This is a genomic window from Kurthia sp. Dielmo (genome assembly GCF_000307285.2).
Lineage (GTDB): Bacteria > Bacillota > Bacilli > Bacillales_A > Planococcaceae > Kurthia > Kurthia populi.
The window spans coordinates 69667-125643 of record NZ_HE578961.1 but is presented as its reverse complement, the minus strand read 5'-3'; the positions used below and the strand labels follow the sequence as shown (position 1 = coordinate 125643).

Annotated in this window: 78 protein-coding genes, 2 tRNA genes and 1 pseudogene (1 of these 81 only partly in view); 78 read left to right on the top strand and 3 right to left on the bottom strand. The window is 37.6% G+C overall.

The features are described from left to right. The 37 genes from KTHG_RS16160 to KTHG_RS15990 all read left to right on the top strand — a co-directional run. Nucleotides 1-663, top strand: partial view of a hypothetical protein gene (locus KTHG_RS16160; RefSeq protein ID WP_139995190.1) — the 3' portion only. It extends 177 nt beyond the left edge of the window; 663 of the gene's 840 nt are visible here — the last part of the coding sequence; its start codon lies off the left edge, out of view; the stop codon is at nt 661-663. Between the two features lie 171 nt (nt 664-834). Next, nucleotides 835-1491, top strand: coding sequence for a hypothetical protein (locus KTHG_RS16155; RefSeq protein WP_139995188.1), 657 nt, complete (start codon nt 835-837; stop codon nt 1489-1491). Between the two features lie 27 nt (nt 1492-1518). Beyond that, a complete protein-coding gene (locus KTHG_RS21960; RefSeq protein WP_255512489.1) occupies nt 1519-1653 on the top strand; it encodes a hypothetical protein in 135 nt (44 codons plus the stop codon). Between the two features lie 427 nt (nt 1654-2080). Further along, nucleotides 2081-2362, top strand: a complete 282-nt coding sequence (locus KTHG_RS16150) for a hypothetical protein (RefSeq protein ID WP_139995186.1) — start codon at nt 2081-2083, stop codon at nt 2360-2362. A gap of 9 nt (nt 2363-2371) precedes the next feature. Further along, nucleotides 2372-2791 (top strand): hypothetical protein, encoded by a 420-nt coding sequence (locus tag KTHG_RS16145; protein ID WP_139995184.1) that lies wholly within the window; start codon nt 2372-2374, stop codon nt 2789-2791. Between the two features lie 25 nt (nt 2792-2816). Further along, complete coding sequence (locus tag KTHG_RS16140) at nt 2817-3338, top strand: hypothetical protein (RefSeq protein WP_139995182.1); 522 nt, start codon at nt 2817-2819, stop codon at nt 3336-3338. Then, the gene (locus KTHG_RS16135; RefSeq protein WP_139995180.1) at nt 3335-3760 is read left to right on the top strand and encodes a hypothetical protein; all 426 of its coding nucleotides are present in this window, start codon (nt 3335-3337) and stop codon (nt 3758-3760) included. The genes KTHG_RS16140 and KTHG_RS16135 overlap by 4 nt, the downstream gene beginning before the upstream one ends. Before the next feature lie 550 nt (nt 3761-4310). Beyond that, entirely contained in the window at nt 4311-4790 is a 480-nt protein-coding gene (locus KTHG_RS16130) for a hypothetical protein (protein WP_139995178.1), read from the top strand. Nucleotides 4791-4980: 190 nt separating this feature from the next. Continuing rightward, the gene (locus KTHG_RS16125) at nt 4981-5190 is read left to right on the top strand and encodes a hypothetical protein (RefSeq protein WP_139995176.1); all 210 of its coding nucleotides are present in this window, start codon (nt 4981-4983) and stop codon (nt 5188-5190) included. Between the two features lie 51 nt (nt 5191-5241). Then, a complete protein-coding gene (locus KTHG_RS16120; protein ID WP_139995174.1) occupies nt 5242-5493 on the top strand; it encodes a hypothetical protein in 252 nt (83 codons plus the stop codon). A 12-nt stretch (nt 5494-5505) separates the two neighbouring features. Continuing rightward, nucleotides 5506-5751 carry a hypothetical protein gene (locus KTHG_RS16115; RefSeq protein WP_139995172.1) on the top strand — a complete coding sequence of 82 codons (246 nt, stop codon included), beginning with the start codon at nt 5506-5508 and terminating at the stop codon, nt 5749-5751. A gap of 2110 nt (nt 5752-7861) precedes the next feature. Then, complete coding sequence (locus KTHG_RS16110; RefSeq protein WP_139995170.1) at nt 7862-8407, top strand: hypothetical protein; 546 nt, start codon at nt 7862-7864, stop codon at nt 8405-8407. 432 nt (nt 8408-8839) lie between these two features. Continuing rightward, on the top strand, nt 8840-9550 hold the full coding sequence (locus KTHG_RS16105; RefSeq protein WP_139995168.1) for a hypothetical protein: 711 nt from the start codon (nt 8840-8842) through the stop codon (nt 9548-9550). Between the two features lie 58 nt (nt 9551-9608). Continuing rightward, a complete protein-coding gene (locus KTHG_RS16100) occupies nt 9609-9974 on the top strand; it encodes a hypothetical protein (RefSeq protein WP_139995166.1) in 366 nt (121 codons plus the stop codon). 64 nt (nt 9975-10038) lie between these two features. Further along, nucleotides 10039-10521 (top strand): hypothetical protein, encoded by a 483-nt coding sequence (locus tag KTHG_RS16095; RefSeq protein ID WP_139995164.1) that lies wholly within the window; start codon nt 10039-10041, stop codon nt 10519-10521. Between the two features lie 18 nt (nt 10522-10539). Next, nucleotides 10540-11814 (top strand): hypothetical protein, encoded by a 1275-nt coding sequence (locus tag KTHG_RS16090; RefSeq protein ID WP_139995162.1) that lies wholly within the window; start codon nt 10540-10542, stop codon nt 11812-11814. A 12-nt stretch (nt 11815-11826) separates the two neighbouring features. Beyond that, complete coding sequence (locus KTHG_RS16085; RefSeq protein WP_139995160.1) at nt 11827-12090, top strand: hypothetical protein; 264 nt, start codon at nt 11827-11829, stop codon at nt 12088-12090. Nucleotide 12091: 1 nt separating this feature from the next. Further along, a complete protein-coding gene (locus tag KTHG_RS16080) occupies nt 12092-12424 on the top strand; it encodes a hypothetical protein (RefSeq protein ID WP_139995158.1) in 333 nt (110 codons plus the stop codon). Nucleotides 12425-12449: 25 nt separating this feature from the next. Next, a complete protein-coding gene (locus KTHG_RS21500; protein ID WP_186439672.1) occupies nt 12450-12620 on the top strand; it encodes a hypothetical protein in 171 nt (56 codons plus the stop codon). A gap of 166 nt (nt 12621-12786) precedes the next feature. After that, nucleotides 12787-13302 (top strand): hypothetical protein, encoded by a 516-nt coding sequence (locus KTHG_RS16075; protein WP_139995156.1) that lies wholly within the window; start codon nt 12787-12789, stop codon nt 13300-13302. Nucleotides 13303-13318: 16 nt separating this feature from the next. Continuing rightward, on the top strand, nt 13319-13534 hold the full coding sequence (locus tag KTHG_RS16070; protein ID WP_139995154.1) for a hypothetical protein: 216 nt from the start codon (nt 13319-13321) through the stop codon (nt 13532-13534). After that, a complete protein-coding gene (locus KTHG_RS16065; protein WP_139995152.1) occupies nt 13527-13730 on the top strand; it encodes a hypothetical protein in 204 nt (67 codons plus the stop codon). The genes KTHG_RS16070 and KTHG_RS16065 overlap by 8 nt, the downstream gene beginning before the upstream one ends. A 362-nt stretch (nt 13731-14092) precedes the next feature. Further along, nucleotides 14093-14662, top strand: a complete 570-nt coding sequence (locus KTHG_RS16060; protein WP_139995150.1) for a hypothetical protein — start codon at nt 14093-14095, stop codon at nt 14660-14662. A 130-nt stretch (nt 14663-14792) separates the two neighbouring features. Continuing rightward, entirely contained in the window at nt 14793-15068 is a 276-nt protein-coding gene (locus KTHG_RS16055; RefSeq protein ID WP_139995148.1) for a helix-turn-helix domain-containing protein, read from the top strand. Between the two features lie 74 nt (nt 15069-15142). Continuing rightward, nucleotides 15143-15499 carry a hypothetical protein gene (locus KTHG_RS16050; RefSeq protein ID WP_139995146.1) on the top strand — a complete coding sequence of 119 codons (357 nt, stop codon included), beginning with the start codon at nt 15143-15145 and terminating at the stop codon, nt 15497-15499. Between the two features lie 325 nt (nt 15500-15824). Next, a complete protein-coding gene (locus tag KTHG_RS16045; RefSeq protein WP_139995144.1) occupies nt 15825-16436 on the top strand; it encodes a hypothetical protein in 612 nt (203 codons plus the stop codon). An 80-nt stretch (nt 16437-16516) separates the two neighbouring features. Beyond that, complete coding sequence (locus KTHG_RS16040; RefSeq protein WP_139995142.1) at nt 16517-17002, top strand: hypothetical protein; 486 nt, start codon at nt 16517-16519, stop codon at nt 17000-17002. A gap of 490 nt (nt 17003-17492) precedes the next feature. Then, entirely contained in the window at nt 17493-18470 is a 978-nt protein-coding gene (locus tag KTHG_RS16035) for a ParA family protein (RefSeq protein WP_139995140.1), read from the top strand. A gap of 1 nt (nt 18471) precedes the next feature. After that, on the top strand, nt 18472-18897 hold the full coding sequence (locus tag KTHG_RS16030) for a hypothetical protein (protein ID WP_139995138.1): 426 nt from the start codon (nt 18472-18474) through the stop codon (nt 18895-18897). A 68-nt stretch (nt 18898-18965) separates the two neighbouring features. Next, nucleotides 18966-19379 carry a hypothetical protein gene (locus KTHG_RS16025; RefSeq protein WP_139995136.1) on the top strand — a complete coding sequence of 138 codons (414 nt, stop codon included), beginning with the start codon at nt 18966-18968 and terminating at the stop codon, nt 19377-19379. Nucleotides 19380-19399: 20 nt separating this feature from the next. Then, nucleotides 19400-19891 (top strand): hypothetical protein, encoded by a 492-nt coding sequence (locus KTHG_RS16020; protein WP_139995134.1) that lies wholly within the window; start codon nt 19400-19402, stop codon nt 19889-19891. Nucleotides 19892-19940: 49 nt separating this feature from the next. Continuing rightward, the gene (locus KTHG_RS16015) at nt 19941-20519 is read left to right on the top strand and encodes a hypothetical protein (protein ID WP_139995132.1); all 579 of its coding nucleotides are present in this window, start codon (nt 19941-19943) and stop codon (nt 20517-20519) included. Between the two features lie 34 nt (nt 20520-20553). Then, nucleotides 20554-20949 carry a hypothetical protein gene (locus KTHG_RS16010; RefSeq protein WP_139995130.1) on the top strand — a complete coding sequence of 132 codons (396 nt, stop codon included), beginning with the start codon at nt 20554-20556 and terminating at the stop codon, nt 20947-20949. After that, nucleotides 20933-21241: a hypothetical protein gene (locus KTHG_RS16005; RefSeq protein WP_139995128.1), complete on the top strand. Its 309-nt coding sequence runs from the start codon at nt 20933-20935 to the stop codon at nt 21239-21241. The genes KTHG_RS16010 and KTHG_RS16005 overlap by 17 nt, the downstream gene beginning before the upstream one ends. Before the next feature lie 147 nt (nt 21242-21388). Further along, complete coding sequence (locus KTHG_RS16000) at nt 21389-21595, top strand: DUF6877 family protein (RefSeq protein WP_139995126.1); 207 nt, start codon at nt 21389-21391, stop codon at nt 21593-21595. A gap of 399 nt (nt 21596-21994) precedes the next feature. Continuing rightward, on the top strand, nt 21995-22222 hold the full coding sequence (locus tag KTHG_RS15995) for a hypothetical protein (protein WP_139995124.1): 228 nt from the start codon (nt 21995-21997) through the stop codon (nt 22220-22222). A gap of 12 nt (nt 22223-22234) precedes the next feature. Further along, the gene (locus tag KTHG_RS15990; RefSeq protein WP_139995122.1) at nt 22235-22531 is read left to right on the top strand and encodes a hypothetical protein; all 297 of its coding nucleotides are present in this window, start codon (nt 22235-22237) and stop codon (nt 22529-22531) included. A gap of 180 nt (nt 22532-22711) precedes the next feature. On the opposite strand, the gene KTHG_RS15985 is transcribed toward KTHG_RS15990, so the two are convergent. After that, a complete protein-coding gene (locus KTHG_RS15985; protein WP_139995120.1) occupies nt 22712-23263 on the bottom strand; it encodes a hypothetical protein in 552 nt (183 codons plus the stop codon). Nucleotides 23264-23306: 43 nt separating this feature from the next. Beyond that, nucleotides 23307-29270, bottom strand: a complete 5964-nt coding sequence (locus KTHG_RS15980; protein ID WP_139995118.1) for a DNRLRE domain-containing protein — start codon at nt 29268-29270, stop codon at nt 23307-23309. A 418-nt stretch (nt 29271-29688) separates the two neighbouring features. Here KTHG_RS15980 and KTHG_RS15975 point away from each other — a divergent pair, with 418 nt between their 5' ends. The 41 genes from KTHG_RS15975 to KTHG_RS15780 all read left to right on the top strand — a co-directional run bounded on the left by KTHG_RS15975 (nt 29689) and on the right by KTHG_RS15780 (nt 55541). Beyond that, nucleotides 29689-30081 carry a hypothetical protein gene (locus KTHG_RS15975; RefSeq protein ID WP_139995116.1) on the top strand — a complete coding sequence of 131 codons (393 nt, stop codon included), beginning with the start codon at nt 29689-29691 and terminating at the stop codon, nt 30079-30081. Between the two features lie 19 nt (nt 30082-30100). After that, nucleotides 30101-30307 carry a hypothetical protein gene (locus KTHG_RS15970; protein ID WP_139995114.1) on the top strand — a complete coding sequence of 69 codons (207 nt, stop codon included), beginning with the start codon at nt 30101-30103 and terminating at the stop codon, nt 30305-30307. A 12-nt stretch (nt 30308-30319) separates the two neighbouring features. Further along, nucleotides 30320-30853, top strand: coding sequence for a hypothetical protein (locus tag KTHG_RS15965; protein ID WP_139995112.1), 534 nt, complete (start codon nt 30320-30322; stop codon nt 30851-30853). Between the two features lie 18 nt (nt 30854-30871). Further along, complete coding sequence (locus KTHG_RS15960) at nt 30872-31219, top strand: hypothetical protein (protein WP_139995110.1); 348 nt, start codon at nt 30872-30874, stop codon at nt 31217-31219. A gap of 58 nt (nt 31220-31277) precedes the next feature. Then, a complete protein-coding gene (locus KTHG_RS15955; RefSeq protein WP_139995108.1) occupies nt 31278-31787 on the top strand; it encodes a dUTP diphosphatase in 510 nt (169 codons plus the stop codon). Continuing rightward, entirely contained in the window at nt 31787-32377 is a 591-nt protein-coding gene (locus tag KTHG_RS15950) for a hypothetical protein (RefSeq protein ID WP_139995106.1), read from the top strand. The genes KTHG_RS15955 and KTHG_RS15950 overlap by 1 nt, the downstream gene beginning before the upstream one ends. Nucleotides 32378-32390: 13 nt before the next feature. After that, nucleotides 32391-32756 (top strand): hypothetical protein, encoded by a 366-nt coding sequence (locus tag KTHG_RS15945; RefSeq protein WP_139995104.1) that lies wholly within the window; start codon nt 32391-32393, stop codon nt 32754-32756. Continuing rightward, nucleotides 32756-33286: a hypothetical protein gene (locus KTHG_RS15940; RefSeq protein ID WP_139995102.1), complete on the top strand. Its 531-nt coding sequence runs from the start codon at nt 32756-32758 to the stop codon at nt 33284-33286. Before KTHG_RS15945 ends, KTHG_RS15940 begins: the two co-directional genes overlap by 1 nt. A 1-nt stretch (nt 33287) precedes the next feature. After that, nucleotides 33288-33863: a TerD family protein gene (locus KTHG_RS15935; RefSeq protein WP_139995100.1), complete on the top strand. Its 576-nt coding sequence runs from the start codon at nt 33288-33290 to the stop codon at nt 33861-33863. Nucleotides 33864-33907: 44 nt separating this feature from the next. Beyond that, nucleotides 33908-34672 carry a VWA domain-containing protein gene (locus tag KTHG_RS15930; RefSeq protein ID WP_139995098.1) on the top strand — a complete coding sequence of 255 codons (765 nt, stop codon included), beginning with the start codon at nt 33908-33910 and terminating at the stop codon, nt 34670-34672. After that, the gene (locus KTHG_RS15925) at nt 34672-35424 is read left to right on the top strand and encodes a TerC family protein (RefSeq protein ID WP_139995096.1); all 753 of its coding nucleotides are present in this window, start codon (nt 34672-34674) and stop codon (nt 35422-35424) included. The genes KTHG_RS15930 and KTHG_RS15925 overlap by 1 nt, the downstream gene beginning before the upstream one ends. A 126-nt stretch (nt 35425-35550) precedes the next feature. Then, the gene (locus KTHG_RS15920) at nt 35551-35841 is read left to right on the top strand and encodes a GroES family chaperonin (RefSeq protein WP_139995094.1); all 291 of its coding nucleotides are present in this window, start codon (nt 35551-35553) and stop codon (nt 35839-35841) included. 269 nt (nt 35842-36110) lie between these two features. After that, on the top strand, nt 36111-36470 hold the full coding sequence (locus tag KTHG_RS15915; RefSeq protein WP_139995092.1) for an SLOG family protein: 360 nt from the start codon (nt 36111-36113) through the stop codon (nt 36468-36470). Nucleotides 36471-36486: 16 nt separating this feature from the next. Beyond that, nucleotides 36487-36789 carry a hypothetical protein gene (locus KTHG_RS15910; protein ID WP_139995090.1) on the top strand — a complete coding sequence of 101 codons (303 nt, stop codon included), beginning with the start codon at nt 36487-36489 and terminating at the stop codon, nt 36787-36789. A gap of 18 nt (nt 36790-36807) precedes the next feature. Beyond that, entirely contained in the window at nt 36808-37113 is a 306-nt protein-coding gene (locus KTHG_RS15905; RefSeq protein ID WP_139995089.1) for a hypothetical protein, read from the top strand. Between the two features lie 4 nt (nt 37114-37117). Then, on the top strand, nt 37118-37351 hold the full coding sequence (locus KTHG_RS15900; protein WP_139995087.1) for a hypothetical protein: 234 nt from the start codon (nt 37118-37120) through the stop codon (nt 37349-37351). 142 nt (nt 37352-37493) lie between these two features. Then, nucleotides 37494-37820: a hypothetical protein gene (locus KTHG_RS15895; RefSeq protein WP_139995085.1), complete on the top strand. Its 327-nt coding sequence runs from the start codon at nt 37494-37496 to the stop codon at nt 37818-37820. Nucleotides 37821-37848: 28 nt separating this feature from the next. After that, nucleotides 37849-38412 carry a hypothetical protein gene (locus tag KTHG_RS15890; protein ID WP_139995084.1) on the top strand — a complete coding sequence of 188 codons (564 nt, stop codon included), beginning with the start codon at nt 37849-37851 and terminating at the stop codon, nt 38410-38412. Further along, nucleotides 38393-39124: a hypothetical protein gene (locus KTHG_RS15885; protein ID WP_139995082.1), complete on the top strand. Its 732-nt coding sequence runs from the start codon at nt 38393-38395 to the stop codon at nt 39122-39124. Before KTHG_RS15890 ends, KTHG_RS15885 begins: the two co-directional genes overlap by 20 nt. After that, nucleotides 39072-39725 carry a hypothetical protein gene (locus KTHG_RS15880; RefSeq protein ID WP_139995080.1) on the top strand — a complete coding sequence of 218 codons (654 nt, stop codon included), beginning with the start codon at nt 39072-39074 and terminating at the stop codon, nt 39723-39725. The genes KTHG_RS15885 and KTHG_RS15880 overlap by 53 nt, the downstream gene beginning before the upstream one ends. 63 nt (nt 39726-39788) lie before the next feature. Next, complete coding sequence (locus KTHG_RS21495) at nt 39789-39953, top strand: hypothetical protein (RefSeq protein ID WP_186439671.1); 165 nt, start codon at nt 39789-39791, stop codon at nt 39951-39953. A 6-nt stretch (nt 39954-39959) separates the two neighbouring features. Further along, nucleotides 39960-40676 carry a hypothetical protein gene (locus KTHG_RS15875; RefSeq protein WP_139995078.1) on the top strand — a complete coding sequence of 239 codons (717 nt, stop codon included), beginning with the start codon at nt 39960-39962 and terminating at the stop codon, nt 40674-40676. A gap of 52 nt (nt 40677-40728) precedes the next feature. Beyond that, nucleotides 40729-43095, top strand: coding sequence for a PcfJ domain-containing protein (locus tag KTHG_RS15870; protein WP_139995076.1), 2367 nt, complete (start codon nt 40729-40731; stop codon nt 43093-43095). 73 nt (nt 43096-43168) lie between these two features. Further along, the gene (locus KTHG_RS15865; RefSeq protein WP_139995074.1) at nt 43169-43480 is read left to right on the top strand and encodes a hypothetical protein; all 312 of its coding nucleotides are present in this window, start codon (nt 43169-43171) and stop codon (nt 43478-43480) included. A gap of 64 nt (nt 43481-43544) precedes the next feature. Continuing rightward, entirely contained in the window at nt 43545-44303 is a 759-nt protein-coding gene (locus tag KTHG_RS15860) for a hypothetical protein (protein WP_139995072.1), read from the top strand. Between the two features lie 9 nt (nt 44304-44312). Further along, nucleotides 44313-44513, top strand: coding sequence for a DUF5659 domain-containing protein (locus KTHG_RS15855; RefSeq protein ID WP_139995070.1), 201 nt, complete (start codon nt 44313-44315; stop codon nt 44511-44513). Nucleotides 44514-44515: 2 nt separating this feature from the next. Continuing rightward, complete coding sequence (locus tag KTHG_RS15850; RefSeq protein ID WP_139995068.1) at nt 44516-44989, top strand: hypothetical protein; 474 nt, start codon at nt 44516-44518, stop codon at nt 44987-44989. 64 nt (nt 44990-45053) lie between these two features. Further along, nucleotides 45054-45263 (top strand): helix-turn-helix domain-containing protein, encoded by a 210-nt coding sequence (locus KTHG_RS15845; protein ID WP_139995066.1) that lies wholly within the window; start codon nt 45054-45056, stop codon nt 45261-45263. Between the two features lie 23 nt (nt 45264-45286). Beyond that, nucleotides 45287-47353, top strand: coding sequence for a CHC2 zinc finger domain-containing protein (locus KTHG_RS15840; RefSeq protein ID WP_139995064.1), 2067 nt, complete (start codon nt 45287-45289; stop codon nt 47351-47353). A gap of 144 nt (nt 47354-47497) precedes the next feature. Continuing rightward, complete coding sequence (locus tag KTHG_RS15835; RefSeq protein ID WP_186439670.1) at nt 47498-48448, top strand: thymidylate synthase; 951 nt, start codon at nt 47498-47500, stop codon at nt 48446-48448. Nucleotides 48449-48457: 9 nt separating this feature from the next. Further along, complete coding sequence (locus KTHG_RS15830; RefSeq protein ID WP_139995060.1) at nt 48458-48970, top strand: dihydrofolate reductase; 513 nt, start codon at nt 48458-48460, stop codon at nt 48968-48970. Beyond that, entirely contained in the window at nt 48967-49302 is a 336-nt protein-coding gene (locus KTHG_RS15825; protein ID WP_139995058.1) for a hypothetical protein, read from the top strand. The genes KTHG_RS15830 and KTHG_RS15825 overlap by 4 nt, the downstream gene beginning before the upstream one ends. Before the next feature lie 33 nt (nt 49303-49335). Beyond that, the gene (locus KTHG_RS15820; protein WP_139995056.1) at nt 49336-50064 is read left to right on the top strand and encodes a hypothetical protein; all 729 of its coding nucleotides are present in this window, start codon (nt 49336-49338) and stop codon (nt 50062-50064) included. A gap of 86 nt (nt 50065-50150) precedes the next feature. Then, entirely contained in the window at nt 50151-50387 is a 237-nt protein-coding gene (locus tag KTHG_RS15815) for a glutaredoxin family protein (protein WP_139995054.1), read from the top strand. After that, nucleotides 50384-50746, top strand: coding sequence for a class Ib ribonucleoside-diphosphate reductase assembly flavoprotein NrdI (gene nrdI / locus KTHG_RS15810; protein WP_139995052.1), 363 nt, complete (start codon nt 50384-50386; stop codon nt 50744-50746). The genes KTHG_RS15815 and nrdI overlap by 4 nt, the downstream gene beginning before the upstream one ends. After that, on the top strand, nt 50743-52905 hold the full coding sequence (nrdE, locus tag KTHG_RS15805) for a class 1b ribonucleoside-diphosphate reductase subunit alpha (protein ID WP_255512488.1): 2163 nt from the start codon (nt 50743-50745) through the stop codon (nt 52903-52905). Before nrdI ends, nrdE begins: the two co-directional genes overlap by 4 nt. A 29-nt stretch (nt 52906-52934) precedes the next feature. Next, entirely contained in the window at nt 52935-53945 is a 1011-nt protein-coding gene (nrdF, locus tag KTHG_RS15800) for a class 1b ribonucleoside-diphosphate reductase subunit beta (protein ID WP_139995403.1), read from the top strand. Nucleotides 53946-53947: 2 nt separating this feature from the next. Continuing rightward, complete coding sequence (locus KTHG_RS15795) at nt 53948-54289, top strand: hypothetical protein (protein ID WP_139995050.1); 342 nt, start codon at nt 53948-53950, stop codon at nt 54287-54289. A 116-nt stretch (nt 54290-54405) separates the two neighbouring features. Next, a tRNA-Asn gene (locus KTHG_RS15790) sits at nt 54406-54481 on the top strand. Between the two features lie 561 nt (nt 54482-55042). Continuing rightward, on the top strand, nt 55043-55321 hold the full coding sequence (locus KTHG_RS15785) for a hypothetical protein (protein ID WP_139995048.1): 279 nt from the start codon (nt 55043-55045) through the stop codon (nt 55319-55321). A 123-nt stretch (nt 55322-55444) separates the two neighbouring features. Further along, nucleotides 55445-55541 (top strand) — tRNA-Ser (locus tag KTHG_RS15780). Nucleotides 55542-55765: 224 nt separating this feature from the next. Here the strand turns inward: KTHG_RS15780 and KTHG_RS21670 are convergent. Then, a pseudogene (locus KTHG_RS21670) lies at nt 55766-55977 on the bottom strand (hypothetical protein); the annotation flags it as partial.

The following is a 55977-nucleotide window of genomic DNA, read 5'->3' as shown; positions in this document are numbered from 1 at the left end:
GATGAAACAGATGAATTCGAACGTACTATGCTCGGACTAGAAGCAAGTATCGAAGAACAGCATCGTGTAGAGTCATTGATTCAACAAGACGAAGACTATTTAGATTACGGTGCTGAACAACGTAAAGCCGGTAAATTAACGCACCCAGAACTGACTGCAGAGTTCGCTAACATCAAACAACGTGATTCATTTAAGGAATTTGTTGAGCGTAAACTACGTGTCACTGTGACAAGCGTTGGTTTTGATAACGAGACAGGCCACCCTATCGTTGTTATGGCTGACGTATCAGAGCGAGAATTTGCGAAGATGAAGAACTACCGTCGCGTAAAAGGTTTTGGTCGCTTCACAGCAAATAGTATTACCGCTACAGGACATGGCATCAATAACACAGTTAACTTTGCAGTAAATAGCATTGTAACACCTGTGTCAAAGTCCGTTGTAGGGATTACTGCGAATCTTACCGCTACGGTATCGAAAGCGGGGTCCGACTTAGGCGGGGCTGTCGTAAACTCTACTACCGAGGAAGCACAACGTTTAGCAAAACAAGTGCGTGAAGATCGTGACATCCAAGTTGCGAAACAACGTATGACACATGCTAAAAACAAAGTCATGGGATTCTTTGGCGGCAACAGTGGAAAAGCTGGTAACGGCTTCCGCTTCTAACCTGTAATATCGGGGGCTTCGGCTCCCACATACATAGACCTGGATATGTCATTAAACTATCTCGTATGTGAATGGCATACGTTCATTGCTTTCTGGCGTCATCACACTAATACAAATATATAAGATCCTCATAAGTCGCAATGTAGCCGAGGTAAAGGGAGATAACTTATCATGACAAACAAAAACTTATTAACTAACACAAAAACAGAACTAGAAGTGAAAATCGTAGTAGCATCACGCGGCCGTAACACTGGCATCATGATCTTTGATCGCGAACGTTGTAAATTCGTAGACCGCCCAACATTATTACCGTACCTATCATTTGATGGTACAGACATCAAAGAAGTTGAAACTAAGCCGCAACAGTTTGGACGCATTAGCATTCTGAAAGCATCAATCTGGGCATTAGAGAAGCACTTCAACACAACGTACGATGAAGAAGCAGGTGTTTATTCACGAGATGCTGATACGAAGTATGCCATCACAAATTTCTTTACCACTACCCCTTTAGAGCAGAACTTCAATGGCGGGGCATTCAAATACTGGATTCAAACAGGTAAAACGTTAGAAGGCAAGGAAGTTGAAACAGATGAATTGCTTCTATGGGACCGCTTCACTAAACTGTTCCTTACATTCTTTGATGTATTAAATGTACGTAGCGTGAGAAGCCTTAGCCTACACACAGACAAGAATGGCAAGTTCCACGCAGGTACATCGAAAGAATCTCAGTACCTACACCGCGGTATGAAGTTACTGTGGGATGCGATTCCTAAAGATGAATTCTCTAAAGAAGAACAAGAAGCAAACGACGATACAATGTTCGCTTAATTGATTATATAAATGGAGGGTACGACAATGAAACAATTCTTTGCAGAGCCAAAAACATGGAAAGCATTCTTTATTAGCCGACTTTACGAAGCGGTTGCATGGGGTATCTTTGCGTTACCCTTCATTATTTTATTTGTCATTTTGAAATTAGATTTACTGTAACATCCTATGAGTCGCTTCGGCGGCTCTCTTTTTTTATGTATTGAGTAGATGATTTCTTCGTCTACCGAATAGATAAAAGAAGCTTTTTCTTTTTTATCCGATGCAACGTAGCCTAAGAACTGGCTGTAGCATCTGCATTAACCTTATCCCAAAGGGAGGGCAACACGCCTTTCGCCTCGATACGCTAACGAGGAGGTGCCATTCGCACAGGGATATTTACGCTTTACCTATGTAGTCTCCCCTATTTATTAGATGCTCCATGTTTTGATTAACAGAGTGTTTTTTAATGGGACGGTATACCTTTTCTGTATGCTATCGAGGGACTATGTGGTACGCGCCCCCTTGCGAGCGCACTCTATACAACAAATACGAGCGAGCGCCAGCGAGCGAGTAACACCATGACAACATACAAAAGGAGACGAATGAAATGAATCTACTCAACACAATGGACCAAAAACAAGCGACAGCGTTAATCAACAAAGAGGCGGAACGTGTCCGTCCTCACCTATTCGCACTAGCGAATAAGACAATCCAGCTACCAAGCGTAGCTAAGTTTTCAGAGACAACTGTACTGCAAAGCTTAGAGAAGATTGCCGAATTAGGTGAAGGCGCCCTACTCGCATTCGCTGATAAGTTCAACGAAGAGGAGTGTACTTTCCTTGCGAAAGTAGGAAACCTCGACATCGACAGCTTACTTAACCCGATGTAAACAGCACAAATGATTCGTAAACAACGTAAGGAACGTGAGCATACGGACGTAGTAAAACATCTACAAAATGGCGTATCTAATGATGAATTAGCATTACAAGTGAGCTATGATAAAGGTATGGCAGTGCAAAAGCATATCATCGAAGGTCTTGTAAGTACCCCACTAGCAGAACGAAAAGCCTACATGAAGAACATCAATGAGAAGCGTGTAGAGCTTAAAGCAACATTAAATCCGTCTGATGACGATGACTTATTTGAAGAATCTATTAATGAATCAACTACAGATAGCACCGACAATGATGACTTATTCGACGACGACGGCGCGAGCGAAGCGAGCGCAACAGAGGAAGAACCTCTCTGCCAAGAGGACCAAACCGAAGAAGCAGAGGAAGAAAATAAGGACGACGACGATGATATGTTTGCTGCCTAAGCAATGCAAAAAGGAGTCCGACTAAATGAATTTGCTAGACCGCTTAGAAGAAATACAAGTCTTTCGCGACAGAGGGTACGTTGTATCAGAGCAATATTACGCTGCCTTTTACTACATTACACGCACCAGAAAGAACGAAGAAATTGTACAAGCATGCTGTGATTTGTTCGCTCACATGAGCAATCATCACAAACTAGACTACATGCGTATGTTCCTCCCCTCCCCTACTTGGACGAATATTTTGTCCGAGGGTGAGATAAAACTACATGATACCTTGCTCTATCATTACACAAAAAAGCGAGTGGCTGTTTTCTCTGATGATTTAGATATAGAAAGATATGCCACAAAAGAATTAGTAAAACGTGGTGTAGTACGCGGGCCATTTATGGAACGTCGCGTACAAAAACTGTTCAGGAATCATTGTTACTACGAACCTTACTTCACGTACGAGTACTCAAGTCATTATGAGACAATAGAGAACTCACCGCTTCGAGATTTCATGCACGACCTATTCGACAAATACGAAGTATCGGAGCGATCAAAATGAATCTACTCGAACAGTTAGACATCAAGAATCGCGCAACGGCGCGGTCTAGGTACATTACGCCACTATGTATGCGTGTATGCAAGTATGCGAGCATACAATTAAAGATAGACAAAAACAAGTATGACTGGATGACTTTTTATTATCCATCCGATACGCTTGCAGCTATGGTTGAAGCGGAGCAATTACTATCCGCTAACAAAGAACAGTCCTTCTTATACGCTGGGAGCTCACTGGATGAACTGACATCGCATTTAGATACGCTATACAACAAAGTAATCCACAAACAAACAGCGAGCTCTCTTAGTTCATCTAACGTTCGTGGGCAACGAAGCGACTTCCATTCAATAGATAGCATGTACGTGGAAGCGATGGAATTGATTCATGCTGGTATTAACCCCTATGACGTCTTCACCAATCGTTAGAAAAGCAATCATTTTCTACGAGGCTACCTAGTCGTTTTCGCATATTGAGATGTTACAGCCACTTTCTGCCCTGTTCTCTCTGCTTTTTAGCGTTCTGCTCTCCCCTATTAACCTTTGAAAACCCTTGTCCCCTCTGCGTTCTTTACATCGTATTGGGTATCTACTGGCTTTGAGTGCCGCTTCGGGCTTACATGACAGTTGGACAACTATAGTTACCTATGATTTTACATCTTATACACATTCTGTAGATTATTTTGTGCAACAATGTACTGTACAAGTTGTAGAAGAAAGGTTGTAATTCACAGCGTTTCATGTAAAATGTCAGCCAACGAAGGAGATGTTAAACATGAACGAAATGGATGAACGACGAGATAAGATTGTAGAAGAAGCTAGTATGAGATGTTTCACGATGGAGGAAATAGGAACTCCTACGCATGAGGAGCTCAAAAGACTATACGGATTATTCAGAGGTAGCCAACGTTATATGCTATACTTCTTTGCCGATAGAAGTGTAGACGCTCATGTACCCTACTACTCTGGAACGTTCAGTATGTTGGAAGATGCAGTAGCGCATGCTAATCGCTTAGGCTATGTACATGAAGATGGTGCTGAGGAGATTAGAATGAATGACAAAGGTGAGTTACTATCTATTGGGATTATCTCTGACCAAATGATAGAGAATGAATTAGAGGAATACAGAAACAAATACAATATTTCTGACGCCGAATTCTGCCAGGTTATTTATGAATGGGAAGCGGAAGGTCTTGCTACTCCTTCTGCGGAAATATATGTGCCAGTCATGCACAAAGAAGTAAATGGTGTGAATACGTGGGGCTCACCTATTGGATGCTATACGAATCTAAAAGCTGCGGAAGAACGCTTAGTTGGACTGGGCTTTATCAAGACGGCGGAGGAATGTGGTTTTACAGAATGGCGTAAGGACCAGCTCGTTGTAGAGATCTACGGTTTCCCCTTGGAGTCGGATGCAATCAATGACGAGCAATTAGTACATACAGCAAGTGTAAATTAGCATTGCGTACATAATGTTTTAACAGTAAAGAAGGCTATGCGTTATCTCGTCTGAGATATATGTGTATGCCTTCTTCTTTTATATGTATGCAATGTTACTTGTATGCAAGCATGCGTAGGTTTGTTTATTTAAAATCAATCCGTTTTGCGGCCGCGATTGCAGGTTATAATCTATGTAGGAGGGATAGCGTATGAACGACACACGATTTACCGTAGTAGCGTGGAATGCTCTCAATGAACGTGGTGAGCGTTTAGAAGTATCAAACCACTCTACCTACTCGGAAGCTACCAACTGGCTCTTAGAGAACGGCTACGCTTCATCTGGAGGGCATCAATACATAAAGATGCACACTAAAGAATTACTACTTGCAGAAGTGAGGCCTTTTTCTACGGGTGTTTAGTTGTCCCTTGCTTTATAATTAAACTATCAAACGAGCAAAGGGGAAGATGATATGGACAAAGCAACAAAAGTATTAACAGCAAAAACAAACTACGACAAAGGTGGCAATCTTTTAAAAGGCGAGGATTCACCTTTTTCAGTCAATGAGTACGGGTTAGAAATGACTCGACTCCATGAGATGGGTTACGAAGAAGATAAAGCAGCCACACCACCAGATGCTATTATCACGCTTCGTTCCACGAATGAAGATGGCAGCTTCTCTCTCTACACGCTGCACAAAATCGACGATTTAAAGGAGAACTAGGAGGAAGGTAACATGGACAAGAATGTGCATGTAACAATTACTCGATTCAGTAAAGACGGTACAGAGGTTAAACAAGTCGCTCATACAAGCTATGACACGTATGAAGAAGCGGAGAGCAAACTGATTGCCGATGGATTCGAGAAAGACTTCGAAGAGATTCACACTGGCGATATTGATATTCCAGTGATCGAGATTAAACAGTACAAGAAATCTCTAGCAGATGGATGTGTAGAGTTTGGCGTAATCAACGTACTCTAAACTAATCAACAGGCGTACCTTTTACCGGGTACGCTTTTTATATGTTCACTTTTGTATGCGATGTTATTTGTATGCAAGTTGGAGACGCTCACTTATATAACGGTCATGTATGCCATGTTATGTGTATGTAATGTTACTTGTATGCGACTCCCCTACTCTATTGGTTTGTATATAAGCATACGATGTTAGGAATATATTTATATGCGGGCATATTTGTATGTTTGTGTGCGATGTCATGTTGTTATATGTATGTGGGTATATTCGAATGCGATGTTGCTACGTCACAAATATACAATGTCATAAGTATGGCATGTTATCAGTATGTTGCGTCACAAGTATATGATGTTATCTATATATATGTATGCTGATATGCAAGTAACATAGCATGCAAGTATATTCGTATATGATGTAACAAGTAACAATGAGACACAGCAACATAATATGCGATGTAATTTGTATATCTGCATGTAGGTATGTGAGTGACATAGTATATATGCATGTGATGTTTGTTCGCATACCATGTTAAAAGTATGTTGTGTTACTTGTATGTGATGACGCTCATATACAATGTTATCTGCATACGAGTATATGTGTATGCTTTGTTGCTATGTTATTGGTATACCGTTTTATGAGTATGCAAGTATATCTGTATTCAAATAACATAATATGCGGCCGAAAATGTATGTTGATATACGATGTCGCATTGTTATTTGTATGTAAGCATATTAGTGTGCGATGTCATGAATATATTCGTATATCCACATGCTATGTTACAATGTCACGATGTTATTCATATATGTGCATGCGATGTCTAAAGTATATATGTATGCTTGTATGCAGATATACCATGTTATCTTTTGATTCGTATATCTGCATATGATGTTGCATTGTTATTCTTATACAGGCATGCCATGTTGCAATGTCTATATGTTATTTGTATGTTCCTATGCGATGTTGCGTTGTTACTTGTCTGCGAGTATACGTGCATGCTAATAACAAGGTATACATTTAATTTCGTATGCGCTCGACATGGTATATAAGTATGCGATATTATTCGTATGCAAATATACAAATAGAAAAGTATGCTTGTATGCTCGTATATCGTCATATAAGTAGAATTGTATGCTTGCATGTGTACATACACATAGAATAGTATGCTACGTTATTCGTATGCGAGTATTCTGTTTTATCCGTATGCTGTTCTACATGCAACAAAGTATGCAGACATATGGGTATACACATAGAATGGTATGCAATGCTACAGTGTTCAATGTATGCTTGCATACAATGTTATTTGCATATGTGTATACAACGAAAGGAGGTGATTTATCTGCAAAAGACTAAAAATACAAATTCGAGCATTCAACAACTTCTGGACGCAGCTTCAACGATTCACCGTAAAGCAATGACTACAGGATACAGTTCTTTAGATGCTTTCAAAGAGGTCGTTCAAAATCCAATTGTTAAATACATTGCGTTAAGAGAAAACTTACTTGTATCAAGATTATCGTGCAAGGAGTTGAATCACACTGATTTCGCATATGAATACCAGAACAATTAACAGTGCTTGAATACATAATAGAAAAGATGTATCACAGAAAGGCAATAGCTTAAATTACAAATCAATATCAAAGACATGCAATACTTCTTGTATATTCATATACGATGTTAAAAGTATGCAGTGTCATATGTATGCAAATATACTCGTATATAAATATCTTATTTTATAGATATGCAGGTATATCTCTATACATCAGTTTTTTGACGCACCAGATTTAGGGAGACGAATGCAGATGAAAGGCTGTTTACTATTCGTAAGGAAGCTACATCATCTTCGCATTGCACTTATTGACATATTGAGCATGGAAAAACTATGTGTAATAGATAGTTGATTTAATGTACTGGTGTCGAAGTCGAATAACTTTGACATTAGCGATCAATGGTTACTGTCTTAATCGTGTGCGTAAGTCACACAGTAATTTGACATTATATTTTGCCAAACAATTTTCACATGTTTTTAAAACAAAATTCAATAAGGGGCGAAGACAATTATGAAACCAACAATAACTAACAAACGCATTAAACTAACAAAGAATGGAGTGGTCTTGTTATGATGGAACGTTCAAAAGTACGAAAAGTTGGCTTTGAAGTCGTTAACGGACCAAAGCAAGTTTTTATGTCTCCATTAGAAATACCTGTTCCGAAAGTGGCGAACGCTTCTATGGACGAAACGGTCGCTTTCATTCGAACTATGCAAGTAGGAAACAATAACGCAGCTTCGACTAACAAACGATTCTATAACAACGTGCGACATTCTGTTAAATTCGCTTCACAAGATTTAGTAGAAGATCAGATTAAAGAATCACTAATGGAATTCTATCCAGAAGAAATCGTTAAAGCGTCAGAAACAACAGTGGAATCTATGAGTCTAAACCAGGGTTTTACCGTTAATGGTAAAGGTAAAAATCCGTACACAGGGTTCATTATTAAATCTATACATATAGATAAGGAAGAAAACAAGCGTACTCAACTCGGCGCCTTTTATTTAATTAGCAGCTATTCCGCTGATTCTTATGAAGAAGCGCTAGACAACATCATCTCTCATGAAGAAACGACAAAATACGTTGTGTTTAATAACCAACTTCGCATTAGATAAAAGTTGTGAGAAGAAAGAATGACTGAGCATTCTATATTTTTGTCGTTAAATTGATATAAATAATAAACTTGATTCATTTTAATTTACAAATATAGAATAAAAGTAATAATATGATATTTATAGATAACATAAGTCCTATATACCTTCCATAGCGTTCGGTATATAATATTCATCGCGAAAGGTCATTTAGACGAAAGGAGATTCCTGAGTATGATGAAATACTTAGTAGTTGACTAGGTTTATAAGACTTGTTACATATGAGCAAGAAATAAAAGATTGAGTAGTTATTAGCCAATTAGCGGTTGGCTATTCTTTTTTAGTATATTATTCAATATTTTTACTATATAACCACATTAATCTATCACTTGTGTCGTACTCACGTTAAAAAGTACACCCAAACCGACTAAAAACATCTAACATGGAGGATTTTAAATGAACAATTCAATAGAATTAATGACTGCCGTCAACCCAGAAGAAACTATGGAGGTACGATTCGCGCAACTGCAAAAAATGCGCGACTTCAACCCAGGAGACATTGGTTGCATGACACCTCCAGAGCGAGATCGTATGATTGAACATTACAAATGGGCTCACGAGTATTCAAAGAATCTCTTAATGAATGCGATGGAATTGTTCGAACACGCTGAAACTTCTGCCGAACAGGTTTCAGAACTTAAAGAACTTCATCAACAGGTTATATCTTCTGAATCAATCTTCAAGATTTCTTACGAACGACTAAAAGAACGCGAAGGTTTTGCAACGCAATATATTCGCGGGCTTATTTCTCAAAATGCTTACCACTTAGTACGTTTAACAGAAGGTATTGATTTTATGACGAGTGCATCTGCTTCACCATTAGAAGAGCTTGCAACGCATACTCATTTTGATTTATTCGATGAAGGTTTAACAGACGATGTTTATTCACAACAAATCTTTTCAGAAGAATTTGTTCAAGAAGTATTAGAAGGAGACTATCCTCGCGTTACTTCTGCATTGGTGAACGCAACCCTAATGGAAGCTTTCATTTCAATCGCACCGCACTTGGGCGAATCTTATCGCAACGACCGCAAAATGAATATGCTTGTGCATTTAATTGAAGGTACTTACCGTCAAAGCACAGCAAGAGATGCAATGCATGCATAAATTGCACGACTTATCTGACGTCCGTATTATCCTTGACTGCCAATTCATGGAGGACAAGTTGGGTAAGGATCCTGCCAGATTCTTAACTCAACTTTTAGATATTTATGGTCTAGCGCCAGAGACATTGATACATGCTTACGAAAAGCAGGAACATTCTCTACTTACTATCTCAATTAAGGAATTAGCATTCGATGGGGAACAATCAACGTACCCTGCTTTAGATACAACACTTATGAATTACGTTCATGACAATATAGGATATTATATTCTACATGATGTTTCAGAGGTTATTGAAGAAGTGAAAGCATATATATGTTGCGATGCTAATATAGGACACGACTATGACAATGGATTTTACCTTTATGTCAGTCCGAAAAATGAAAACTACTACAACGGAAAAATTGTAGTCAATGAGAGAGCCTAAGAGCTCTCTTTTTTTGTTTGTATAAAACCCTATTAAATAGGAAGAAACTCTAGGAGATTACAAAATGGAATATAACACTAAATTAGCTTTGCGAAAGCTAGATAAAGCCGCACTTATCCGTCTTATCGAGGGATATTCTAATGAAATTCAAACAAATAACAGTGAAGGTACATCATGTACACCTATCGAAAAATACGTAGAAGAAGGGTTCTACAAAGATGAAGAGCGTTTATTGTCAATTGAACGTATTCATTTGCTAGTTTCTGCAGATATGTCGATTGATATAGAGCGAGGAGATTTCTTTAAATCACCAGACATTGCTATCAAAAATGCACTCATGGAGGGGAGAGGTTCTGTGTGCGGAGAGGTGTTTGTAAGCAATGAAGAAATCTTAGCTGCAGCAGCACGATTTAATTTCGATCAAAAACTTTACCTTCAACATGAAAAGTATCTAACAGAAGGTGGAGTAAAAGTTCTTCATTATGAAGAGTCAGCGAATCAAATGTTAACAGGTGTGTTAGGAACACGAAGAAGAAAAAATAAATAGTTAAAGGGTGCATCTAATATGGCAAAGACTGCGTATCAAAAACTAATGGAGCAAGAAAAAATGAAGGCGGCGGAATATGTTAAAAGTATGCCGAGAGAAAAACAACTACAAGCAATGGTTCGTATTTCAGAAATTCAAAATCATCCTTTATATACATGCCCTCCAAGCTCTGCGAAAAATGCTCATTTCTTTGGATGGATGCGTGGATTGGCTTTAACGATGGATACTCTTATGACAGGAAGCTGGTACAACTGGCTCCTTGCTTGCGAAAAAGGGGAAGGGAATGTTCTTGATTTCCCTAAACAGCACACTCTATTCGAGAACAAAGAACATGAAGCATGCAAAAAAATGCTAGAACATTGTATGGAGATTGTTCGCAAAGATGGCCATTATGTTGGCGAGTTCATTGAATGGATTGGTTATAGCTTAGGCATTGCATGGTTTGAAAAGCCTAGGCTAAGCGATAAGGCCTACGAGGAATTGTATCGTGAGTTCGTATTGGACCTGTTCTATCTTTATCCAGCAGATTATCTATCAGAATTTGTTTCAGCAAACGGTCAAAGTGGTCATTTGGATTATTTTCCTACACCAATACAAGTTACGAAGTTGATGCACATAATGACTTCAAAAGAAGATGTCATGCAAGATCGAACCGCTTCTCAATTCGAACCATGTGTCGGTGGAGCAGCTATGATTCTTCCATCAGAATCTTTAAATATTGTTGGCGCCGATCTAAGTCTAACAATGACAAAAGTGGCCGCTATTCAGTGCTTCATTTACAAACCATGGGCTTTATATGTGCCTAGACCTGTCGTTGGTATTCATGTGGACCGATTAACATTAACAATCAACAAATACTATGAGTTTAAAACGAACACGCGCATATACAACGGGGACTCATTACTTGGTGAATACTATGCGCCGGTGGACATCTTTAAAGAAAAGTCACAAGTAGTTGATATATATGTTGGGGCAATTGATTTAACAAAACGAGAAATATTCCAATACGATGATTACTTGTACGAACCATGGGAGAACATACCAGAAGATGTTCAACGTGAAATCGTTATAGCACAAGCTCGTGAAATTCCGTTTGATAGATTGTTGACTAACCCGCCTTTTAATGTAAAATTGAACACCGTTGAAAAGGAGAAGCGTGAAAAGATTGCCAAGTCGAATGAGCAATTTTTAAAAGAGCGTAAAGAAAATAATAAAGGTGTACATATAGATGCACACCCAGTAGAGAAGAAAGTAATCAGCGAAGTAAACGAACGATTGCAATTAATTATTTAGGAGAGATTAACCATGAAATTATCAACAGAAGAAATTACAAAAAGAGCAACTGTTGCTGTAGAGAATTGTCCAGACACCGCACCAAACCATTGTTACTTCTGTGACGAAGAAGTTGGAGTGCTTATACCTAGACCAACATACTTATCAGTAAGAGGAGAAGTTTCTGTAAATGTGAACTTCACGAAAGACGTGCACCGTTGGATTTGCGTTTCATGCTTAGAATCAGAAATTTGTTCACTAGGCGGCAATGTGACAATGCGTGAGGAAGAATACTAGGATGGGCCTACATGTATATAAGATGGAGAAAAATCTAGTTGAATGGACTAAATCAACTTACGACATTCTTACATATGCGAATAAAAATTTTAAAGCATTTGAAAAGGTAGCGTCATGGAACGATGAAGATGCTGTTGTCTCAACTATCATGCAAATGACTGGTGGCCGAAATTACCCTGCGAATAAATGTTTCCCATTAACTAAAGCATCACTTACGGGAATCATTTCAAGCATTGAAAGTGAATGGCATTCTCCAGGAGATGCAACGGTATTCAAAAAGATTAAAAATACGACAAATTTCAATAAATACATGCTCTTTTGCGTGAACGCATAGAGCTACAAAGAAACGGAGAATTTATATGTTAAGAGAGCTTGTTGAATCATTAGATAAAGACGAATTAGAGGACCTAATCGTCGCTTACAACAATTACGTTATTTCGCATGACGAAGACTATATCACTGGATGGACTCCCGTATGTATCCACGAGTTTTATCATACGGACTATCAATTAGAAGATGAGGATGAATGAGCATGTCCTTCTTAGACGAATTAAATGAAATCTCGATTGCTTTCCATGGCATCTCAGCGATTATTGTCCTATTTGTACTTCTCTTCGTCTGCTGCTTATTCATTTATGACGTCTGCAAAAACACGCTATCTAAACTTAAACGAAAAAAATAAATGGAGGTTTTATAATGGGAAGAGTATACAACCAATTAACTGTATTAACATGCTATGAAGATACACCAATTGAGGAAAGAACAAGTTTGCACTTATTGATGGACCAAGGGGAAGTAGATGAACAAGGTTATGAAATCCAATTGAGTGTAAACGATCAAGCAGGGGATAGTACCATTCTTCATGCTGGATTTGGTTATCGCGAATGGTCCGAAGAATTATGTGTATTAGTGTACGATGCACTAGAAGCTAAAATCAATCAAGTCCTTGAAACAGAAGGACCAGAAGAACTATTAAGATACACCGAGCAATTGCAAGAGGACGATATTGACGTTGCTTTTAATCGCTATGAGTATGACAAATGCGATTACTACAAACCAGCGCAATTAGAGCGCATGAAAAAAGCACATATGAAATCTGTTGAATCGCTCATTGAGTTAGCGGAGTACTTCCTGCCAGAAACAACGCGGGCTTTTATGGAGAAATATCCATTAAGCGTCATTAAACAATGGGATGGGACAGACACCATCTAGTATGAGGAGCTACGGAATGTTATTAAAATGCACAAAGAATCTTGATGGTTTTTTCAAGCGCGGGAATATTTACAAAGTAATAGCAGAATATAAAGATCATCATGGTGATTATGTTTACGAAGTATCCAGTGACTACAAAGGAACAACGTCTGTCTTTACCCGAGATCCAGATGAAGATGGGTTATGTTTATCTACATGGTTCATTCTTATAGGAGGCGATAAGAATGAATAACTCTGTCTACTTATTCCAACCAGACGAATATCAAGAGCTATCGGATATTGAAAAGCAGCTGGGAGAGGACTATAGCCTTCTTCAATTGCTTAAAGCATACCTGAAAAAGAAAGGTTCAATGTCAATTGAAGAAGAAGTTGTAATCGCTCATTACTTCTTAGGCTATTGCCAAGTTTTAAACCAACCTTCTAAATAGTGAAAAGCGCCGCCTTTTCTTCCTCTTTCTATCACAGAATGAGCCAATAATCGCGCTTATTTAAGTTATCTTAGGTAAACCATTGATTTATTAATAGAGTTAACTAGGTTTACTAAATTAGTAATGAATCCAAAAAATCAATAAAACGAATATACTTCGAACTGTTTTTGTAAGTGCTGATATTACGGGCTTATGCGAACTAGCAATTCATAAGCCGCATATTGTATAGATGTAAATGCTAATGATTGTGCGTATCTAAATTAGGGAGTAGGAATGGAGAAAAGGGTATAATAGAGGGAGTAACAACTATGCAGATTAACATGTTGAACAATAAAGGCTTTTGTTAGAAAGGAGGGGAATAAATGAATAAAATCCATTTTCATAGGGGTGAACGTGGGCAAGCCCAAGTTACAGATTTTTTAGATGACATTGTTCGTCGTACAAAATTATCCGCCGACAACCCTGAAAAGTTACCACCAATTCTTGTCTCCTATATTGCTATGGCTCTTGAAAAACTTGAATACACAGAAGATTTTCCTTATCCATATCCATTAACGCGAGAAGAAGAGGAGAGTGGAGAATATGTCACAACTCTCAATATAAGAGAAGGCGATAACGAGGGTGAATCAATTGAAATGGTGCTTGTGAAGGTATTACGACAAAATGGGCGAGTCTCGTACATATATGAGCTAAGAATCACTTACCGCGATATAGCGGTAATCCACCAGTTCAGAGCTATTTTTTTTACTATCACTGTTAATGGTGAGAACTATTATGTTTTCACTAAAGCTTTCTTTAAAACTAGAGATACTATCAATAACGGCGGACGAATTTTTGATCCTACTAATATATACCTTGAAGAAGCAATTAGGATTAAAAGGTTGTATAGGGAGAGAGCCAATTATCGAAATCGCCAATTCAACCCATCGTAACTAACGTGACAATTGAATGTTTTGTTTGCTATAATAAAGGGAATCTATTCAACAAAGAGTAGAATCATTATCCTATTTATTAACCGGTGCGCTAATGTATTAAGCTGCCGCACTAAAAGGAGAAATTAATATGGACGATTTCAAACGCTTTTTACAAGAAGCACGTACTATTCCTGCTGTTGCAGATTTTTTAGATAGTAAGGAAGTAAAGCGTTCTTCAGAAATTTCAAAACGCCGTAATGCTCTTCGATTAACGCAACGAGATGTTGCAGAAAGAACAGGGCTAGAGCTTCGAACAATTGCTAGAGTAGAGGGTGCGGATCCGAAAGTTCAAGAAGAAGCTTTCGTTAAAGTGTATTCTCTTCTCGAAAAAGAAGAAAAGAAAAAAACATTAGTTCACAACTAATATATATACCTAAAAGACAATTCATTTAATGAGTTGTCTTTTTTTATTTTTCATAAAAAACGGAGGAATATGTTATGGAATTAACTTATAAAAAATTAGAATCAATTATTGTCACAGCTTTTGAAGGGGGCATCGGCTATTGGGCTGGCATTGATATGTCGAAAGAAGGGCTAAAAGATAGGGACCGTAGCATTCCTTTATCTATTGCTTCGTCGCATATCCTAGAAGAAGGTGGCAGTATCACAATTCTTGACCAGTATGACGACACTGTAGCTGGAGAATTAACAAAGAAGAAAATTGATACAGCTTTTAGAAAATTTTTGAGTAAGCATAATTTCTTATTAAGTACTTACGACATGTGTGAATTTGATGCAGACTGTGCCGATGAAGTCATTCAATTCGCATTATTTGGAAAGTGGGTATATGGGTAAAACCATGTATCATTGTTTATATATACTTTAGTCGTAGTGAATAAATATCATTTCAAAAAGAATATAAAGTATTTGTCCTTATTTAATTTTTTACTTATGCGGATAATATATCAATTTTTTACAGGTATGCGCTTACATCAATTCTTTAGATTGTACTCTTTAAAAAACGTTGGTATACTTTTCAATGTTGTACACTCTCAGTGTACAAACAAACATTCGCATTTTTTCATGACTATTGTTGCAACTACTAACCATTCTGAATTTTCAGACGAGACATTGTAACCGTTACTTATGATAGAAGATGCTATACAAGGAGCGTTTATTATTGAGTAATTCTTTATTTAGAAAGGCGACAAATGACGACATCTCTAAGGTATTTTACATGAATTCGTTCGAAGAGTTGGATTCATTAGAAACCCTTACTGATTCAGGAGTTCAAAAATTAATTGACCTACATGTGTGGTATAAAAAAGAGCGACAATTTGTACAAAACTTACCAAAGCTTCGCATTAATTATTCTCCATTCACAATAATCGAGCTTTTAAACGATAGAATAAATCATCGACCGGATAGTTATGTTGCTAGTTTGATTAGAGAACATTCGTTATCGTTTTCACACACAATCGAACGTATGAATGTCTTGCACAAAAATCCTTATACTACAACAGAGTGGGAAAACAATAAGAGATTGTTTAATATTACATTCAACAATTTAATCGTTTCTCCTTCTGTCAATTACTTTTCGCAAGAGTTTGCTAAACTAGATCACTACGCAAAATTCCCTACGATATATTCTCATTTATTAGTAGGGGACTTCAAATCGTATGTGGTAAAACTACTTCGAAACCATGGTGTTCTTACACATAAAAATGAACGATTTAATATACTGCTGTCATTATGCCAGCTCTATTTCAATGAAAAGAACACTCAGAAATAGAAGCATGACGATCTATTCAACCTCTGCTTTTTTAGCGGAGGTTTTTTAATTTTCACTAAGTAGAAGGGGGGACTTATATAGTGGGAAATGCACCAACAAATGCACCAATTCTTCCAAACCCGTTTACTTCAAAATCGAATCAAGATATAGCATTGTGCAATTTTGGTATGCATGTAGTTGAGGAATTCCTTCCATTAATGAAACACCTTCGGCAGCTTGATGTAGCAAAAGAAAGAGATGCATTGCTCGCTGCAGATATAAAATGGCCATACAATGAGAACATGAAGAGTAGCAATATGATATACGCTAATTCAAACAATCCTAAGATTAGCTCTGTCGACATGACAATTGCCATTTCCTATTATGATGATATGGACAATGAAGTCGTTACTTATACTTCATTGGACGAGCACCTTCATCGTATCAAAGGTCGAGGTGATTACATATCAACGCTCTCTGTTTCTTCTAAAGAAGTCGAACCAGGCATCCATTCATGCTACGTTTTTAGAGGATATGGTTCTATCTATATTCAAGTTAAAAAAATTCTATTTCTATGTTCGACTTAAGGTTCTCTCATGATAGAATCATCTATCCATTGGTAATTATTAAAACCTCTCTTTGCACCGATTTGTTCCAAGTAATTGAAGGTAATTGTCATAAAGATGTATTGATAGCTCATGACGCCTATAAAGAGTATGAGCCTTTTGTGCGGCAGGTTGTCGATATTTTCAAACAGAATTATCTACCGAATACGATGCAAATAAACGACTTGCATGCTAGTAGGGGAGAAGATTATCCGGAAGAACCCTATGAGTTACTAACGATTGGTTAGTCATATATAGACTATAGAGTTGTATCTGTTATTCTGATTTTCAACGTTTTTACTACTTTTCAGTACGATTATACATTTATTTACTAAGTAGTTATTGCAAGTAAGTATGCGAGTATATTATTATATATGTATGCTCACATACGATGAAACAAAAAACATCGCATACTTGCATACATGCATACATTGAAAACTGAATACAATACACACTCAAAGGAGCTTTTAAAATGACTACTACTATCACATTCGGTAACATCAAAGGTGGCGTTGGCAAGACTACCAACACCGTTATGATTGCTTACGAATTAGCGAAAATGGGCAAACGAGTTTTAATTGTTGACCAGGATCCGCAAGCAAATGCAACTTCACTTCTTATGAAAACTCGTCACTTACATGAACATGAGCTTATGATTCAAGATAAACTTGACCAAGTTTTAGATGCGAAGATTGCTGCTGAACGTGCTAAACATGAAGGCGAAGATGACTTCGACGCATCTCGTGTAAAACTATCTCTTAAAGAAATTAATCAAGTTAAGGAATCGGTTGAAGAACCTGTAGATAGCATTACATACGATGGCACGTTAATGACGGCCATTCAAAACCAAGATCTACAAAGTATCATCACACCAATTATTGACAACTTAGATATTATTCCAAGCTATAGTGATTTCCGTTACTATTCTCGATATTTAGAAGGTGTTTTCCCAGATTACACTGATCGCGTTACTCACTTAAAAGATTTATTAGATAGAGTAAGCGGAGCATATGATTTTGTATTCATTGATGTTCCACCAACACTTTCTATCATTACCGATTCAGCGCTTTATGCATCGAACTATCTTCTTGTTGTTCTCCAAACACAAGACTGGTCATTAGATGGTGCGAAAGACTTCGTTGGCTACTTACAAGAGCTTATTGACGAATATGATGCCGAAGCAGATATTATTGGTATCTTGCCTGTAATTCTAAAACGAGACAGTAAAGTTGATGAACGCATCCTACAAGATGCTGCTGAAACATTTGGAGAACACAATTTATTTAACTCTGTTGTTCCTTACCGCGAACGATTAAAACGTTACTCTCGTGTTGGTATTTCACATCATGAAACAGACACTCATGATAAAGCAATCCATACGCTATACGCTGGTATTGCAAATGAATTATTAAACCGTATCGAAGCGGAAGAGAAAGCAGGGGTAGAATAATATGAGCGACTTAATTAAAAGCAAAAAAAACGATCCGTTAAAAAACAATGTGAACGTTGCACCAACTAAAAAATTTGATCCTTCAAGTTTAAATAATTCAAGAAAGAACGCTGAACAAGCATCTGTAGTAACACCTGCAGTAGAAGAAGTTGTAGCACCTGTAGCAAAAGCTACTACTACTAAAAAAACTACTAAAAGTGAACCAGCTAAATCTAGCGCTCCTAAAGGAGCTATCGACTACACAAGCTTACGTGTAGCTCGTGAAACACGACATCGTGTAATGGCATTACAAAAAATTGATAGCGCAGCATCGACTGTTGACCAACAAATCAATAACATGATTGATGAACGTCTGAAAAAGCTACCTGCAGACAAAAGAGCTATCTTCGACATGCTTGTCGAAATTGAAACTCAAAACCATAAGTAACATTTACAGAGAAAGCGCGTCCGAAAAGGATGCGCTTTTTTATTTTATTCGAACAGGAGTGACGCATAATGTATGTAGAAGTAGTTGACCGTATAAAGGAGTGGGAACGTCCTTGTGGTGCAAGGATGCGCAAAGCTGTAGACTTAGGAATTTTTAGTGAGGATGATTTTTTATATCGACTTCTCGAAAACGAACGCTTCTCCTATACACAAGCTATTGTCAGTAAAACAAAGGATGACAGCTTAATAGATATTGTTTCATTCGTTAGAATGCGTGATTTGTTGAAGTTTTCCGATTATGTTTTGGACCACATGACAGTGAAAAATCCAGAAACAAACAGCATGGAACCCGCTTCGATTATCTACACACAAGGCAATCGCATAGCAGTTGTTCCAAAATCGTATATAAAACCTTCATTAGAATATCTAAAATTCGACATCTTGGCACAAGATGACGGCACAATATCAGAGCCGATTTTCTAAAAAAACAGGGAGGACATGAGATGGATCTATTATCAACATTAGCCAATCACCTAGACATTGTATCTACAGCTATAGCTGTAAACTACGATGGCCATGAACCGGAATGGACACAAGAGGAAGATCATTATAGCTTTCTTATCAAAGGGTATCCATGCGAAATCATCCGTAATTATCGTGGAATTCTAATTGGTCAAATTAGTATCGCACAAGATTCCGCTTTTTATAACATGGAAAATCTTGATAAAATCATCAACGTTTATGGTGGATTCACTATGGATAGCTTTTCAAAGAGTGTGGATGGCATGTCTATGCAGCGCATACTCAGATTCGACTGCGATCATTTTGGAGATTTATCACCGATAGATGCAAGGCGAGCAGACTATTTAGGACAAAACTCTCAAAAAATAATAAACTCAGTAACCAAAAACTCTCAAAAATACATTTATAAGAACGTCAATTTTGTATATAATGAATTAGTACAAGTCGTGATACAAATGGAGCAGTTAAAGTGAATTTTTCACTTATTTCATTTGGCTAATTCATACGAAAGGAGGGTAAATTATGCTCAAACCACCGTATTTTGGAAAATGCTCGTCTTGCAACAAACTTCGTGGCGTTCATCACAACCTCTCTGTAGGCTATGGTGCTTATGCTATATTCTGCTCTTCTTGCACTGCCGAGTTAGAAGTACAGAAAGCCGAAGAAGAAGTACTGAATTCTTTCAAAGAAATAATTTACAGTTACAGAGAGTTGATGAAGCTTTCTAACTATCCATCCTTTGAACCTGTTCAAAAAGCTTTTTTTGATGGAAAACTTATAGATGCTCTTTCTGCCAAAGGGGCATTTATATACAGCTTTATCAATCCATCACAAGAAGTACTCGCTAACCCGTTCTACCAAAAAATTCTCATTCAATATGAAGGACCTATCAATACTGGTTTAAAGGTCTTGAAGGAATTGCCTAATATGAATAGAGAAAACTCGTTAGTAATACAACATAAAATATATCGCATCCTTGATGACATCTATAAATCATTGTCAGCTATCAATATCACTACGCAAGATGAAAGGATATTCAACGAGTGCGCAAATTTATTGGATTACGAACAAACGTACATAGACAGCTGCGTTAAAAAGTAACTACTCTTTACCCGACTAAAGGAGCATTTTAAAAATGATTACAACACATGACATGGATAGTTCAATACCAACTAACGCTAAGTCTGTTGAAATAGATGCACTCGATACAGAGGAATCTATTTTGACAGGCTATTTCCTTATGGACAAAAAGTTAGTTAAAGGGGACGATGTTTATTTTACGCATCGAAAGTGGGTTAACTCTCACGTTCTCGTAAAGGGTAGAGTTCTATTCAACAAGTTTGGAATTGTTGTAGTACGACCTCATATTGTGGATGAATTGCTTTTCTTCAATGAACGTCATTTTAATACTAAGATGCATAGAAGGAATAATATCTTTGAGACAATTGAACATTTTAATGATTGGGACAGCGAAGGACTATATACTGTCTACAATCCATACAAGGAGAACCTGCATGACAACATCAACTAACGGCTCACACTTACTAGACAATGCCGACGATTTTATCAAAACGCATCTTTCACGAAGATTAGAAGAGATGAAGAAAAGTATCCGCTTCTCACGCTTACTTCGACGCTTTACGTGGGCTATCAATATCTATAATGCTACTGGATTGATTTACTACCTGCTTACATATGACTTCTTTTATGCATGCATCTGGGCTATCTCTTTCGGCCTAACTACATGGTGTTTGAAATCAAATGAAGAGCTTGTAGAATCACAAAAAGAACAAATCAAATGGATTGAACAAAGACTTCAATAAAGCTTGACTAAAGAGCCATTTGAAAGATCACACATCTACCATGGGCGAGAATCCAGAAGATTTCGGTAGAAAATAATTACAACATAAAAAGCCTCGTCCTTTTACGGGCGGGGCATTTACTATCCAAAAAAACAGGGGGATTTACTAATGACTATTAAACCAACAACAGATAACGAAATGATTCTAAAAGAACTGAACGATGCGATGATGCAAGTACCGGTATACGTTGCAAGAGATGTCAACAAACGCTTGCACGACTGGTTTGAAGCTGGCGGCCTAGAGAATTCACATTATGTGCGCACACAAATCAACTTCTTAAAGATGATTGGCGCAGCCAAAGAGCTTTGCGTTTAGGCTGTGTCGCATGAACTTAATAGACGAACTTGAATTCCCAGATAAATTTTTCGACTATGTATATTCGCAATCTTTGCGTATAGCACATGCGGTATTGGAAACGTTAGAAGTTAATGAAACGGACACTAAAGCTTCCTGCTTCGTAAGGTTGTACAACGTTCCCACAGAATACTTCAATAGACTATCTAAAAAATTCAAGAGGGATACGGCGGGCTGCGTATTTCGAATGATTGAGGATTCACTCCTTTATATCTTAGAGGAATATGGATTATCATTCTCTATTAAAAGAATGGATTGGTCCGTATTTCCAGAGCAGTCAGTCGAAGAAAATCTTAGCATCTATATAGATTTTTACACTTACAAAATATAACTACAGTTAATCTTAGGAGGATTTTTATTATGTTAATGGTAAACACTAAAGGTATCACAGGTTGGTCAGCACTAACGTTTAACGCAATCGATTCATTAGAACAAGTTTCAGTAGGTGACGTTGTAAGCTTTTCACAAGCAACACTCGATGGTAAATCAGTGCGTGAATTTGTAGTTAAAGTAATTGATAAACAAACACAAACTATTACATTTGAGCCTACAGCAAGCGTTGTTTTACCAGCTCAAAAATTCGCATAGGAGGAGCTTGCCATGAAAGCTGAAAAGGCTATTGCACACTATCTTGACGGGAAGTTAACTGTTTCATCAGACACGATTACAATTCAAGGTGAAACACTTTTTTCATATGCGACAGCCATTGCTCAACGAACAGGAGACAACGAATACATCATAAACATAACAAAGTATAGAGGGGAAACCGTAGAAGCGCAGACAGCTCTTCGTAAACAGGTTGAAGAGATGCGAGCTAATATAACTTTTGTCTCGAGTGTGCCAATCGGTGAAAGCTCACTATTACCATTCGCTAAAATGCAAAAGGGTGTTATTTAAAGAATCAAAATCATATTATAAAAATATAAATAGCTGATTTGTCAAAAAAATCGACAAATCAGCTATTTTGCTGTACATATTCTTATATAGTATTTTAATTGTTTACCCTAAAAGAAAAAGCGAAAATTAAATTTACCTAACATTTCCATAAATTAGAACACTGAGATGGTATTATATAGGCTATTCATAAGCATTTAGGTGTTTGAGTTGTTTTCTAATTTCTTTCAATTCACTTTTTCCACTTACTATACACAAAACATCTCCATCATATTTAATCGTAACTAATATAAAGTTACTGGAATCTAGTAAATTGAATTGAATCTCTTCATCTACAATCTCTTTTTTAAGACACTTATCACAGTTTGTATAAAAGTTCAATCGTCCGTAGCCTGCATAAGCAGTCGTATACTTCAATGTTTTTATAAACAGTTCATGGTCATCAATCTTAGCTTCGAAATAGTATGTGTCCTTTTTTAACTTTTGGATAGTGTATGTGCCATTACCAGAAGTAATTAAATTACTTATTTTTTGCACGTCGAAATCAAATATTTCTAAATGCATATAGATTGGGAAATCTAGTAAAGGTATTAAGAATTTTTCTCTATTTTTCGATTCAATTAATTGTTTTTCAAAATAAAGCGTTAATTCTTCCATTTCCATTTCTTCTAAGTTATTAATCTGATAGTCTCTATCATCAAAAACACTCTTTTGTTCATAATCTCCTTTTTCCATTTTACTTCTCCTTTTTAAGCATAAACATAATTAATGCCAACTTTTAATTTGTACTTAGAAGGGATATCCCATTTAAATACTCTATGGACATTCCCCCCTTTTCCGTATCCTGACATGGGCCCCAGATGATAATGCCACACCTTAATATCTCTAACAGTCTTTTTTTCTTGTCTGTTTTCTTGTAGAAAGGTATATTAGGATGTTTATCTATACTGAAAATTCGTTTATCACCTAATTTAGATTTTCTATCTACTACAACAATTATAGCATTCTTACTAGAAGTAATTCGATATCTTTTGAAGGGGCTCAATAATTTCTTCGCATACTTATTAATTTTCTTGGCTGCTTTTGCACCTGCGCTCCTTAATAAAGGTGCAGCATACCTAGCAATAGCTGCAAGTAGGCCATAAATTGGATTATTTCCATCTGGATCCACATACATCACTGGATTCCCATTCGCATAGTTATAGCCATTTTGTGATAATGGATCATCGGCATCCCCCGGATACGGATCTAATGCCAAGAACGAGCCATTTGCCGGGTTGTAGTAGCGTGCTTGTAAATAATAATTCTTCGTTTCATCATCATAATAGTAACCTGCATAACGAATTGGATTTTCTTTTGCTAAAGCCCCTTCAGCATCAAGAATATTTCCGTATGCGTCATATGTGTATGAGCCAACTTCATTATCTTCACTATCACGAATGCTTAAGACGTCGCCACGATGGTTTATGATGAATTGATACGCTTTCGTTTCAAACATATCCGCATTATTTTTGGATTTCACTACCATACCAAGTGGTGTATAACCATCCCATTCATATGAACGATATTCCGTTACAACATCATTTACTTTCACAACTTCCATATCTAATACTTCATTATTATAGAAATATTCATGCGTTGTATCACCGACTGTTTTTGTTAAACGCAGACCATTTTCATCATATGTGTAAGATGCAATTAGGTTACCATCAAGTGTTTCTACTTGAGTAAGACGTTGTTGCTGGTTGTACGTGTACTTATAGTTTTCATCTTGTAGTAAATTCCCATCTTTATCATATTCAAATGCTTCATCATTTTTCGTTTTAATTTGATTTGCATCGTTATACGTAAATGTAGAAACGATTCCATTCGTATCTGATTGTGTTCGATTTCCTACAGCATCATATTCATAAGAATTGATTGTACCATCTGACAAAGTTTCTTTGATTAATTGATCGTTTTGATCATATTCAAATGAATTTACATCATTGTTTATTGTTTCTTTTGAAATATTCCCATTTTTCGTGTACTCATAATTGATTTCAAAAGGTGTTTGTTGCTTCGTTGTATAAACTAATGAACTTAATAAATTGCTATCGTTTGTTTGTGCAACTTGTACAAGTAAATCAGCATTTAATGTTAACGTTGTTTGATTATTTGCAATGTCTGTATCAACTGTATACGTATGAGCGTTTGTACCGTCCAAACTATACTTTAGTTGATTTACATCATCACTATTTTCTTTATAAGTGATTTCTTGATTGAAAGCAGTTTCATCATTATAAACCGTTTGATTTTTGATAAGACGCTCTGTCTCATCATATTCATATTTTTGACTAAACAGGCCTAATGTATAGGTTGCAAGTGCATTTGTTTCAGCCTCATACGTAAATGTTTTTAAGGCTTCATTGTTTCGTGAAATAGTACGTGTATTACCGTTCTCATCGTATTCATACGTAACTATATCATTACCATTATCTATTTGACTTACTTGTCCATCGCTATTGTAAGTATAATTGGTTTCAATACCTGATGGTAAAATAGCGGAGCTTAATTCACCATTTAAATCGTAGGAATACTTAAATTCCATTGTTGGCATTTTTACAGAAGTCACTTGATCATTATCATTATATACATATGATTTTTGACGATTTAATGCGTCTGTTAACGTAGTTAAATTATTATTATCATCATAAGTATAGCTTGTTTTGTTACCATTGCCATCTGTAACAGAAGTCATTGTATCTAAATAAAGTGGGTCGTACGTGTACGATTTCTTGTGACCAGATGCGTCTGTCTCTTGAAGTGTTTGATTATAAATAGAATATTGAACAGACGTAGTATTCCCTTTTTTATCTGTTGATGTCACCTGACGATTTGTATCATCATAAATGACCTCTTCAAATGTATCATTCACATAAGTTGTTTTTGTTGTTCGTCCAAAAGTATCGTTTTCAAACTTCGTTGTACCATCTTTTGTCGTTGTGCTTGCTAAGGTTGCACCATCGTATACATATGTTGTTTCTTCACCAGTTTCAGCAATATTTTTAATTAGTTGGTTTTTATCGTTATACGTATTGGTAGCTGTGCCATCTTTTGTTGTAGACGTTAATAGATTGCCAGACGAATCAAATGTATTTGTTTCAGTAGTACCATCCGGATTAATGACTTCTAATACATTGTATTGGTCGTCGAATGTGTAGAACGTTCGTGTGTTTTGACTGTCTTCTCCAGGAGCGTTGACTTCTGCAACAGCAAATGTATCATTTGCTTCGTCGCGTTTATAAATTGTTTCTTCGTCACTAGAATCTTTTACAACAAATTGATTTTCTTTTGTGTCGAATTCAAATGTGTTGGTAACTGATAACTCAGCATCTTCTGCCTGTTTATCAAAAATTACTAATGTATTCTTTGAATACTTAACCGTCGTTTCGTTGTTTTTCCCATCAATGTACTTCACTAATTTTCCTGTAGCATCATACTCAAACGCTTCTGTAATAGTACGTTCGGTTTTCTCGCTACCAATCACTGTTTTTGTTAATTGATTGTTCGTATAGGTGAAGGTTGTAAAATGTTCCCCATATTTCACTTTCTCAATTTGCTTTTCAGCGTTATAAGAAATCTCAATCTTTTCTTGTTCAGATGTTCCTTTATCTTCTTCAATTGCGATTACTTGATCTTGGTCATTTCGCGTAAAGACGATTTTATTTGTATATTCATCTTGATACGATTCAATTAAAAAGTCGGTTGAATTTTTTCCTTTTTTATAAGTCTGAACAAATCCATCTTTATCGGTCATTGTATAGGTCGTATCATTTACCTTATTTAAGGTTTCATACAGCCCTTTTGGAGACACATAATTTGCCCCATCTTTACTAAAAGTATGGAGTGTTCCATCTTCATCGTTATAAAGAACATTGCCATTTTCATCTTCACTTAATGATTCATTCCCTACGAAAGTCCAACCCTTACCTAATGCTGAATCTTTTGTTGAACGAGAATTGTATGTGCGTGTGAAGTCGTATCCTAATTCTCCACGTGTATATAATGATTCATCTGTAAATTGTACAGCCATATTTCCTGTTGTCACATTGACATTGGCTGTCGCATTCCCAAAAGATTGTTCTTCATATGTGAAGTAATCTTCTAGCCCAATTAAATCTTCTTTTAAATCAGGCGTTACAGTCGCTTGTGCTTCTGTTGGCATTGGACTAATTCCACGTTTCACATCATCGAGTGAGCTATCATCTGCCTCAGTAGACGGTGCATTTTGACTATCGTAGAAATATGGTTGTATATAGACTTCATACGTATCATCCAAGTCAAATGTTGCAGATGGTGTATAAGTTGTTGTATCACCACTTGCCGCCTTCACGCGATAAGTCTTATTAAATTTCGATTTTTCCCCTTTGATGGTTACATCGTATAACGTAGCCAGTTCATTATTTTTCCATGAAGCAGTTAACGTTGTTTTGTTTTCTACTAAATCGTCTTCATTTGCTTTTAACGTTACATCTGCACTTTTTGGTGCATACAATGGAATAAATCCATAAGCAATTTCTGAGCGAGCTGAATCGCCTGCATCTGAAACGGCCACAATTCGCACGCTGTAGCGTTTCGATGTATTGTTATAAGATTTGCCTGGATACATTGGTAATTCCGCACCCGTACCAATGTTACTTGTATCTGCTAAACTTGCTTGATGGAAATCGAGTGTTCCAGCAGCAATTTCATCGTCTGTCGGATAAATTTTCTTTCCTTTAGTTGTAACAGATGTTTTATTTCCTACATTAAAAGTATCGTATTTTGTTCCGTTCCAAATAAGCACTTTATAACTTGTAGCGCCATCCACCTTGTTCCAACTGATGTCTAACCATCCGCGACCTTTGTTACTTGATGTTTCGCTGTACTGGTGTCCAACAATTGTTGGTTGATCTGGCGCATCGGTCACTACTTTTGTTTCTTTTGGAATTTTCACGCGTGAAAATTCAGATTGCGTTCCGTCACCTGTCGCAAAAGTTGGGACAACGCGGAACTTATAGTACAAGTAATCTGCTGTTCCTTTTTTTGCAAAGAATGTTGAAGGGTCATTTGGTAATTCGACTCCTGAACCATCCGTTACATATGTTGAAGAAGTTGTGTAGGGAGATTTAGGGAAAATTTTCTTTCCTTTTGATGACCAGCTTGTAGCTGTTCCTGTATAAACTTCTTTGTAAGCTGCACCATCGTACATTAAGAGTTTATATCCTGTGGCGCCATAAACTGCGTTCCATTTAACATTTGTGTAGCCGTTGTTTGAACCATCGTTGTATGCTGTCGCAGAAACCGTTGGTTTTGGACCAGCTTCATAATGATACTTCACAACTATTTTTGGTTTATTCGTATTTTCAGCTGCACTAATTTTTTTCCAGTAAGTTTTACCATGACCATTGGTATGCAGTTTAAATCCATTATTACGTGTTTCACCTGACATCCATGATTGAACGGTATCAGTCACATTAAAATTAGCCCATTCATCACGACCAACATTTACACTTGTGATTTTTGTTGAAGAAGGCTTATTATTCCAATTTAGACTTGCTGTATACCAAATATCATTAACAGCGTCCACCCACAAACCATTTTGTTCGGCTTTATAGTAGGCATGGGTAACATACGTACTTAATTGTGCATTATCAATTGTAGCACCCTTTAAATCATTAATATCGAATTTGATGTACGCATAGTTTGTTCCCGATGTAGAGTCATAATAGCCCGTTTGTAGCACATATTCGCCTTGCGTAGCATCCCACTTCTTATTGAAATTCGCTGTTGGGTACTTACTAGATACATACGTATCTCCTAATGCAGTGGCAGTAACAGAAGGATCAATGTATACAGGATATACACGTTTATCTGAAGATAACCACTCGTCATCGGCTTCTAACGTTAGTGCATACGTATTTGTGGCTGTTTCTTCTAACTCATAATGAACTTTATTAGAGTAAATACCTTCGCCTTTTTCTTCATTAATGTTTGAGTCCATCATCGTTGGGCGTGGAAGAGTGAATATCACTTTATCTGCCTCTTTGAATGTAATAGAGCCATTTGACTCTAAGGTCGGCGTTAAATCGGTTTTCATTGTGTAATTGAAGGTATGAATACCTGTGTACTCATTCACAATCCAGTCTTCTTTTACTTCATCATTAAATGTAATGTGACGTAAATCAATTTGAGGGTAAATATTTTGGAATGTACTTTTGTTTGCTTGTGTGTCATTTGTTGTGTTGAGAGTTGGGGTAATTAATTCTTGATCTTTTTTAGCAGATTCTAATTGGAAGGTAAGTTCGTGGTTATCTTTTTTATAGATAATTTCGGAATCCTTTTTAATCGACTGAGGAAAGCTTGCCTCTAAGTTTGTGTTTTCAGTAGACACATACCCTGTACCTGTTGACGTCAGATTTTCTGAAATCTCTTCGTACCCTGTATCTTCTTTTGTATGAATTGCTTCGGGATAAATTTCTTTATAGAAACTCCCATTTGAATCAGTGAACGTTTTCGTATTTGATGTACGTTCTTTTTTTACTTCTTTTAACTTAGATATATCTAGTTCTTCATCAGGGTTTTCTTCTGAAGAAACAGATGAGCTTGCAAGAGTTTTCTTTTCTTCTGCGAACGCTTGAACAGCGAATTCAGGCAAAATAGTAAATAACATTGCAAAAACTGTCATCATCGAAATAAATTTTGTGAATTTTTTATTCATTTTGTAACCTCCTTGTTATTTTTTTAAATGACACAGATATGACTGTAACAATAAATTTATCAAAAATCACCTTTATTTAACAAAAATAGTAAATAAACATCATTAAATGATTAGTAAATGAATAATTAGTATCATTTATTAAATTGGTAACTCTCTTAGATAAGAAATCGCTAATAAAGTATTCTAATTAGAAGTTAAATCTTGATTTTATCTAGTTACTAAAATCCCATGTATAGTAAACTAAAAAGCTTATGTTACTATGGAGCAGGTGGCTGTAGAGGGTGAAAAATATAATGATTAGCGGATCTTTACTGATTATATTAATAAGCGCAATATCCTTTGTATTCGCATTAGCTTCAATACTTGCAGACCACCGAAACTACAAATAGGTGGTCTTTTATTTTTGGAGGGAATTTCAATGAATTTAAATGCAAGATTAGAGGTCATGCTGAGACGTAGAACGTCTGCAGAGCTGCTTTATCGCCTAATAAAAAGAAAGCATCGCACTGATCACAATTTAGAAATGCTTATGCGATGTTTTCAATCGAACCACGTTTTTGAAGCGAAAAACTTCCAAGAGTTAGCGCATGCATTGGAGCGAACAGAATATGACTTGTCATCAACTGGTAACTATTTCAGAAGGCATATTAAAACCAAGGAGATTCGTTCATACAACAATACGCCTATTAAGTATTTAAAAGCTCTGGATTGTTATATTATTTTAGAGCCTTCAAATAGTATGCTGCGCTTTTCTGTATTGTTCCCGAACGGCTCAAAATTTCGTTCTAGCGACATCAAAAAAGTTCTGTAAATGAAAGGGGGTGAGAACCATGTTTACAGGCTACGTTATCAAGCGAAACGATTTACTCTATAACCACCGAACAAAAAGTTTTACACCAATGGTAAAAAAATTGGTAGACCATGCATTTCAAACACTTGAAGGAGCAAAGTCACATATGGATGAAGGCGATGCCATCATTCAAGTGACTTTTTTTCTTTCAGAAAAAGAAAAAAATCTTTGGACTAAAACTGCTTAGGAGATGAAATATATGAACAACGAAAAAAACATTCTATTCGATGCTTTGTTAGCGAGCTTACTCAAAGAGGACGCTATCAAAAAAGAAGCTAAGTTAAACAACTGGGACAACGAAAGAGTTAAAACTATCATCTCTCATGTTGTCAGTGAACACGTAGCATCAAGTAAAAATTTATTCGCCGACTACGAAGATATTGTAATTGATGTGATGAAAGAAATTCGATGCTACCTGGAGACTTCATATGCATTAGAATTCGATCACGATGGAGAATATCGAAATACTTCTTGCCAAGTTATCATTGAAAATTTAGGGCATGATTTAGAGAACATTACCGATTTAGCGCAAGATACCTACTATGGTCGAACGCCTATTGAGGCTATAGACGCTGGGTTTTCGCAAATTTTAAACATCGAATCGTTACTAAAGTCTATCTTATCTAAGATAAATGATTTAAAATTAACAAAGAGTGTTGTTTGTGAATCATCTACTATTCTTTCACATGAAGAATTGAATGATGAATACATCAAAACACTCAGACAACAATAGAAGGAGGATATAGTTTTCGTGGGCAATCAAGATTTACTAAGAAAAGTCTTAAGCGACGTTATTAATAACAACGTAGATGACAATACAATCATGTATGCCCGAAGAATCCAATCAAATGAGATAAGTGATTCCGATGCTTCTCAAAACGAACCTGCTTTTAATTCAAGTCCTTATCACACAATTATCAATAGTGAATTTGGTCTTGAATTAGATGAAGAAGTTATGGATGACATTGCAGCGAAGTCACAAATACTTATTAAGAAAAGATTCATGCCCTCATATGAAGATTTCATACTCGCCATTTCAGATGTGATTTCTTCGATGGGCATTGACGCTACAATACAAACCAAGCAAATACTTGCTTAATCGTTCACACTGCCTTGTAACGATTGAGTTTACTTACTATCCAAAAGGGAGACTACTCATGAACACTATTCAAATTAAATTATTACCAAACAATACGAAAGTTCCTGTTCGAGCAAATGCAACGGATGCTGGTATGGACGTATTCGCCACAGAAGATATTCTAATCAAGCCAATGCAAACACATATCCTTCCTTTGGGATTTCAGATGGCGATTCCAGAGGGTTATGAAGCAACAATTCGTCAACGTTCTGGTATTACATCTCGCACGAATTTACATATCGAATTAGGCACGATTGATTCACCTTATCGTGGAGAAGTAGGTGCTATCGTTCGAAACATCTCAATGGTATCTGCACATGAGGAATCTATCTATACACTAGACAAAGCGCCTGACCAAGAACAGCGAACAGCTCCACATTCGTATCAAATTTTAAAAGGCGATAAAATTGCGCAAATTGTTATCTCACCAATCGTCACGCCATCAATTCAGATTGTAGACGAGCTTAACGAAACATCTCGTGGTACAAATGGATTCGGCTCAACTGGCACAAAAGGCGGTATTCAATAATGGAAGAAAACATGAACGTTTATGGTCTTAAATGCGATAACGAAGATTGTAATTATACGAATATGAATGTCCTTTTTGACGATTATCCAAAGTACATCAATAAGCCTTGCCCAAAATGCGGTGGCAACTTATTAACACAAGCGGATTATGACGAGCTTATCGGATTCATTGATAAATTGGCGCAACTGAATGAGATGATCGGTCCAACTGATACGAACGACGCGCATGTGCGCATGCAATTTAATCTAAATGGTACTGGAAAGATTAGCTTAAAATCTGCTGAACTCGTGAATCCAAACCTTTCACTAGAAGATGAAGAACTTGATACAGGAGTATCTTACTCAGAAGAGTACGGATATGACGAGGATGGTCCAACTGATACTCAGATGGCGCTTCAAGACAGCGTAGACGGTGCAATTACAAAGGCAATGCGAACAATCATTACTGAATACAATAATGCGATACGCACAGATTTGAATTTAAAAAATGGATGTATGAGCGACGAAGTAGATATGCATTTTGATATTGGCGTAATTACAAGAATCCGAGAAGAAATCGAAGAAGTATTAGGATTACCAGACGTCTACTAAGGGGGAGCATAACATGGGAGAGACATACGAATTACCTTCAATCGAGAAGCAAACAGAGTATGCGAAGCTAAAAGAGCTTATTTCATTATGCTCAAACTTAGAGGAGGATTCTTTAATCCGAAAGCTTGCGCTCGATTTTGATTATCAATACCTTCTCTACCAGCATGACGAACTTCAAAAGCAAGAGGATGTTAAGCGTTGCATGCTAAATGTTATCAGTGAAGATGAATATAGAGAGATGCCACAAGAAGCAATTCTTACAGCTCAAAAAGCGGCATTTGATAGCACATATAATTATGAAAAAGATGATTATGAAGATTGGATTCAAACATCTATTCGTGAATCATTTGATGAATTCTTGGAGGGCGAAGAAAATTGATGACTCTAATTTCCCCAGAAGAACAAGATTATATTAGCTACCGCGCCAATGAGTTTCACAAAGAGCATTTCAGAGATTTTGATTTGGAAAAAGTAATCGTGGCTGCCACTCCGTATATAATTGAAGGATTGTTAAGAGATTGCTTGTTCAATGCTGATTATAGAAACAAAATCATCATTGAGATTGAGAAAGACATTCTTGCAACTTATAGACGTTGGTATAACATCTATGTAATCAATGAAGGCAATGATTTACACCATGCTTCACTCAATCAAAATTTATACGATGAATTAGATCAACTGCAGTCACTATCTAAAAGCTTTTTCGACGGATTCAATGAAGATTCGCCGCTTCAAGCATATGAAGAAGCTCGACTGGCTTATATCAAAATTCAAACAAAAATCCGTATGATGATGTGGGCATTTGAAGCAGATGACTTCGATATTGTCGAGGACTATGAGCATGGACCATCTGATGGTTTAACAATTGAAAAACTACAAAATTCACATAATAAAAAGGAGAAGATTTAACATGGCTATTCAACTACAAAAAGGACAAAAAATTGACTTAACAAAAGGACGTAACCTAAAACGCGTAAACGTTTGCTTAGGTTGGGATGTAAAACAATTCGATGGCGGAGCAGATTTCGATTTAGATGCATCAGCTTTCTTATTAAACGCTAATGGTAAAGCTGTACGCGATGAAGATTTCGTGTTTTACAACAACTTAACAGATCCAACTGGTGCGGTTACTCACTCTGGTGACAACTTAACAGGTGGTGGAGAAGGTGACGATGAGGTACTTAGTGTTGATTTAGAAAAAGTTTCATCATCTACTGAGCGTGTTGACTTCACTGTAACAATCTACGATGCAGAAAAACGAAACCAAAACTTCGGTATGGTTAGCAATGCCTTCATCCGTATTGTGAATGCAGAAAACGACGAAGAAATTATGCGCTTTGATTTAGGTGAAGATTTCTCTATCGAAACAGCTCTTGTATTCGGTTCTGTTTACCGCCATAACGGAGAATGGAAATTCAATGCTGTTGGCGCTGGCTATGCTGGTGGTTTAGCAGCTCTTGTAAACGACTACGGCTTACAAGCATAAACAAATCAATTTACTATCCGACTAAAAAATAAGGGAGATTCATCATGTCTATTAACTTAGAAAAACGCGTTAAGAACGTTAAAATCCAATTAGAAAAAATTCAATTTGGTGAGAATATCCAAGTGGCTGTCGCACTTGATATTTCTGGTTCAATGTCTTCAACATTCCAAAATGGTACAGTTCAGGATTTGGTGGAACGCTTACTCGCTATTGGCATCAATTTAGACCGCAATCAAAAAATCGAAGTATTTCCATTCAACGGAAATGCCTACACGACGGCACCGGCAACTCGTAGAACTTTAGAAAACTATGTTGAGGAGCGTATTCTTGACCGATTATCAATTGGTGGCGGCACAAAATATGCACCTGTTATGCAAGAAATTTCTAATCGCTTCAAAATGGAGCATGTCACTCGAACAGTAGAAGTGAAACAGAAAAAACGTTTCCTATCTTCAATCTTCGGTACAAAAGAAGTAGAAGAGCAAAAAGAAACGTATACTACTGGCGATCCGCTTGTTGTTTTCTTCATCACAGATGGTGCCAATTCCGACCGAGATCAAACAGAAGCTCTAATCAAGAAACTTTCTAATCGTCCGGTATTCTGGCAGTTCATCGGCATCAACTCTCCTTGGGGTGGGTTCCCGTTCTTAGAAAAATTGGATGACTTGCATGGTCGCTACATTGACAATGCAAACTTCTTCAATGCTGGCGACATTGCCTCAATTGACGATAATGACCTGTACAAACGTATCTTAAATGAAATGCCACAATGGTATAAAAAAGCAAAAGAATTAGGAGTTATTAAATAATGGATATTTTAAATTCGATTTTAAGCACGTACGCTAGTTTCTTTGATTGGCATATGTGGGTAGAAGTTTTATCAAGCCCAACAGCGTGGGGATTAATCCTTACATTAGTTATCATGGAAGGTTTACTTTCAGCCGATAACGCATTAGTTTTAGCAGTAATGGTTAAACATTTACCAGAATCTCAACGCAAGAAAGCACTTATGTACGGAATGATTGGAGCGTTCTTCTTCCGCTTCTTATTCATCGGTATTGGCGTATACATTGTACAATTCTGGTACATTAAAGTTATCGGTGCTGCTTACTTACTATTCTTAGTATATAAATACTTCAAAGATAAAAACAAAGACGAAGATGAAGAGAGTCATGAATTCAAGCATGGCCTACTAGAACGTTTAATTGGTACGTTCTGGGCAACAATTGTTATGGTTGAATTAATGGATTTAGCTTTCTCAGTCGATTCAATCCTTGCAGCATTTGCTATCTCTAATGAAGTTTGGGTATTACTTGTCGGTGGTGTACTAGGTATCATCATGATGCGTACTATCGCAACAATGTTCTTAAAACTATTAGAAGTGGTGCCAGAACTTGAAACAACAGCATACGTACTAATTGCAATTATCGCGCTTAAAATGCTTGCTGGTGTACTAGGTTACGAAATGTCACACGCACTATTCTTTATTATTGTAGGTGGCGCATTCGTCATTACATTCATTATTCATTACATTAATAAAAATCGCGCTGCGGCACATTAACAAAGAACCGCTTCGGCGGTTTTTTATTTTGTTGTATTTTGTCGAAAATTTATAACTTTACTCCTAATATGACCAATGCTAAAATATAAAACAACATATTTTCATAACATTCAAGGGGGCATATTCATGCTTAAAGTATTAGGAGATAAATTAGTAATCAAAGTGATGGAAGTGGAGGAAGAAGAAAAGAAATCTTCGCTTATTGTATTGCCAGATTCGGCAAAGCAAAAATCTCAATTAGCAAAAGTAGTAGAGGTAGGAACAGGCTTCTTACTAAATAACGGTGTAACAAAACCGTTAGACGTTAAAAAAGATGACGTAATCGTCTTTGAACCATTCGCTGGTTCACCTGTCCAATACGATGGCGTAACTTATCTAGTTATCCGACAATCAGAAATCATTGCTATTGTCGCTTAACTGAAGGATTGACTTTTCTATTGTTCAGCCATTATACTCAAATAGAGTTGTGTATTGTAATAGATACAAAATGTCTTTTACTATACCGAGCTATGGTCTAGTCAACCTAGTTTTAAGGCGATTTCCTTTATGGGAGATCGCCTTTTTTATCTGACAAGAAGGCTGCTTCGGCAGTTTTCTTGTTTTTTAGGGGTGCAAAACACGAGTTTGGGTTGCATCTCGCCAATGAACGCCTACTTTAGCGAATTAAATTAGAGGAGGTGATAGGAATGTTTCGGCTTGTTATAGCTGGCAGTAGAACTTTCACAGACTACGCCATGTTAGATAGTATTATTTCAAATATGATTCGCCATCTTGACCATAGCCAAGTAGAAATAATCTCTGGCCATGCTAGGGGAGCAGATCGTACGGGCGAACGTTTTGCACGAAAGAACAATTTAAAACTACATATCATGCCTGCTGACTGGAGCAAGCATGGGAACGCTGCAGGTCATATTCGTAACCGAGAAATGGCGAATAGAAGCGATGCAGTTGTTTGTTTTTGGGACGGAAAAAGTCCTGGCACAAGAGGGATGATTGAATACAGTCGTTCCATCGGAAAAATGGCTCTTGTTGTCAACTACACATAAGGGGAGATTGGTAAAAATGGGCGTACGTATTCAATTGGAAGACGTCTTTAAAGAACATCCAAATTTAACAAATGAGCAAATTGCTCAAAAAACAATGAGCAGCATTATGAGGTGTCATCATGAGATAGCCCTATTGAACGAACGTACGCTCATAGTTCTAAATACCGGCTCAAATATATCGTTACCGGACTATCTAATTTCAGGATTAAGATATAAAGACTATAATACCATCAAAAAAAGAGCAAACATTGCATTAAAAGAGATTGTTAAACAGCTAGAAGTATTAGATAATAATAGAGGTGCTAAAAATGTCAAATAATCACCAAAAAAAGAAGATATGGAACAAAAAAGCGTGACTTATATCCCTGGAGACACTAGGAAATCAGTCGCAAGAGAGTCCACATCTTTCTTAAGTTTCACAGAAAAATTAGTTAACCGTCGTACGATGCGTTCACGAGGTAATGAGCCAGAAGGTCTATTCCCTGTAATCATCCGTTATTTTGATGGTATTACGCATCAGCAAACTCACAGCGGGGCAATGGTCCAAACGTTCAAAGAAGCTGGTGCTCTAGCAGACAGCATCATTAAACGTACACAGGGACAGCTTATTAGCATCGACCTACTTACTAAAAAGGAGGAATAATACGTTGTCTCGCTCAACAAGATTCAAACAACAAGTGACAGATTTGTGGTACACCTTCTTGTCTAATCGACAGCTTACCAAAGCTCAAAAATACATGACAGAAGATACTATTTATAAATCTGCTACACATTTTTATCGCGCGATGGACTTACAATCAAAAACGTCTAACCATCTTTCTCAAAAAGATCGTAATACCGCTACCGCATTAAATGTGTTACTTGCACGCAAACAGCATTAATTCCAAAAGTGAGGAAAACGAATGAATGTAAATCACAAAAGCCATTGTTTTATGAGAACCTAACAATACTCTCTGCCAAGAGTAGGTTGACCTAAACTGGCTTCTTTGCTTCACTCAGTCCTTTACAAAGGAGAACCCGACTATGAATTTATTTATCGAATCAACTGAAAAAGAAGATTTCGTTTATTTAATTGGTACACCAGATGCAAAAGGAAATGTCCTTACGAAACAAGGACTTATCCTACTGACAAATTATGAAGAGCACACAATTGATGATTTAAAAGATTATCCAGTTGAACATGATGGAAATAAATATCATGCTTCTTCTATCAAGGAAGATCACATCGTTTATATCAATGAACGTGGACGCGCTTTATTCTTGTATTCATCTGCGGCGCCAACAGCAACATTTAAAGAAGGAGAGAACTCTTATTACTGCCACGAGTTCTTTTCGAATCATGAAGTCTAAAATAAAATGCCCAGAATGTAATGGGCAGATGCTTAGACAAACATCGCTTCAAGCAGTAGGAATACGTGATACAAATGACTTTTTAATCTGCCCATTTTGTAAAAGTCATGCACGTTTCTACGGCAATACCGAAACCCTGTCTACTTGTATCGCATCTCCAGCTCTTTATGCTGAACAATGCGATGCATTTGATACAGCATTGGGGATTTTATCCCGCTACAACGCTGATGAAAAAGTATTAAGCAACTTTATTAGCATCTTGTTCAATGAACCTTTCGTACAGAATATCTATCAACTAGATTCAAAACATATTGCTAGATTATTGTTCTCGCTGCGTAATTTAACCAGCCGAGAGGAGCATGCATTTAAAACCATTCGATCGTACACAGACTACATTCGATATATTTTACATGTAAAGATGATCCAACTGCCAAAAGGATACGATTTCTTTGAACAGTACTACAGTACAAAAGAAGCTAAGAAAGATTTTTTGCACAAAGTTTATCAAATCGAGTCCATAGAAGAACTCGAGCAAATTCAAATATCTTTTAACCAAGAGGAGAAACCCGACTATGTTCAAACTTCAAATTAAAAATGCCGAAACGAAATTATCGTTACTTCTTCAATCAGATGAAGAACCGTCTGCCGAATTAATGGCAGCATTCTTAGCGAGCGACGTCACTACGAAGGTGATTGCTCCACAAAAAGTTGTGCAACTGCCTATTGCCGAATCAACAAAAACAACATCAAAAGTTGAGCCAGAATTAAACGTTAAAAAATCTCAACCGCAATTAGTAGCACCTGCCGAGCCTACCATTGCACTTTATGATGTTGTAAACCAAAATGAAGAATCAAACGAAGGCACATTAAAGGGGGCTGTGGTGAACAATTCGTTTGCTGCAGCGATGGTGAAGGCAAGTTCTTCTACCCCGTCCCTAGATAATAAATCTGTTCCAGTGACGGTCAATCCGAATATTGTACAAGATTCTGCTAAAAAGAATGGCTATTATATTGCTGATGACGGCACTAGAATGTTCCGTTGCTTATACCAATGCCCAGACTGCGGTCAAGTTGGCCGTCGTTATTTAGCTGTTGGCTTCACTTATTGTAAATGCCATAAATGCGAGAAGAGAATGCGTGTATATCATGCGACAAACTTTTCACTTTCATTAAGTACAATCCCTAAAGCATTACCTGGTACTGATGTATTTTATATCGGCGGAAAAATGACAAAAGGGGAGGTTTCTACGCATGACAAAATCTTTACTTCAAAACAACCAGCATACTCAGCAGCTAACTGCTAATGAGATGTTTGCTGTCTTAAAAGCGAATGGTTTTACTTTAAACGACGAAAGAGACGCACAGGTCCTAGAATTCTTAAATGAAGCTGCTCCTGCGAGAGAGCGAAAAGAACAAGAGGATGCGTCAAAACGCGTGCTAGAATCACTAAATACGCACAAGCTATTAGCTCATAGAGCATCATTATTCACATGTATTCAGTCACAAATCACATTCGGCGATACGGAAAACTATGTTGCGGCAACAGCTGCGCATATCATGAAGTCGCTACTTTCTTTAGAAGTAGTAGCAGATTACTTCATGGAGGAAAAGAATTATAAAGATGTCATCCTATTAGGACAATTACTTGAAGCGAATATCATTCCATTGATTCAACAATGTTTCGTTTCAATGAACGATCAATTGGAAAATCCAGAAAAGCATGGTCTTTCAGAAGAACATATCGAAGAAGAAGCGGAGTATCGAGACAACCATTTAGCTCGCTTATTCTATATAAACGTACCAGTGGAACACTTAACTCGACTGAACGCACAAAAATCTGGCGAAGTCGTTACAGGTTGCCATGATTACGTTGTTCAATTGCAAAGAGTTTTAGAATCATTCTAAAAGAAGAGGCCTCCAGCATTGGGGGGCTTTTTCTTTTTTATTCAAATATTGGAGGAATACATAATGAAAATCAACAATCTTACATTCAAAGAAAATCTATTAATGCATTCAAATGCGATTACAAATGGCCGATCAAAACCATTCAAGTTTAATCTACGAGCAAAAAATCGTTCAGTAGAACATCAAAATATGTTCCAAGCGACGGCTCTATTATCAAAAGGGAGATAACTAAATATGTTCTATTACTTCGTTCGCAAAGCTGTCAAATCAGACGGCACGACTATTTGTGATAACACTATTTTGACACGAAAAGGAATGCTTGAATTAGCGGAATTAGACGCTTCATTCACACTGCCAGCATTCTTTCAAAATAAGAAGGAGTTGGAAGATTTCATGAACAAAGAACGCTTATTTAATGTCTATCTAGCGCAAGAATTCAATGGCACAAAGGTAGGGCTTCATATTGTCATCACTACAATGAGTAAAGCGCCTAAAAATACAAAAGACATAAGTGAGCAGGAGGTAGTTATTGCAGATTACGGACGCGTATTAAACACCGAAGGAATGTCTGAGGAACACGCAAAGAAAGTTACCTATTATCAAGCAGCAACTACATTAGCTTATGTTGTGTTAAAGCATGGATATAAGAACATCAATTTGTTCACCAATTTAACATATAGCGTATTTGACTTCATTTCTTCAAAGCTCAATGAAGTCGATGTCAACTATGAATACAATCTACACAAGTACGGATTTACAGAAGCAGATTTAAAATTCAGCTCATTTATCCAGCGTTTGCAACAATATCCATCTGCGCAAAAGGTGATCGTGCATTCTGCCAATAATTCAAAGAATTCTATGCACATGACTTTAGCGCGAGGTTTAGCCAACGAGCGTATCGGTGGACAGCTTCCACCAAACTATGGTCCAATCTTGGCATTTTTAGCGTAATTCGTAACACTATTACTATCTAATAATTTATTCGAAAAAGGACGGGATTCTCATGATTACAGGATTACTACACACATATTCAAAGGACAGAAATGACTATTCAACACATTACACTGCAAGTAGCATGCTTGACTATCAATCTAAGTACGATGGCAGTGAAGAATCATTAAAAGAAATTTATAATGAAATTTCTGTTTCATCTAGGGCTTACGCTCCACAGCAAGCCATCATTAATGTTTTTCCTATTCAAAGTATCGAGACTGAGGGAGAAGAGGAGGACGCTGAAAACAAAGATTGTCCAGTCGTTATGTCTTATGCATGCAACTGTTCAGTACATAACCTTCAACATTTCCCTATTACGATTGAAAAACTAGCGTATTATTTGAATCAAAAAATGTCATCTCGCGCCAGTCTACAGCTTCACAAAGACCATGTTTGTCCATACTGTGGTAATGACGAATTCCGTTTCATAGGGAATACACTACATTCCTTATATACGAATGAAGATGAAGAAAAAATCAAAATCACAGCTTTCACTTTAAAAACGAACGTATTTTATCAAAATCCTTTACCTAATTCATCGGTCGTTTCAGCGGCCGAAGAGCATGAGCGAGAAGTTCGTTTACGCCAAGAGAAGCACTTTCTTAACACTGTCGATGTCAATAAAGATCCTCTTTCAAGCTTTAAAAGACAAAGCTCTTCATCAATTGGAAGTAGATCGTACTGCTTGTCTGCCGATGCAGCGTCTACTCACTTTAGAGGGAAAGGTGAGGAGGGGGAATATTCATTCTTCCCTGTACAGCAATCTACCCGTTACACACTAACGTTTAATAAACGTTCACAGAAGCTATACCTTGTTACTACGCTACCATCACGAAAAAGTCATGTTCGATTCGTTTCAAACGGGCAGTTGGGAGCTGCTCAACACTTAAGCATTGATGACGGCTTCTCGGTTATCAATATAAAAGATTTCTCACGAATTGGTGAAAACCAATATGGTGATGCGGTAGATACTATTTTTGAAAATCTTTACAACCCATTGCGAAATCGTTCACAAGTCACTCCTTTCGAAATGTTATCAGCTAAAATGATTTCTGCATTCATTCGCTCAAAAGATTCACGAGTGAGAACCCATTCGTCTGTTGCCACAAAAATGTTCGCCCAAGGAAATTCTACACAAGAAATTCTCAACATTATTGCTACGCCGGTTGGCCTGACGTTACCAGGTTCAAATATTCCTTTATCTATGGTACCAGTTGCCTGCAGAGATTCTAAAAGCAAGGCATTAAAAGCACTATTGCCTGCTTCATCTAAAAAATCACAAGGGTTATTCGCGTCATCAATCGACGACTTTGAGAAAACAGAAAGCCGTCGAAACTCCCAACGAGACTTATTAGGCTTTCACCAAGGAATTGAGGAAAATCTAATGCTAGAAGATAATGGCCCAAAACTTTCTCCATACAATTTAGAATCACATCAAATTCGTTCAAAGGAATTTATCTTTTTAAGTGCGATTACAAATAGTGAAGTTCTGTACAACTGTTTAAATAACATCCGCGTAAGATCGTCTAAAAAAGGGCCTTTCACACTTCACTTAGAGCCTCATTATACAGCACGTTACACCAATCCAGAGCAAGAATACAAACCAGTTAAATTGCAAACGATGCGTAACCAATTCGCAAGATTTTTAAAAAAGTCATTTGCGAGTGAAAAACAAATGAATCAGTCATTACAAGCTGTCATCGACGAACAAGATCCGACTTTTTATTCCGACCTGCTTGATAATTTCGTCAGAACGCCTAAAAAAGAGTTGGATAAGATTGCGAGCGAAGGCATACGGAATATGCATCAACTTCACGATAAGCTATACATGTATGCTCTTTCAGAAGGAAAGCCGAATAAACATATTGAGTACTCTAAAGAAATGCTTAACGTCTTTAACCGTAAAATCAATGACTATGAATTCTATGCCGTACAAGATACGAAAGAATTAATTTTAGTCGGCAAACAAATGCATCACTGTGTTGGAACATACGACCACCATTTATTATCTGGTAGAACAATTATCGTCGTTATGAAGAATAAGCAGACAGATAAATATGAAGTTTGTTTAGAAATTGGTCAGTCTGGTTTAAACCAAGCAAAAATGTCTTATAACCGCTTAGTAAGCAAAGATGTGAACACAAAACTTTACAACGTGCTAGGTGCGTATCTACAGGACACACCAATCGTTTCGAAGAATGCCTTATCGAATGACCTACGACATTACAGAGACGCTTTAGAACCAAACCTAAGCGGCCTAGTCGAAGCCTATTCAGACGAGTACAAAAAAGAATTAAAGAAAGCAATCGAAAAAAAAGAAAAAGACGAATTTTGTCGAATTGAAGCGGCTAACGCACTACCTTTGTTAGCTATTTAATTTAATACCCTTGCCAAAATACCCAATAAACAGTTATCCTAATAGTAACAAACTATTAAGGGGGCGATTGCGCATGACATATTGGGAAGATCAAATTGTCGCTTACGCAAAAGGCAAGTATCCACGTACTATGAATGAAAAAGATTGTAAATTGTTCGCAGAAAAATTTTATGGAATTCGTTCTTATCAGTTGAATCGAAAACGTTTCGTGGAGTTTGTGCAAGGAGTTGTCGAACAAGTTGGAGTCGACCATCACTACGAACAAAGCATTCCGAATCTATTAAATATGATTCGAGAATCGGATGCATCGTGTCCACAAAAAATCAACAGCCTTATACATAGCATCGTTACTAAACGCATCTTTGCAGATAGCATTTGTGCATAATACTTAAAACATAACTTATAAATTTAAGCCCGTTAATTCGGGCTTTTTTAATGGAGGATTTCATATGATTCAAATTAAAAACGGCTATAAATTAGCTATTACATCCTTACCTGATTTAGGTGAGAAAATGCACACATGGCGTTCGGCCATTCGTGAGCTAACCAAAGATGCGGTCATTCGTACCGCTGCCAATCTAGCTATCAATGCATTATTTTTATCGCGCATTGATCCAGCGGAAAGGGCTATTTTTGGTGAGATGTATCGTTTGTTTAAAGATGAAGCCCCAAGTCAAAGAGCTGGCAGTTTTATGACTGCTTATTCAACTATGCAACATGCAGAACAACGTATTGAACAACAAGGTGTACTGGAACCTAGCTTCGACTTTAAATCTGAGCTCATTTTGTTTCCACTTCGTACACATACGTTAGCTATGCTATTCACAGTGAATCCAGTTGTAAAAAGCTATTTTGATACATTAGAAGTTTTTCAAGAGTATAGTTACACAGATGAAGCGTTAGAAGGTCTTAGTGAGATGGAGAAGAAAGAACGCGCTGAACTATGGAATACGGCCTTAGAGGACAACAGAGTGCCTATGTTAGATGGTTTACGATGCAGTTTCTATACAAGCCTTCCGATGTTTTATACGGTTGACGTTGTTCGCTACATCAACGAAGAAATGAATTTAATTACCATTATGGATAGCTATGCAAAACGCATTGCTGCGCATCGTGGACAAGATAAAACAGTTGTTTTAACAGAGCTACTGCAAGTATTACCAGCGGAAGTGACAGTCGAAACGTTAAACGAAGCTATTGAGCTATAGGAGGCCATCATGAATAAAAATGACTTACAGTACCCAATTTTTAAATTAACACTTGCGCAAGACTTACAACGAAGCGGATTCCGTTGCATTCGAGTTTCTAAGAACAAGAAAAATAACGACTTCAATGTTTACTACTTCGCTAACACAAAAGCGCTACGTGCGTATTTACACCAAAATAAAAACTACCATCCAAGAAAGGCGGCAGCATAATTATGAAAGGGAGAATTATTCCATTCGAATCTGGATTATTGAAACCATATAATTGTTATTATGAAGTTCGTAACAACGGCCAAGTCTTTCGTGTTATTTCAGATACAGAGAAAGTAATTGCGGAAGAGCCTACTGGTACCGATAAAAAAGAAGCTATGTTTGCAATGACATTCTTTGAGGGTGTGAAACAATACAAACTTGAAGCAAATGAATCAGTTAAGACAACTAATAATGAAGGCCTAGATGGTGACATTTTAATTGCCCAAGTTCATTTTGTTAAACTGCTAGATACAATTCGAACAGAAGAACCATCTGTAACATTCACAGATGCAGCAGGAGAGCGTTCAGATGTAAAAGTGGGAGAAGAACCAGCGAAAGAAGAAAAAGCTTCTTACGATGCGTATATGGCTCCAAAACCTAGTATCTTCAAACAAATCTTTACTAAAATCAAACATCTATTCGTAAAACGTGAGTAATACACGTTTTACATGCGGTAATAATATGACGAACCCCTATTAAAAGAATAAAGAGGTGAATCATATGAACCGCGCTACTGTAGATTTAGATGCCTTAAAACAGCATCGTACAGAATTAGGCTACTCGATTAGTGACATCGCTGACTACCTTGGGTATAAAACCCCAACTGGCTATTGGTTAATCGAAAAAGGTGAACGCTCTTGTAATGTGTCTGTGCTATATAGCCTATCACAACTATTTAATGTTACAATGGAGCAGTTACTTGTCGTGTAGCTTGCAAGAAGGGAAGGGGTTTAATGATTCATAACGTCTTGCTGCATAATCGTCAGCTTCTATCAAAGGAAGCTTGTACGACTTATGCAGCTTTTTTAAAGAAGACGTTTCTAAATGGTCATCAATGCCAGATTGCCCCAAGCGAATTGCTCAAACAAGCAGTAGACGGTTATAGTTTTGTGCCAGGATCTTTCGACTTCAGTAAAGATAGTCTGACACAACAGCATTGGCAGTCTCAAAGTATTTTTGCACTCGATATAGACAATCTCATTGATGATGACATTGCACCAGACGAATGTTATCTCGACCTTGGTAGAATATTAAGTATTAGTAATGAACATGGAATCATGCCATTCGGTGTTTATGAAACATACTCAAGCCTGCCAAGCCATTTAAAATATCGTGTGTTATTCCAATTAGATGAACCAGCTGTTTCACTTGATGAATTTAATCGTGTAGCAACTGGTTTATATGCAATGTTCGACATTGAAGGAAACAACGTGGTTGATAGTCGTTGCGTGTATGATCGCTCACGCATTTACTTCCCAGGAAAAGAAATCGTATACGAAGACGACAGTAACGTAGTTAGTAAGCACCTATTCGATAATACGATTGTCCCTGAGAAGAATGTAACAAAGAGTTATATATCAACGTCTATCAACAAACCATATGTAGAGCCTGCTTATCACTTCGAAATCAATGAAAAGATGGTATATGCTCAACGTAAACGATTAGCTGTTGTCACTCAACTAGCTGCAAACCCTTGTGGCTCTAAGGCTCATGCTATGTCTTCCACTGTGGGAACAGAACTCTTTAATAAAATAATTAAAGAGTACTGTTCTACCAATGGAGAAACAGCTGTAACCCTTGGGGGAGTAAGGATGAAAGGACTATTCTTTACAACAGCTAAGTATTACCCATTACACTTACTGTTTGGAAAACAACTAGGAGAAAAGTTTTCATGCATACTGCCAGGACATGACGACCATAATCCATCAGCTTGTTTTGAACAACATCCAAACGGAACTTACCACTACCATTGTTATTCGTGTAAAGACATGGGGAGCAGTAAGTATATCGACATATTCGGACTTCTATCGAAGATTCTGAACGTTAGCCACAAAGAAGCGGTGAAGAAGCTTTATCATATATTAGGCATTCAGATTGAAACAGAGTATGAGCAAAAGATGAAACTACAGCTTGTTGATTATGAGGACTACCTCTACCTGCCAAATATTGCAGAGGCAGCACCCGAATTAGCTTCCTTCTTAGGAGAGCGCAACAACGATATGTATAGAATGCTACGCTCAGTGCTACAGGAAGCACGACAGAGCATTTTAGACGAAGAGTATGTGAAATCATCTGAACTCCTTTGTTTCTTGTCTGTGCGTCGATTGGCGGAGCGTTACTGCATTGATACTGGATCGAAACTGTCAACGTCCAAGGTATCACAGAAAATGCATTACTTAGCGCTGCTAGGATTGATTAAATATAAATCGAACGATGAAGTAGATAAGCGAATTGTTGAAAAATCGTACAACATGATATTTAAACAATCATCGAGTGATGGCGTCATGCGCAAATATCGAGTCAATTATATTTCCATACCAGACTACAGTGTCCAAACATTAATAGATGCTGAACGGAAACATAAAGAATTGCGTAGTAAAAAAATCTATCCGAGCCAAGTATCACATAAGTTTTTAGAAGCAATGCTTTCAAAAGAAGTAGCAGATGAACATTATGTTCAAGCGGAAAACGAGGACTACTTCAAAGAAAAAAACTTTGTAAGGGATGCCCACGAGGTCGTGGGACTGCTTATTAACAAATATGGATACTGCACACGCGATATGGTGATGAAGCATCAACGCTTCCGTAGCTTTGATAAAGCCACCAGAATTCGCTTACGTCCATATCTCCTTTCAATGGTAGCGGCAACAGATGACTTCGCAGAAGTGAAGTATCGTGCTGATTACCGAGATAAATTTAAAATCTCTGCCCGACACATCAAGGAACGTAAAATGACTGCTGGCGCGACCATTATCATTGTGCGAACAGCAGACGTCATTCCAATCAAATCTGCCAAATAATCTGCCAAATTATTTACTAATAATCAAAAAGATACAAATACTACGAAAAGGTTGTTACTTATTACGCCTTAAAGTATAATGATGGAGGGGCTAAAGCCTCTCTATTTTTTATATTCACTACCTTTGAAGGGACGTAAGAACTATATGATTAATGACCTTGATACTCAATACTGCCAATTGTTAGGTCAGTTGATTAAAGATGGCGAAGCGTCTGCTGACCGTACTGGTACAGGTACACAGATGATTTTCGGCCATCAAATGAAGTTTGACTTGCGAGATGGTTTTCCGCTTCTTACAACGAAAAAGACATCTTTCCGATTAATTTTAACAGAGTTGTTATGGTTCGTTTCTGGCCAAACAAATATTCTGCCGCTGCTACAACAGCGCAATCATATTTGGACAGAGTGGCCATACAAACGCTGGACAGAAAGTAATAGCTACACTGGGAATAAGCCAGCTGTTGGGACGCAGGCATATAAAGACGAAATGCGCGAATTTGAGAATATGATTCTTAAAGATAGCGAATTCGCTCGAACATGGGGTGAACTAGGCCCTGTATATGGACACCAATGGCGTAACTACGGCGGGTATTGTGACGAGCGCGGTTCTGAACCGAATACTGGAATTGACCAGTTGTCGGAAGCATTAGAACTGCTCAAAAACGATCCAAGTAGCCGACGTATCATTGTGGACTCATGGAATCCGAAAGACTTACCAAAGCAAGCACTGCCGCCTTGCCATATGTTCTTTCAAATGAATATAACAGACGAATATGTCGACTTATCGTTCATGATGCGTAGCTCGGATGTATTTTTAGGACTTCCGTACAACATCGCGAGCTATGCACTACTATTAATGATGATTGCAAAAGAGATTGGCAAAACGCCAAGGTATCTTGTTTATACAGGTCAAAACGTTCACTTGTATAAAAATCACTTCGAGCAAGCAAAACAACAGCTGACGCATCAACAAGATCATTACCCACTGCCTTCGGTAACGATTGCTGACAAGCCGCTGTTTGAATTAACTGCAGAAGATTTCACATTAACTAACTATCAATCGCACGAAAAAATCCAAGCACCCGTTGCTGTATAGGAGAAACATATGAAGAAGAAACAACATCGAAACATTACGATGATTGTGGCTCACGACAAAGCATATGGCATAGGGTACGAAGGAAGAATCTTATGGGACATTCCAGAAGATCGTCGATTCTTTAAGGAACAAACGACTAATGGTGTTGTGATTATGGGGCGCAAAACGTTCGAATCACTTAACAAACCACTACCTAACCGTATGAACGTCATTGTGACTCACAATCGTTTATATAACGTTAATCAACCTAACTGCATCGTATTTAACTCTTTGATGCAAGCACTAGACTACGCTCGTCGAGAAAGCATTGTGGTTCGCTACCCAAAAGGAACTTTCATTATCGGCGGGGGAGAAATCTATAAAAAGGCATTGCCATTTGTGCATGATTGCCTTGTAACGCACGTAGAAAATACATATCTTTCTGACACGAAGTTTCCAGAGAGCTACAAATCTATGTTCCCAGTTGAAACAGAACTAGGTACAGGAGATGGCTACCGATTCGTGAAACATACTCGCTCATGATGAAAACATTTAAACTGCCGAGACACTTCCGTCGTGCTTTAACACGTAAGGGCGACTTGATAGAATTTTATAAAAGCATCGGTTGGAATGAAGGCGAAGTGCTGGATCCATCGAAAATTGAAATGAATCCAGATTATGTGGCTAACATTATCAACAAGTTTTGCTATAACAAAGTGCCGGAAGAGTACAATAAATATTTAGCATTGTGGTTGCAATACGGTCCACGTAGCAACACAAAAGTCCCAGCTAAATGCGTTCGCCTTCATGACGAAAAAATGTGTCGATATATGCAAGATAATTACCCAGGCTACTTGAAATCAACTGAACAATAGGCACTGCCAGCTTATTGCAAAGGAGGTGAAACTGTGAAAACTATACAGGATGTAGCAGCAGAATTAGGATGCGAAGATTACCGCATTGATGAAGTATTATCGCAAATTGATTTAGGGTGCGGTGAGAACGAATACCAACTAGATATTGATTATGTATCTGAAATGGTAGGAGAGACGAGAGAAATTCTATTAACAGACGAAGGCTATGAACGTATTCTTATGGATCCACTATTGGCCAACTTCATGACTAATAAAACAATTCCACTTCTTCGTACAGCCGAGACTATCACTGCAGACATTATTCAAAATGCCCGCAACAAAGAAGTGATGCGCTCACTCATTCATGAGCTTTATCGTTCCTTCGGTGAAAGCTATTCACCATATGTATTGTTGTATCCAACAGTACCAGACGAAACTGCAACAGATAATCCTTATCCGCACAAGTTAGAAGAAGTAGCTACGCTATTCGGCGTATCAACGAAATGGCTTGTAAATTACTGCTGTCCATACGTCGACTATGGGTATCAAGATAGCGATATTTTTGTCGTAACAAAAGTGCTAGATACACATAGAAAAGACGGAATAACTTTTTTACTAGAAGTCCATATTTCATATGAGTTCTTCAAAACGATTGTTTCAGTTATAAACAAACGCATTCACTCGTTATATAAAGAAGGAAAATACACACAGAAAGAAAATAGCTTAGAGTTTATGCTTGGTCAACAAGCGATTCTCATTGGCTTTACGACATTTAATTCGTAGCTTTCTGGGGTATCGACTTCAACGAGCGCCTTTCAAACAAGAATGTCTCGTGTTACCCCTGGGCTTTATAACAGGAGGAAAAACACATGAAATTATATACAACTACAAATTGTCAACGTTGCAATATCGCAAAGACTCTAATGGATTCAAAAGATCTTTCCTATGAAATTGTAAACGTTGAATTTGACGAAGAAGCAGCAGAAGTATTACGAAAAGCTGGATTCTCAACGGCACCGGTTTTAGAGACCGACGATGGAGAGTACATCACAATGCCACGCATTTTAGGTTATGTACAAATGTTAACTCCACAGGAGAATAATTGATCGTTTATGCGTCACGCACAGGAAATGTGAGACACATCGTATCAAAACTTGATACAGACGGCTCTTATTCTTTAGAAGAAATGCCAGTTGCAGAACGTCCATTCCTGCTCGTGACCTATACCGATATGTTAGGTCAGGTACCTCAACCAGTATTGATGTATATGCTTAAAAATCATGCATACTGCGTAGGTGTTGTTGCTTCTGGAAACAATAATTTCGGTCATGCAAACTTTGCGAAGTCTGCGGATATTCTTTCAATAAAATTCAATATACCGATAGTCCGCAAACTCGATTTAAGAGGGAGTTCGCATGACTATCTGGCTATTCAAGAATTTTATAATGAAAAGGTGAAGAAATGATGCAGCAATTTTTAAAGCTGAATAACGAACTGTTAAACGAATACGAAACAACAGGTGTTATTGATCGAAACAAGGATATGGAAGCTACACGCTCATACTTCCTTGATGTATTGATTCCAAAACTACGCTCGTACATCGACCATGAGGATAAAATTAAATTCCTAGTCGAAGCGGGCTATTATGAAAAAGAAGTGCTTGAAATGTACGACATGGATTTCATCGTGTCGCTATATGAGCAAGCCTACGCTTACAAATTCCGCTTCTCGACTTTTATGTCAGCGTCGAAATTCTATGATTCATACGCAATGAAATCGCGGGATGGCAAAGAAATTTTAGAACGTTATGAGGACCGAATCGTTATTACTGCGCTATATTTAGCTCGTGGTGACAAGCAACTTGCAACAGAAGCGGTTGACGCAATTATTTGCGGCTATCAGCCAGCTACACCAACGTTCCTAAATAGCGGGAAGCAAGCGCGCGGAGAATTAGTTTCGTGCTTCATCCTTTCGTTAGATGATTCGATGAACTCGATTGGTGAGAACTACAGCTATTGCTTAGAGTTATCTCGTCTTGGCGGTGGTGTTTCATCTAACTTAACTGACCTGCGTTGCGAAGGAGACCCAATTAAAGGCGTTGAAAACGCTGCAAGCGGCGTCGTACCAGTAGCGAAACAATTAGAAATGGGCTTTGGCTATAGTAATCAACTAGGCCAACGTCAAGGCTCTGGGGCGGTTTATTTAAACATCTTCCATGGCGACATTGAAGCTTTCATTGATACAAAGAAATCAAATGCAGATGAAAAAATTCGTCTAGCTACATTAAGCACCGGTATTGTTATTCCGGCTATCTTCTTTGAATTAATGGAACGTGATGCAGAGATGGCCTTATTTAGCCCATACGACATCAAAAAAGAATATGGTTTACGAATGAGCGAAATTTCAATTACTGAAATGTATTACGAACTGCTGGATAACCCAAAAATCCGCAAACTGAAATACCTTAACGCTCGTGACCTATACACAGAAATCAAGAAGAGCCAATTTGAATCGGGCTATCCATTCGAAATGAATGATGACACGATGAACAATGCGAATCCTTTAAAAGCGATTGGTCGTATTAAAAACACAAACTTATGTACAGAAATCGCGCAGTCACAAAAGACAAGCGTTATCACCGACAAAAACAAACCAAACATTTATGGTTTCGATGTCAGCTGTAACTTAGGCTCAATTGATGCGCATGCAGTTTGCGCTACAATTAGAAACTTCGGTAAATTCGTTGATACAGCAACTCAACTATTAAGTAATGTTTCTGATATGACTAGCATTGTAAACGTTCCTTCTGTAGAAGTAGGGAATGACCGCATGAATGCCATTGGCTTAGGCTTAATGAACTTCGAAGGTCATTGTACATTCCACAACGTTTTATATGGATCAGCAGATTCAGTTAGCTTTGCAGATAGCCTTGGAGAAGCATTAGATTACTATTCACTACTAGCTTCTACTAAGCTTGCACAAAAACATGGCCATTCGTTTGAAGGCTTTGAAATATCTGAGTATGCAACGGGCGAGTACACTGCTCGTCAAAAAGCGCAGCATATTGATCCAACGCCTACTGCTCGTCGCATGCTTGGCTACGTTCCTGTTATTTCAGTTGAAATGTGGGATTCGTTACAAAAACAAATTGACATGCATGGTGTCTATAACGCATACCGACTAGCTATCGCGCCTACAGGCAGTATTTCGTATGTGCGTTCATGCACAGCTAGTGTCGGACCAGTAAACCAAAAAGTAGAGATTCGTGATTACCAAGATTCTCGTACAGTTTACCCGATGCCATTCCTAACAAAAGAAAACGAAGAAAATTATTTAGATGCTTATGAAGTAAGCCCGTTCGCAATGATTGACGTATATGCAGCACTGCAAAAACACGTTGACCAAGCAATTTCAATGACACTGTATATCACAGACGATTGGAATACAGAAATGCTTACAAAAGCGTATTATTACGCATTTAAAAAAGGCATCAAATCAGTTTACTACGTTCGTCAAAAACAGAAGAAACAAAAACGTATTTTAGAATTTGCTTCTGTTCGTGGCGGTGCATCTCAATATGCACAAAATCAATCGTTAGGAGAGTGCGAAGCATGTTCAATTTAGAGGATAATCAAGAAAAACCAATGGCTTTGATGCAAGACCAACAACCGATTACTGCAGTTAACTGGTCGAAAGAGAATTCATTCGTTGCGTCTGTATGGACTCAACAATGGAACCAAATTTGGTTTCCCGAGGAAATCGCTGTAAGTAAGGACCGAAAATCTTGGAAAGACTTCAATTTCAAAGAAGTTTTCAAAAAGGTACTAGCTGGTTTAACACTCCTTGATACAGTTCAAACAAACGTTGGTATGAACCGAATTGCTGCGTATACAAAAGATAATATGTTAAAAGCATTGTTTGCAGTATTCGATGCTTTTGAAGCGGTGCATGCAAAATCGTATAGCTATATCTTTACGACACTTTGCACACAAAAAGAAATTGATGAATTGTTTGAATGGGTTAAAACCAATCAACAACTTCAATATAAAGCGCAACGTATTTCTCAAATCTATAACGATATTAAAGAAGATGACGACATTTCTCTTTATAAGGGGTACGTAGCTTCAACATTCCTTGAAAGCTTCTTATTCTACAGTGGCTTTTTCTATCCGTTGTACTTAGGCGGTCAAGGCATCCTACGTAACTCTTCGGAAGTAATTAGTTTGATCTTACGTGACGAAAGTTTGCATGGCGTGACGGTCGGCTACGAAGCTCAAAAACTTCGCGCGACTTTTAGTGAGGACGTTCAAAATGAAGTAGACGCGTGGACGTACAGCCTTTTAATGGACTTATACGATAACGAGATGGATTATACAGATATGCTTTACGGAGAAACAGGCACAGGCTTATCTGGCAGCGTAAAAGCTTATGTTCGTTACAATGCGAATAAAGCACTTATGAACCTGGGGCTAGAAGGCGTGTTCCCAGAAGAAGAAATCAATCCAATCGTTTTAAACGGGATTCGCAATGATTTAACTACATATGACTTCTTTAGTCAAAAGGGTACTACATATGCTCGTGCAACAGTCGAGCCAATCAACAAAAAAACATTCGATTTATCAGACATGACGGATTTTGAACATCTGTATGTCAAAAGGGCATAAGGATGAATAAACAGATGTACGTTTACTCTTTCTTCTATGACGACTTAGAACATATTGAGCAAGTCGATGAACTATTACATATTATTGCTATTTCAATGCCACCAGCTCAGTCTGTACAACACTTCGCAGAAGTAGACGCAGACGCAGGATACTTAATCGTGGAATTTGCTTTATCAGAAGAGCAAATGAAACACTATAAAACACCAGAATTATTCGCCAAAAATGCACACTATCAAAAGCACATGGAAGTGGATGTGTATGATGAATGTCGAATTTATGGGAATTATCCACTAGAAGATAAACCTTATTTCTATAAAAACTTCTCATTAATAGCGAAAAAGTAACATAATTTTATTGACAACTAGATAAGAGTTCCTATAGACTGTTCTTGTAACCAAGACAGGTTTACGAGCATGCTTTCATACTTTAGTTGTTGTTTCCCCCGAACGGGGGATACTATTCCGCCATAGCTCAGTTGGTAGAGCACTTGACTGTTAATCAAGTTGTCGCAGGTTCGAATCCTGCTGGCGGAGCCATATGCCGCAGAATGGGGACATCTCCATACTATGGCTCTAACATTTTTGATTACTTTTTTATACAAGCAATGATTCATTTCCAAGCTTTCTTTTTTCGAATTTTTTCTCTAAGAGTTGTGGATATGAAAAGTGTTTTATACAGAATATTATCTTCTACGAAATTACTTTCATTCCAAAAGGGTTTATTGCTGTAAGGCAGCGTAAGCCACATCAGTCATCCAAGGTTGCAATAGGGACTCAATACCCCTACTGGTTGTTTCAATACAACGATGACTTCCTATTATGGGTCCAGTCAACCCGCCACAATCTACACATCCTTTTAAGTGTTTAGCTACACAGGTTTAAAGAGCATTGTCTTACTTTTTCATACAGACAAAACAAGGGCAGAGAAATTCTTTCTCTGTCTACGATGGACTCTCGGCTGCAGGCCGCGATGAATTGGCAGGTGCAAATCCTGCAGAGTTCCACCAATAATACACAATTGCTTTTTCGATGGCTATTCAACAGCCCTATTCGCCAGAGCGTTGAATCCTCATTCTCTCCAAGGAAGGAGGTAGCGAAATGTTTTCGTCTCCCACTAAAAAACAACTTTTAGTAGAAGCTTTTCAGCTTGCAATCGAAGCGAATGTTCAAAATCAACGTAGAGACGTCATGATGGTAAAGGTAAAAGCCTTCGATTCTATCGAGTGGATTATTATTCCAAACGATTTCATGGAGAAAAAGATCGCTTATTACCAAGCCGCATATAGTGATGCACTAACGCTTGTCAGCAACAACAACGTTAGTATCGTGGAACATCACTTTGGACCAATCATTGATTTGGTGAAATACATAGAATAATACACACTACTTAATATTGCGTTTAACAAACCTAACCTTAAACTAACATGATAGGTGACGCTGCCTTCACTGTAAAAAGTGTAAAAGCGATTTTGCCTAAGTTGAGCAAGCTTAGGCGATTATGGAGCAGTACCCAAGCCCGGTCGAAGGGACCTCACTGCTAACGAGGCAACCGTCTTTATAAGGCGGTTCGTGAGTTCGAATCTCACCTGCTCCTCCATTCTATGTGAATAAGAGCTAGTCACTCACTATTCGCTCCAATCTTTGGTTTTTCAATTAGATTCAAATGTGGACTTGCACAGCCCATATCCCCAAGGCAGCTAACGCTGTCTTTTTATTTTGCGCAAAACAAAGAAGCCGCACATGGAGTGCGACTTCTTATTATATGTATGTATGCGTGTATATCTGTATGTGTGTATGCAAGTATGCTTGTATGCGAAAGTGTTATCCTTGTTTAAATAAGGACTGTTGGCGCATCGGCTCGTCTATCTCTTCGAACCCGCAATCTAAAAGGATGCTATGTACGAAGATGCGACCTTTTGACGTCCATCGTAAATCTTTGAGACTGCTATTAGCATAACCAACACTGCGCGCATAGCCTTTGTCTTGATAATCCTTGTAAAGATGATAAGCACCGCCTTTGTGAAAAATGATTT

Bases quoted from the DNA above. Each gene is read 5' to 3' on its own strand.
- KTHG_RS15905 (WP_139995089.1), top strand. From the start codon at position 36,808: ATGGAACAAAAAAGCGTGACTTATATCCCTGGAGACACTAGGAAATCA.
- KTHG_RS16135 (WP_139995180.1), top strand. From the start codon at position 3,335: ATGAATCTACTCGAACAGTTAGACATCAAGAATCGCGCAACGGCGCGG.
- KTHG_RS15945 (WP_139995104.1), top strand. From the start codon at position 32,391: ATGGGAGAGACATACGAATTACCTTCAATCGAGAAGCAAACAGAGTAT.
- KTHG_RS15965 (WP_139995112.1), top strand. From the start codon at position 30,320: ATGAACAACGAAAAAAACATTCTATTCGATGCTTTGTTAGCGAGCTTA.
- KTHG_RS21495 (WP_186439671.1), top strand. From the start codon at position 39,789: ATGAAAATCAACAATCTTACATTCAAAGAAAATCTATTAATGCATTCA.
- KTHG_RS16110 (WP_139995170.1), top strand. From the start codon at position 7,862: ATGATGGAACGTTCAAAAGTACGAAAAGTTGGCTTTGAAGTCGTTAAC.
- KTHG_RS15895 (WP_139995085.1), top strand. From the start codon at position 37,494: ATGAATTTATTTATCGAATCAACTGAAAAAGAAGATTTCGTTTATTTA.
- KTHG_RS15875 (WP_139995078.1), top strand. From the start codon at position 39,960: ATGTTCTATTACTTCGTTCGCAAAGCTGTCAAATCAGACGGCACGACT.
- KTHG_RS21960 (WP_255512489.1), top strand. From the start codon at position 1,519: ATGAAACAATTCTTTGCAGAGCCAAAAACATGGAAAGCATTCTTTATT.
- KTHG_RS15870 (WP_139995076.1), top strand. From the start codon at position 40,729: ATGATTACAGGATTACTACACACATATTCAAAGGACAGAAATGACTAT.
- KTHG_RS16030 (WP_139995138.1), top strand. From the start codon at position 18,472: ATGAGCGACTTAATTAAAAGCAAAAAAAACGATCCGTTAAAAAACAAT.
- KTHG_RS15865 (WP_139995074.1), top strand. From the start codon at position 43,169: ATGACATATTGGGAAGATCAAATTGTCGCTTACGCAAAAGGCAAGTAT.
- KTHG_RS15955 (WP_139995108.1), top strand. From the start codon at position 31,278: ATGAACACTATTCAAATTAAATTATTACCAAACAATACGAAAGTTCCT.
- KTHG_RS15940 (WP_139995102.1), top strand. From the start codon at position 32,756: ATGACTCTAATTTCCCCAGAAGAACAAGATTATATTAGCTACCGCGCC.
- KTHG_RS15815 (WP_139995054.1), top strand. From the start codon at position 50,151: ATGAAATTATATACAACTACAAATTGTCAACGTTGCAATATCGCAAAG.
- KTHG_RS16035 (WP_139995140.1), top strand. From the start codon at position 17,493: ATGACTACTACTATCACATTCGGTAACATCAAAGGTGGCGTTGGCAAG.
- KTHG_RS16065 (WP_139995152.1), top strand. From the start codon at position 13,527: ATGAATAACTCTGTCTACTTATTCCAACCAGACGAATATCAAGAGCTA.
- KTHG_RS21500 (WP_186439672.1), top strand. From the start codon at position 12,450: ATGTTAAGAGAGCTTGTTGAATCATTAGATAAAGACGAATTAGAGGAC.
- KTHG_RS15840 (WP_139995064.1), top strand. From the start codon at position 45,287: ATGATTCATAACGTCTTGCTGCATAATCGTCAGCTTCTATCAAAGGAA.
- KTHG_RS16075 (WP_139995156.1), top strand. From the start codon at position 12,787: ATGGGAAGAGTATACAACCAATTAACTGTATTAACATGCTATGAAGAT.
- KTHG_RS16050 (WP_139995146.1), top strand. From the start codon at position 15,143: ATGGAATTAACTTATAAAAAATTAGAATCAATTATTGTCACAGCTTTT.
- KTHG_RS15980 (WP_139995118.1), bottom strand. From the start codon at position 29,270: ATGAATAAAAAATTCACAAAATTTATTTCGATGATGACAGTTTTTGCA.
- KTHG_RS15860 (WP_139995072.1), top strand. From the start codon at position 43,545: ATGATTCAAATTAAAAACGGCTATAAATTAGCTATTACATCCTTACCT.
- KTHG_RS16125 (WP_139995176.1), top strand. From the start codon at position 4,981: ATGAACGACACACGATTTACCGTAGTAGCGTGGAATGCTCTCAATGAA.
- KTHG_RS16140 (WP_139995182.1), top strand. From the start codon at position 2,817: ATGAATTTGCTAGACCGCTTAGAAGAAATACAAGTCTTTCGCGACAGA.
- KTHG_RS15880 (WP_139995080.1), top strand. From the start codon at position 39,072: ATGACAAAATCTTTACTTCAAAACAACCAGCATACTCAGCAGCTAACT.
- KTHG_RS16080 (WP_139995158.1), top strand. From the start codon at position 12,092: ATGGGCCTACATGTATATAAGATGGAGAAAAATCTAGTTGAATGGACT.
- KTHG_RS16145 (WP_139995184.1), top strand. From the start codon at position 2,372: ATGATTCGTAAACAACGTAAGGAACGTGAGCATACGGACGTAGTAAAA.
- KTHG_RS16115 (WP_139995172.1), top strand. From the start codon at position 5,506: ATGGACAAGAATGTGCATGTAACAATTACTCGATTCAGTAAAGACGGT.
- KTHG_RS15920 (WP_139995094.1), top strand. From the start codon at position 35,551: ATGCTTAAAGTATTAGGAGATAAATTAGTAATCAAAGTGATGGAAGTG.
- KTHG_RS15795 (WP_139995050.1), top strand. From the start codon at position 53,948: ATGAATAAACAGATGTACGTTTACTCTTTCTTCTATGACGACTTAGAA.
- KTHG_RS16090 (WP_139995162.1), top strand. From the start codon at position 10,540: ATGGCAAAGACTGCGTATCAAAAACTAATGGAGCAAGAAAAAATGAAG.
- KTHG_RS16025 (WP_139995136.1), top strand. From the start codon at position 18,966: ATGTATGTAGAAGTAGTTGACCGTATAAAGGAGTGGGAACGTCCTTGT.
- KTHG_RS16020 (WP_139995134.1), top strand. From the start codon at position 19,400: ATGGATCTATTATCAACATTAGCCAATCACCTAGACATTGTATCTACA.
- KTHG_RS15825 (WP_139995058.1), top strand. From the start codon at position 48,967: ATGATGAAAACATTTAAACTGCCGAGACACTTCCGTCGTGCTTTAACA.
- KTHG_RS16055 (WP_139995148.1), top strand. From the start codon at position 14,793: ATGGACGATTTCAAACGCTTTTTACAAGAAGCACGTACTATTCCTGCT.
- KTHG_RS16095 (WP_139995164.1), top strand. From the start codon at position 10,039: ATGGAATATAACACTAAATTAGCTTTGCGAAAGCTAGATAAAGCCGCA.
- KTHG_RS15975 (WP_139995116.1), top strand. From the start codon at position 29,689: ATGAATTTAAATGCAAGATTAGAGGTCATGCTGAGACGTAGAACGTCT.
- KTHG_RS15930 (WP_139995098.1), top strand. From the start codon at position 33,908: ATGTCTATTAACTTAGAAAAACGCGTTAAGAACGTTAAAATCCAATTA.
- KTHG_RS15925 (WP_139995096.1), top strand. From the start codon at position 34,672: ATGGATATTTTAAATTCGATTTTAAGCACGTACGCTAGTTTCTTTGAT.
- KTHG_RS16105 (WP_139995168.1), top strand. From the start codon at position 8,840: ATGAACAATTCAATAGAATTAATGACTGCCGTCAACCCAGAAGAAACT.
- KTHG_RS15950 (WP_139995106.1), top strand. From the start codon at position 31,787: ATGGAAGAAAACATGAACGTTTATGGTCTTAAATGCGATAACGAAGAT.
- KTHG_RS15855 (WP_139995070.1), top strand. From the start codon at position 44,313: ATGAATAAAAATGACTTACAGTACCCAATTTTTAAATTAACACTTGCG.
- KTHG_RS16085 (WP_139995160.1), top strand. From the start codon at position 11,827: ATGAAATTATCAACAGAAGAAATTACAAAAAGAGCAACTGTTGCTGTA.
- KTHG_RS16060 (WP_139995150.1), top strand. From the start codon at position 14,093: ATGAATAAAATCCATTTTCATAGGGGTGAACGTGGGCAAGCCCAAGTT.
- KTHG_RS16000 (WP_139995126.1), top strand. From the start codon at position 21,389: ATGACTATTAAACCAACAACAGATAACGAAATGATTCTAAAAGAACTG.
- KTHG_RS15845 (WP_139995066.1), top strand. From the start codon at position 45,054: ATGAACCGCGCTACTGTAGATTTAGATGCCTTAAAACAGCATCGTACA.
- KTHG_RS15835 (WP_186439670.1), top strand. From the start codon at position 47,498: ATGATTAATGACCTTGATACTCAATACTGCCAATTGTTAGGTCAGTTG.
- KTHG_RS15890 (WP_139995084.1), top strand. From the start codon at position 37,849: ATGCTTAGACAAACATCGCTTCAAGCAGTAGGAATACGTGATACAAAT.
- KTHG_RS15830 (WP_139995060.1), top strand. From the start codon at position 48,458: ATGAAGAAGAAACAACATCGAAACATTACGATGATTGTGGCTCACGAC.
- KTHG_RS16155 (WP_139995188.1), top strand. From the start codon at position 835: ATGACAAACAAAAACTTATTAACTAACACAAAAACAGAACTAGAAGTG.
- KTHG_RS16005 (WP_139995128.1), top strand. From the start codon at position 20,933: ATGACAACATCAACTAACGGCTCACACTTACTAGACAATGCCGACGAT.
- KTHG_RS16150 (WP_139995186.1), top strand. From the start codon at position 2,081: ATGAATCTACTCAACACAATGGACCAAAAACAAGCGACAGCGTTAATC.
- KTHG_RS16010 (WP_139995130.1), top strand. From the start codon at position 20,554: ATGATTACAACACATGACATGGATAGTTCAATACCAACTAACGCTAAG.
- KTHG_RS15935 (WP_139995100.1), top strand. From the start codon at position 33,288: ATGGCTATTCAACTACAAAAAGGACAAAAAATTGACTTAACAAAAGGA.
- KTHG_RS15995 (WP_139995124.1), top strand. From the start codon at position 21,995: ATGTTAATGGTAAACACTAAAGGTATCACAGGTTGGTCAGCACTAACG.
- KTHG_RS15990 (WP_139995122.1), top strand. From the start codon at position 22,235: ATGAAAGCTGAAAAGGCTATTGCACACTATCTTGACGGGAAGTTAACT.
- KTHG_RS15985 (WP_139995120.1), bottom strand. From the start codon at position 23,263: ATGGAAAAAGGAGATTATGAACAAAAGAGTGTTTTTGATGATAGAGAC.
- KTHG_RS15970 (WP_139995114.1), top strand. From the start codon at position 30,101: ATGTTTACAGGCTACGTTATCAAGCGAAACGATTTACTCTATAACCAC.
- KTHG_RS15910 (WP_139995090.1), top strand. From the start codon at position 36,487: ATGGGCGTACGTATTCAATTGGAAGACGTCTTTAAAGAACATCCAAAT.
- nrdE (WP_255512488.1), top strand. From the start codon at position 50,743: ATGATGCAGCAATTTTTAAAGCTGAATAACGAACTGTTAAACGAATAC.
- nrdF (WP_139995403.1), top strand. From the start codon at position 52,935: ATGCAAGACCAACAACCGATTACTGCAGTTAACTGGTCGAAAGAGAAT.
- KTHG_RS16070 (WP_139995154.1), top strand. From the start codon at position 13,319: ATGTTATTAAAATGCACAAAGAATCTTGATGGTTTTTTCAAGCGCGGG.
- KTHG_RS15785 (WP_139995048.1), top strand. From the start codon at position 55,043: ATGTTTTCGTCTCCCACTAAAAAACAACTTTTAGTAGAAGCTTTTCAG.
- KTHG_RS16120 (WP_139995174.1), top strand. From the start codon at position 5,242: ATGGACAAAGCAACAAAAGTATTAACAGCAAAAACAAACTACGACAAA.
- KTHG_RS15885 (WP_139995082.1), top strand. From the start codon at position 38,393: ATGTTCAAACTTCAAATTAAAAATGCCGAAACGAAATTATCGTTACTT.
- KTHG_RS16130 (WP_139995178.1), top strand. From the start codon at position 4,311: ATGTTGGAAGATGCAGTAGCGCATGCTAATCGCTTAGGCTATGTACAT.
- KTHG_RS16015 (WP_139995132.1), top strand. From the start codon at position 19,941: ATGCTCAAACCACCGTATTTTGGAAAATGCTCGTCTTGCAACAAACTT.
- KTHG_RS15915 (WP_139995092.1), top strand. From the start codon at position 36,111: ATGTTTCGGCTTGTTATAGCTGGCAGTAGAACTTTCACAGACTACGCC.
- KTHG_RS15850 (WP_139995068.1), top strand. From the start codon at position 44,516: ATGAAAGGGAGAATTATTCCATTCGAATCTGGATTATTGAAACCATAT.